Below are 57,671 nucleotides of genomic sequence, written 5' to 3'. Positions count from 1 at the left end.
ATGTTGGCTAGATAAGAGCGGCCTGGAACAGGCACTGACCACACTGTTTACGCGCTCGTCGCTGCATGTAAACTCTGTGTTGCTCTGTGATTATGGGAATGGGTTTAACCGCCACGGTGCCTGGTCGAGCTGGCTGGAGCAAAAGTATGCCCTATTACCCGGACTGGGTTCGACACTCACGTTACCGCCGTTTCCGCCAGTAAAAATGCCCATTCCCCAAATGGCTAAGTTCCCGACTGCGTCATCAGGTAAACTGCCTGTCGTTTTCTGGAGTCTGGGTTTCGTAGTACTGTTATTAGGAGGGCAACTTCTCAATGCAAGCTGGCGTGTGCACCTGCAGCAACAGCAGTTCCACCAGCAAATACGGGAGTTTTCTACCCTGGAAGATTTATCAATTATTACTTTGAAGCAGCGCATCAGTGAAATGGAAAAAGCACAGAAAATCTGGTCAGAATGTGCAACGGTGCTGCCCCTGCACTACTGGGGGTTGTCACCCTGCCGGCATTTTGTCGATGAAATCGGAAAACGAGTCACGCAGTTAAAAGAGCTACCAACTTTCAGTACTCAAGGACCTACCCCATTGTTTAATAGCGGCAGCGCCCGATTACTGCCGGGTGCAATCTTGCAGTTAAAAGAGATAGAAACGCTGGTCAAAGCCTACCCACAGCGTAACGTATTGATTATCGGCCATTCTGATAATACGGGTAATGAAGAGCTCAATCTTGCGCTTTCCGCTCAACGAGCGGACTCGGTACGCGAATGGCTGAGTCGGCAAGGTGTTGACATATTACGTTTAAATACCTATGCCGCCAGCGCAGCAGAGCCGGTCGCCAGTAACGAAAGTGCAACAGGACGACAGAGGAATCGTCGTATTGAAATAGTGATTTTACCTACTGCCTATATTGAAAAGGAGTTTACAACGCCATGAATCAACACACCTACAGTTACAGCCTGTATGAAGGAACATTTCTCAGCCCGCCGCCGATCTTTGACCGAAGCATTCAATTATTGATGTTTCGCGATCCAGACGACCATGAATATCAACTTATCATTAACCGGACGATGTTAGATGAAGATCAGGAAATTGAAGCATGGTGCGAGGCGGAAATGGATAAACTTCGTCATAAATTACCAGGTTTTAAAACCGAAGGTAAATTATTGAAACATGAAATTGGACCTGCGAAATTGCAGGTAGTACAGATCGCTAATCGCTATCTCAGTGAAGGGGAAATTAAGCGTCAGATCCAGTCAATTATTAAACTTCCTCAGCACTCGCGCTACAACCCATTAGGGCGCGACATTTTGATTTTCACCTTAAATTCAGTGGATGAATTTACCGAATACCAACGAAAACATTACGTACAGGTTATTAATAGTTTCTCTCCTGATATTGATTAAATCATAATTTAAGCATGAAATGATCATTTTTTGGAATTTTATTTTTATTACCAATAAATAAAAGGTCTTATCTTTAAGAAAGTATGCATGCGCTTGCTATTCTCTCTTCAGGTAAAAACGAAAGCATTACATTTGCTCAGTAAATACCGGGGGAATATAAAGCGCACATCATTAATTCCGAAGTTTATGTTGCAAGCAAAACACCCAGAACCTGAAGCATCTAAAATCTAATTAAGCGGCAAGGAATACAACGTAATGTTGAATATCGCCATAAAAACTAAAAATGAATTTTACAAATTAGGTTTAATAAAAATCATAGAAAAAACCATAAAACCAACCGAGTATATTCTTAATGAAATTGAAAGTAAAAATGAACCCAATACTTCAGACGAGCCCAATTTAATATTTACCGACTCTGGCGTTAACGTAAATATATTTGAAAAAGAAAAAAATAAAAACGAGAGCGTATCCTCCCCCCCACAAGCAACAATACATATTAAATTTAATGCTGACAGCCTTTTTCTTGAGGAGATAGCGGCTTTAATATCCAGAATCATTAATCTATCCAAAATGAACTATAAACAATTAGTTAAAAATGAATTATTTAGAAAAATGATGGGCCGTAATAAAAATCAACTTTCAGCTAAGGAGAGTTACGTTTTGATGTTGATAGGCCAAGGGCATAATATCAATTATATCGCGAAAATTCTTAATTGCTCAAAAAGCACCATTTATAGTCATCGTCGTAATGCGATAAAAAAAATGGGGATAATTAATCGACTTCAATTCTATAAATATACGTTATTACTGCGGGAGTTCTACTATAGGGAAAATTTTTTTATTAATCTTTAAAAAAAAATTACCAGACACCACAGCAGTGGTGTCTGGCTAATTTTCTGCCAAGCGCCCCTCAGCGGCATGCTCCTGTGACTGAATCTTTCCCCTGAGGACAGATATCCGTATTCTGCGGCAGGAGACCCCATCCCGTTCCTGAGCCACCCACACACCCTGACAACAGGACGACAACCAGTAAAATTACTAAACCCTTCATCTCACTCTCCTTGTTTTGGTCGAATTTTCACTCAATAGATATAAATAATATAGGGCTTAAGCCGGATTTTAGTGTTATCCCGTGCTTTATTATAAAAGGGAGAAAAGATTAAACAATCTTTCTACCGACGTTCGCTTTTATCTTTTCACATCCTTAACAAAACCTTAATGTAGCTTATTTTTGAAAGTTCTCTTCACTTTTTTAACCAGTAATATTTTACACTAACTGGCAACATGGACGATAAAAAGAGGCCTTATGAAAGTAATGCTGGTTTCCCTGGGTCTCGCGTTTATTTTAGGGAGCGTCTCCGGGTATGGATTTAAGACCTGGCAAACACAGCCCTTTTCTCAAGAAAACATCAGTTTTAACGCTGCCATCAAAAAAGCCTTACCTTCTGTGGTCTATCTCTATGCCGGGGAGTGCGAGAAAGGTCGTTATGGCTGCCCGCTAGGCGCCGGAGTGATTATGGATCCCGACGGGCACATCCTGAGTAACGGCGACCGGGTAAGCACGCGCTATGTGGCGCATGACTCCATGACCGATCTGGCGCTCTTGACGTTTGACACGGCAGGAAAAAAATGACGCCCATTACCCTGTCCTCATCCGCAGCTGTCGGGGATGTGGCTCTTGTTATCGGTAATCCCCATAACCTGGTGGGGTCAGCTACACAAGGCATTATCAGCGCCGTGGGTCGCAGCGGTCTGGGCCGTATTGGCCGACAAAGCTTTATTCAAACAGACGCCTCGATTAATAAAGGCAATTCCGGTGGCCCACTGCTCAACACGGCAGGCGAGATGGTCGGTTTGCCCACCCTGAATATGAGGAACGCTCCGGGGACGCAAGGTTTTTTTGGATTGGGATTCGCCCTACCCACGTCCTTGGTCATCACCATAATGAAGAAACTCCTGGCAAACGGCACGGTCATTCGCGGATGCATTGGCATCGACGCCGGTGAGAGCACTCGTTTTGACCCCAACGGCACCGTGACGACCCTGACCCATGTGCTCATGGGTCAGTTAGTCGGGGGCGGCGGACAATGCCAGTAACCAAAAATAGCTGCTCCCAACCCATTTGCCCTGAGTGACCTTGCGGCCTCAGTTTTTTTAACGAAAAGAATATATGCGCGATGGGTTTGCCAAACGAATTTATTAATGGCTCGCCGGGGTTGCCTTAGTTATTGACATGATTGCACGACATATTCTACCCCCGCTGCACTCCTGTTTCTCCCTAAACTACGCAATTAAAGAGCGTTATATGATCGCCCTCACAAACATGATAACATTATATTGTTATAACAAAGGCAATAACAACCATAAAGGGAACCGCTGGATGAACTACCATCTTGTTGGAAAGGCCATTGTTGAGCACTGCGGCGGCTTGAATAACCTGCGCCATGTCACCAACTGTATGACCCGGGTTCGCATGAGTATTGCCGACTCCGCGAAGGTGAATATTCAGGCGCTTAAAGGTATTGAAGGTGTGCTGGGCGTCGTGGAAGACGATACTCTACAGGTGATTGTCGGCCCTGGAAAATCGTCAAAAGTAGCGACGGTGATCAATGAACTGCTGGCTTCAAGCTCACCCGCAGCGGTGCTGAGCGACGTGGAGCAAAAAGCGGCACTGGCACGGGAAAAGTCTCGTAAACCCACGCGCATCAAAGCCGTACTGAAGCACATTGCCAATATTTTCGTTCCGATCCTGCCACCGTTGATCGCCGCCGGGATTTTGATGGGGCTGAACAATGTGTTGGTCAGCTCCGCTGCCACCTATGCACTTACGCACGCCATTGCGTCTAGCGGCGATCTTTCTCCTGCCCAGATAGTGCTGGAACAGCGACATTTGCTGGGCTTGAGCCAGTTTTTTGACGTCGTTTCCAAAGCCTTGTTCAGCTTTCTGGCCATCTATACCGGCGTAACTACGGCGAAGGAATTCAACGGCAACGCCATTATGGGCGGCCTCCTTGGTGCCATCACCATCGCGCCCCAGTTGCCATTTTTTGGGTTGATCCCCGGTCAGGGCGGGTTGATCGGCGTTATTTTTTGCGTCTGGCTGATGTGCGTGTTTGAAAAACAGGTACGTCGTTTCGTGCCTGACATTTTGGACGTGGTATTGACACCGACTTTGGTACTAACTGTGATGGCTGGCGCATTGCTGTTCGCCATCATGCCCGTCGCCGGTATTTTGTCCAACGGAATCTTGCACAGTTTGAACGGCCTGCTGGCTACGGGAGGCCTGGCCGCCGGTTTCGTGCTGGCATCGCTGTTCCCGTTCTTGATCTCTCTTGGCCTGCACCATGGCTTATTCCCCATTCATTTGGAGATGATCAATGCGACGGGGCATGCGCCCCTGTTTGCCATCCAAATAATGTCAAATGCAGGTATGGTCGGCGCCGCCACGGCAGTGCTGATGCTGACACGCGACCCGGTGATGAAAAAAATCGCCAAAGGCGCTATTCCTACCTCGATCCTGGCCGTGGGGGAACCCACCATCTTCGGCGTGAATATTCCGGCGGGGTTTGCCTTTATCACTGGTTCTATCGGCGCCGGCGTCGGCGGCATGATGGTCGTGCTGCTTGGCGTCTCCACCAACGGCGTCGGCGCTGCAGGACTGTCTGCCCTGCCATTGATCGCTGACGGCAAATATCTGCAGTATATCTTTGCCTGGCTCACCGGTTGCCTGGCAGCCTTCGTGCTAACCTATATCACCGGCAAGCTGCGCAAATACGATCAGGAAAGCGTCTGACGGGACGAGACACACAGTTAAGGAAAAAAATGAAAGCCATCATGTTGATGTTTGATTCACTGAACAAGCATATGCTGTCCGCCTATGGTAGTGACCAGGCCATCACGCCCAACTTCCAGCGGTTAAAAGAGAGAACGGTGCGTTTCGACAATTTCTACGTCGGCAGTATGCCCTGCATGCCGGCCAGACGCGAGCTTCATACCGGCCGCTACAATTTCCTGCACCGTTCATGGTCACCACTAGAGCCTTTCGACGACTCGATGCCGGAAATCCTGAAAAAGCACGGTATCCACACCCATCTGGTCACCGATCACAAGCATTACTGGCGTGACGGCGGTGCCACCTATCACTCGCGCTACAGCACCCACGAGTTTGTTCGCGGGCAAGAGGGCGACTCCTGGAAGGGGGTGGTTGACAAGCCGGTTTATCACTATGAGTCCGGCGAGCCGGAAGAGATCAAGCAACGTCGTATCGCGAGCCGTACTCAGCATCAGATCAACGTGCAGTTTATGAAGGACGAGCGGGATCACCCGCTGGCCAGAACTATCCATAAAGGTCTTGAGTTCATCGACGAAAACCACGCCGCCGATAACTGGTTCTTGCAATTGGAATGTTTTGATCCCCACGAGCCGTTCTTCGTGCCGGAAAAATACCTGCGGATGTACGGCATTGAGGATGCCACCGTTTTCGACGGCTGGCCCCCCTATTACTTTGTCACTGAAAGTGAAGAACGCAAGGACGTAATTCAGAAGTACTATCTGGCCTTGCTGACCATGGTGGACGACTATGTCGGCCGGGTCCTGGACCATATGGATAAGTACGATTTATGGCGTGATACTCTGCTGATCGTCAATACCGACCATGGCTTCCTACTGGGAGAACATGAATGGTGGGGCAAAAACATCATGCCGTTGTATAACGAAGTGGCAAATATCCCCTTCTTTATCTGGCACCCCGAACACCCCTATCGCGGAGAATCACGGCAGGCGTTGGCACAAACCATCGACATTCCCGCCACGCTGCTCGACTTTTTCAAGCTGGACAAGCCGGCAGATATGCAGGGCGTCTCACTGGTGCCGGCGATTTGCGATGATACGCCAATACGCGATCATGCACTGTTCGGCTACCATGGTTGCCACATCAACATCACCGATGGCCGCTATGTCTATATGCGTTCGCCGCAGGTACATGACACCGAGAACCTGTTTGAATACACCCTGATGCCTACCAGCATCAACCGACGGCTGTCTCCAGAAGAGCTCCGCCACATGACGCTGCACCCTGGCTTCCGCTTCACCAAGGGCTGCCAGGTCTTGCGTATTCCCGCTTCTTCGGTCATGACCCGGGGGGCCGACCGATTCGGGCATCGGCTGTACGATGTGCGCGAAAACCCGAAACAGGATCGACAGTGCCGGGACGCCGCCGTCGCCGAGCGACTGTTGTCCGCAATCCGGCGTCTGCTGGAAGAAAGCGACGTACCGGCCGAACTCTGGACACGCTATCAATTGTCGGAGCCCACCGCTCCGCTTCTGGGTACCGATCCGGACTGGGTGCCGGCATTCAGGGATTATGAGCCGCAAGTGCGCTACGGTATGTTAGCGCTGACGCAACATCTGGAAGGCAGCCGCCAAACGGCGATAATTGATAAACTAGATGCGTGCAGTGAACCATCATGGACCAAAGCCGATTTGTGGGCCTTCGTGCAACGGGAAGTACCGCCAGAACAACACGCCAGCGTGTTTTACAAATTGGCATTAGAAATGCGACTTGATTGAGAGAGCGCCCTCGCCCACCCAGACGGGGGCGCCTGCAGTACGGGAGTAAAATAATTATGGAACAAGAACTTGACTATTCACGCGGCGCCAAGCCGCTGTATGCCCAACTGTATGACATTCTGCTGGAAAAATTGAAAACCGGTCAATACCGGAAGAACGACGTGCTGCCGACGGAGGCCGAATTTGAAGAGATGTTTGGCGTCAGCCGCATAACCGCGCGCCGGGCGCTAGCCGAGCTGGTCGCCAAAGGGCTGGTTAAACGCCAGGCCGGTATTGGCACCATGGTCATCAGCACCTCGGAAAAACAGCACGTCAGGACCCGCATTAGTCTGACCGACGGCCAGCAAATGGAGGCGATCGCGCGCAACAACCTGTCTCTGGTACTTGTGCACCCCCCGACACACATCGCGCAACTGTTTGACGCCGATACAGCGCTACTGCTGACCCGCACCCTTTATCGCAAAAATGAAGGGCCTGCTCAGGTCAACTACATTTACTTGGCCTCGCACTTAAACGTGTTGACGCTGCCCGATCTGGAAAACGGTTTGTATTGCGCGTTGGAACAGCACAATGAAAACATCGATGCCTTTGAAGACGTGATCACCGCCGAGCTACCTACCCCCGAAGACTGCGAGCTCCTCAACATCTCACCTTCTTCACCGCTGCTGGTCAAAACCCGTAAAGGGTACAACGAACGGGGCGAACTGGTGGAATACACCATCGCCAAGCATATCGCGCGTTATTATCAATATATCGTCGAGAACAGAAAATGACCTGGTGGACGCAAGGTAAGGCGCCGGATTACCGGTTTACATTAGCCAATGAACGCACCTTTCTGGCCTGGATCCGTACGGCGCTGACATTCATGGCTGCAGCGGTCGGCCTGGATCAGTTAACGGACTCTACATCGCTGAAGGCGTTGATCGTGACGCTGGCGCTCACTGCTGCGATACTGGCTTGCTACGCTTACCATCGTTGGGCCGGCAACGAAAAGGCAATGCGGCATGAACAGGCGTTAGGTTACCCGCGCCTGCTCATTTGGCTCAGCGCAGGCCTCGCGACGGGAACATTAATCACGTTAGCTGTACTGGTGCGGCCATGAATACCCTTGGTCGTCCGCAAGATCCCGGCCTGCAACCGGAAAGAACGGCCCTGGCATGGCAGCGAACCTTATTTTCCCTGCTGCTTCTGGCGCTTATCACCACACGAACCGGCCTGTATCGCAGTGAGAACTGGCTTGCCGTACTTGGCGGAGCTTCTTTTATCCTGGCATTGCTGCTGGTGACCAGTTTATTTCTTCGCCAACGTTCACCGCAGGGCCTCATCGAAGACTCCCCGGGGCGCTCAGCGTGGTTAAAAAGGCTGTTTTGCCTCGCCGTCTCGTTCAATGCGCTGGGCATCGCGCTGCACAGCGTGTTCATGCTGTTACCCGAAGGAAAATATTGAATGACGGCCACCAACGGTTGCCTGGTGATGGCCAAGCCCACCGGATCGGTTTGCAACATCGACTGCACCTACTGCTTTTATCTGGAAAAAGAAAAGCTGTATCCTGAGCGCCAACAGAATTGGCGCATGTCGGATGCAACGCTGGAGTTGTATATTCAGCAACATATCCACGCTCAACCTGGCAACCAGGTTCTCTTCTCCTGGCAGGGCGGTGAACCAACCCTGATGGGGCTGCCTTTTTTCCGCCGCATCGTCGAACTGTGTCGAAAATATGCCGACGGAAAGCGCATTCAGCATTCATTGCAAACCAATGGGCTGTTGCTGAACGAAGAGTGGGCACGCTTTTTCGCCGAACACCATTTCCTGATTGGCATCTCGATCGACGGCCCGCAAGCACTGCACGACAAATATCGCATCTCAAGATCGGGTAAAGGTACCCATGCTCAGGTACTGGCTGCACTGACTTTGTTGCAAGAGCACGGCGTCGAATTCAATACGCTCACCGTCGTCGGCAAACATAACGTCGGCCAGGCGCGCGATGTCTACGAATTTCTCCTGGCCGCAGGCTCGCGTCATATTCAGTTTATCCCGCTGGTTGAACGCCTGAGTACGGCGGAAAGCACCACATTGAGGCTGGTCATGCCAGGCGAAAGCGCCGCCAAGCTGGCACCATGGACGGTGCCAGCTTGGCAATATGGCGAATTTCTCAATCAGATTTTCGATATCTGGGTGCGGCGGGATATCGGGCGCATTCATGTACAAATGTTTGACGTGGCGCTCTCCGCCTGGTGCGAACAGCCGCCGGTGCTGTGCGTATTTGCCGAAACCTGTGGGCATGCCTTCGCGCTGGAAGCCAACGGTGATTTATATAACTGCGATCACTTTGTCTATCCGGAGCATCGGCTGGGGAACATTCACCAGCAAGATATTCAGGCCTTAAATAACAGCGAGCAGGCGAACGCCTTCGGCCTCGCCAAAAAGACCTCACTGACGCCGGATTGCCGCCAATGCGAATTCAGGTTCGTCTGCCATGGTGGCTGCCCAAAACACCGCTTTGCCGTGTCCCCAACTGGTCATCCCGGACATAACTATCTCTGCCCTGGGTATAAGCACTTCTTCCGGCACATTTCACGAGAAATGAATGCAATGAAGGATTTACTCGCCAACGGCTACCCGGAGCAGGCTCTTATGTACGCTCTGGCACAGGAACGGCGTGCCGGCAGCGCCAAACCCAACGCTCCCTGTCCATGTGGCAGCGGCAAAAAACACAAGAAATGTTGCGGTTAAACCGGCTCGTCACAGGAAGTAAGGGGCCGGCACCGCCCATAGCGGCGATTGGTTCGCCTTAATGGCATTGGTTTTTAGTTCAGGTATTTTTTTACGTTGTTATTTATTAATGAAAATGGCATCGCTTAAACAATTCTGATGGACATGTCATCCAAGAACACTCAACAAGTCCCTGGCAATAACTTCTCTTATTTTTTCTACAATAACGGCTATGCTTATCCTACGGTTCAATAAGCCACAGGTTTACGCCGATGAAACCCTCTCCCTTTAACTATGTTGCTCCCGATACGCTTGAGGAAGCGTTAATCCATCTGTCCGGCAGTGACCAGGGGAAAATCCTGGCGGGAGGGCAAAGCTTGATGCCCAACGTTATTTCACGACGGGTACATTGCAAGTTAATTATTGATATCAACAATATTAAACAACTCGATTCAATTAAGATAACAGGAGAACATGCGATTATTGGCGCCACCGTTCGTCAGCGAGCTGCTGAGTGCCACCTATTACTGCAACAACGGCACCCATTGATGATCCACATGCTTCATCACATCGGTTCCGCTGCCATTCGCAACCGAGGGACACTGGTTGGCAGCTTATGCCAGGCCGAGAGCTGGGGGGAATTACCCCTTCTGTTTATCTTATTAGGGGGAAAAGTTGTCGTGCAATCTCTTGAAGGGAAAAGAACAATCCCTGCGCACCAACTGTTTCTGCCTCATCATCGTACCGCCCTGACCTCCAAAGAAATTATGACGGAAGCCCATTTCGCCCTTCCACGAGCCTCGGATCATTGGGGATATTGCGAATACGCCCACCGTAGCGGCGATCGCGCACTGTGCCTGGTTGGCGTGGTGTCCCAATGTGACGCTCAGGGTCGTCTGGTCGACATTAAAATTGCCGTGGGTGGGGTAACGGCATTTCCGCAGCGCTTTCAAACACTGGAGCGTTTACTCGTTGGTAAAAGCGCAGACAAGCACCTGGCTGAATATGCCGGCACGTTTGCGGCAACCCAACTTCCACACCTTGATGACGGAGACGTTTCCATGCGTTATCGCTGCACACTGCTACGTACTTTGGTCAGCCGCGCCTTGATGCAATCATTTTCTGCCCCCTCTCGAGCAGAGCCAGCATTATGAAGAATACCTTCGACGCTCATGAAGCATTGAAAGAGGTGACGTTAACCGTCAACGGCAAAGACGTGAGCCGTCGTATCCCGGTACGCATGTTGTTATCCGATTTTTTGCGGGGGGAACTTGCACTGACCGGCACCCACGTCGGTTGCGAGCAAGGGCATTGTGGTTGTTGTACCGTGCTGGTTGATGGGAAAGCGGCACGTTCATGTCTGATGCTGGCGGTGCAGGCCACCCATTGTGCCATAGTCACCATTGAGTCCCTGGCGAAGGCAAACGCCCCTTTACATCCGATCCAGCAGGCTTTTATTGATAACCATGCCTTTCAGTGCGGATTCTGTACGCCAGGGATTGTTATGGGTTTATTCGAACACGTTCTGCAAGGCAACGGTGAAGCCATGAGTGACGCCGAAATACGAAGGCTCCTGGCGGGCCATCTGTGCCGGTGTACCGGTTATCAACCGATGGTGGATGCCGTCCGTCAGATCCTCTCTCTCTTTCAGGAGCCACAAAAATAATGGGGATGAGCAAAGTGTCCAGGAAAAGGGAACATCAAGCGGATAAAGAACGCCTGATCACCGGCCAGGGGCTGTTTGTCGATGACCTGTGCTTTGAACAGGCATTACACGTTGCTTTTGTACGCAGTACCCAGGCGCGGGCAACGATCCGCGTGCGCAGCGTTCAACGTGCTCAAGCCTATCCTGGCGTGATTGCCGTTTATCAGGCGAAAGATTTAGGCCCCCTGAATGCGCCGCTACCCCTCCTTATCCCTCATCCGGCCATTATTGATGGCAGGACGCAGTATCCCCTGGCCGACGAGGCCGTATTCTATATCGGGCAAGCCATTGTCATGATCGTTGCGGAAAACCGATATATCGCTGAAGACGCGGCTGAATTGGTGGATATTGAATACCAGCCCTTGCCGTTTGTGGTTGATATAGAGCAGGCGATAAAGAAAGAAGCCCCCTGCCTTCACCCTGGGATGACGAATAATATTGGCGCTCATTTTACGCAGTCCAGCGGCAATATTACGGCAGCAAAACAGCAAGCAGAGCATGTCACGACGATTATCGTGCAAATGGATCGCGCCACAGCCGCGCCGATAGAACCCCGGGCTGTCGCCGCCCGTTTTGATGACAGCACCGGGGAACTCACCGTCTGGGATACCGCTCAAGCCCCCGTCGCAGTCAGAAATGGCCTTGCCGCCTTACTCGGGATCGACGAGCATCGGGTGCGCGTTATCGCCCCGAATGTAGGCGGGGGATTTGGGCAAAAATTGCTGTTCTTTTATCCTGATGAGCTGCTGGTCCCTTTCGCGGCGATGCAATTGAAACGCCCCGTCAAGTTTACCGAAGACCGACGGGAAAATTTTATTGCCTCTTCCCAGGAGCGAACACAACGCCACGAAATCACCTTGTATGCCAGTAAAAACGGGGACATTCTCGGGCTGCACGATAAAATCTTGCACGACAGCGGGGCATTCATGCCCTATGGCATTATTGTGGCTCATGTGAGCGCAACCTCCATTGCAGGCCCCTACCGTATCCCTCATTTACAGGTTGACTGTGATGTGGTTTATACCCCCACCGTGCCTGTGACACCCTACCGAGGCTGCGGTCGTCCTCATGCCTGTTTTGCTCTGGAGCGTGCGCTCGATCAACTGGCCACAGAACTGGCCATCGATCCTATTGCCCTGCGACTGCATAATCTTATCCGTGACGATGAGTTTCCCTATCGCCGGGAAGGCTTGATTTTCCAGGATGGCGCTGCCGTCGAGATGGACAGTGGCCAATATGTCTTGGCGCTTGAAACATTACGAGCCGCTATCGATGTTGAACAATTTCGCGCCGACCAGATTCGGGCCTTGTCTCAAGGCCGTTATATTGGACTTGGGGTAGCCTGCTATGTTGAGGGGACAGGCATTGGCCCTTATGAAGGCGCAGCAGCACGTGTTCAACCTATTACGGGCAAAATAGTGGTCTCCACGGGCGTCACGTGTCAGGGGCAGGACCATCAAACGATGTTTTCGCATATCGTGGCGGAGCAACTGGGTGTTTCACCCCATGATGTCATTCTCGTTGCAGGGGACACACAGGCTTTCGACCTCGGGGGGGGCACGTATGCCAGCAGAAGTGCAGTGGTTGCAGGCAGTGCGGTCTACCAGGCCGCGCGCCTGCTCAGGGAGCAAGTTTGCCAAACCGCCGCAAACATGCTGAAGGTCTCAGCAGAAGATATTGTGTTGAGGGATGGCCAGGCTTATTTGAGCGATGGAAGCGTCTCAATACCACTGGCCGCCGTTGCCACCTCAGCAAACCCTCTGAGATATGCCTATAATACTGCCGCAAAAATGGCCACACAATTTGTCAAAAGCCATCACGATGGCCCCGCACTCGGCAACCATCAGTCCCCCGGATTAGAAAGTCGCGCCTTCTTCAGTCCCCCCCGAGCCACCTGGGGATATGGTGCGCATGCGGTTATGCTTGAGATCGATCCCCACACCGGTCACGTCGATTTTTTACGTTATATTTGTATTCACGACTGTGGTCATGTGCTTAATAAAGAGACTGTCCGTGGTCAGATCCTGGGGGGCATTGCGCAAGGGATTGGGGGCGCACTGTATGAATCGCTCAATATTGATGAAAAAGGAGAGATTCGCAACGCGTCGTTTTCTCAGTTTCTGATGCCCTTTGCGGCCGACCTCCCCCCTGTTGAGTTATTGCACCTGGAAACGCCGACCTCACTCAATCCCCTGGGAACGAAAGGCGTGGGTGAGGCTGGGTGTATTCCTGTTAGTGCGGCCATTGCCAGCGCTATTGATAATGCCTTGCTCCCTCTGAACATCAAACCGGTCAGGAGTTCCCCAATGTTACCGCACTCTCTTCATCAACTGATCTTGGGCGAGTAATCAGGGAGTTGGCAGCAGAAAAAACAGCGTAAGGTCCCTCAGGCAGTGCATTGGACACCCGATTAGCGCATCGCCTATCAGGCTGCGTCTTTGTCGGCAGACGCCAGGTGTTACAGGTAGTGTAACGTTCCGGATCGGCAGAGGCGAGCATACCATTGGTATGTCGGGCGGCCTTTATCAGGCCCACCGATAATCAGCAATGTCCTGAGCTATACCAGCGCCGTTTATTTTTTAGCATGAGGGATTTTCTTTTTCGTAATTTAGTGTGTCGATATAAGGAAAAAACAGCAAATAAAAATAGAAATGCAGCGAGGACCAAATTCGAGATATCCATATTCATCCTAAAATTTTATTCCTGATTAACATTGAGGTTGTAAGGCCCCATCCATTTTATTTTTTAATAGCATTAGCCTTATGTTTTTGAGACGCCGATGAATGCTCGATCGCCCTAGCTTTCACCGTGCACCCAGTCTTTCTGGAGGGAGATACAGTGTGAAGCCTCTCCCCCTGAAAGACGTGATCCGCCACTTTGCTGTCACCATTAACAAAGACGATTATGGTGTAAACCCCCTATCGTCGGCGGCGTCATTCTCGTCATGCATACCCGAGGGTGTTAGTACGGCGACACGATGACAACAACCGAGGCCTGATGAGTCCCCGGGGTCCCGTTGATAGAACGGAGGTTGGAGGTAAGCCGTATTTTATTCGACCAGATAAATTGTGAAGATAATTCAGTGGTTACACCTGGCGCAAGCTGGAACTTTCCCCCTCCCAAAATCGACACGACAGGATTAGCACCACACGACACGTCCCCTTCGACGGTAATGGATGATTGGTCATTGGTCTGGACTATGCCGTGGTCAATAACAGACGGAAGCGCGATATCGCATGTCACATCGGGGGGCAGCGGTTTTTGACAGAACCTGTTGCCCGAGTTCGCAACATCATCCGCGCTGACAAACCCATAGATGCTCATCAGGGAATAGACTTTAGATGTGATTTTTTGGGTGAATAAGACACATTCCCCCCCCGGTCCAGCGCCCCAGTGCCCCCCCCAGCGCGTGTTCGTCAGGTAGCATCTGGAGGGGTTCGCTAATTCCCAGGAATCAGTCGATTTCAACTTGCATGACGACGATAGATTGGGATTGTGAATGCCGTCTATTATAAAGAGGCAGCCACCGAAAGGGCGCGCGGGAGGCAGGTTGGTTCCGGTAGCACAGTGTAGGCCCACAGCGGCAAGTTCCAACCCCCCGGCTGGGTCAGGGCGGGAGAGAGGAGTAGTGTCGACCAGGTTGAGGCCGGAAGCGGTGTACCAAACTTGGTCATTACAGGCACTTCCACTGCACGACGAGATGCGTGGATCAATCAGGACGGGGTGCAGGACAGCGACGCATGGAGTAGAAATAAGCCCGATGGCGAGCAGTGCGGCATGGATATTCATAATAATATACCGTTTTTTTATTGTTTGATAAAACTGGCAATCCCCCCGCATTATTTAGGTGGTGTTTTGCCCATTCATCCACAGAGTCTCATATTTCCGCACACGCCCATCGATCTCTGCCTTTGACAGTGTCTTCCTGCGTGTTTGCTCATAAAGCCGCGTCATACGTGCCCAATGGTTCTCTCTTGTCCTCGGGGCTATCCGGGGCCCCAGCGGGGCAGACCACAGCCCCAGCCAGTCAAAACCATTACTCATAGTCCAGCTGAAAAGTCGCCACCGCACTGAACCGTCCCCGACCAATCGTCTTGTCTGCTATCGCTTGCGGCTCACCCTGCACATAGGCCTTCAGCGCAATGACGTTGCTCCCTTCCCGCAGTTGGAGTGTGCCGCCCGCCTGATTGAACGGCAGTGGCTGGGCCGACGGTGTCTCAAGCCCAATGGCAACCCCGCGGGCCTCACTGCTGCCGTCAAGGGCCAACAGCCCCGGCAAGCCACGGCTTTCTGTGCCGGTAAAGGTCATCTTCACCGCCTTGGCCAGCGTCAGGTCGCATTCCTGCAAACGTATCTCGACGGCCTGCCCCAGGGTGCGTGTGTTCAGGTACAGGTACTTGTCAATGATGGTGCCAAAATTCAGAGTGATGCTTTCATCTCCCGGCGCTATCACGCAGGGCTCTGCGACCAGCGCGCCGTACAGGTGCACATTTTTGTCACCCGCAGCCAACGCCGGCACCGCCATCAGCGCCTGCGCCAGCAGCAGGACCGCCGCTGTAGGCCGATGCCCTGAACCCGAGCGTTTGCCCGATTTTCCTGTCATGTCGCGATCCTTATTCATAGTCGGCACGCAGCGTTGCCCAGGCCTCAAAGGCCCCTTCTGTCAGTGTGGCGCCGGCTTGCTTTATTGGCACCGCCTCCAGACGCGGGGGCGTGGCCAGGTTTATCTTCACCGTGCTGTTCGGGGGGAAGGGCTTGTCACCCTGGTACACCCGAATGCCGAGACCGGCCTTGTTCGTCGACAGCGCATTCTTGTCGAACCCGGCAGCACCACCACTCAGGCTGAGTGTCAGCGCCCAACGGCCGCCGACAGCCTGGTCGCAGGTGATTTGGTAATTCAACGGCTGGCGGTAGTTCTCGCCGTCCACCTTGGAGACCCCCACCCGGTTGCCGAAGTCGACCTCCACCTGATTACCGTCGTTAATGGTGCAGGGCGGGGGCTCTCTCAGGGTGCCGTGAAACGTCATATCGACCTTACCGTCCTTGGCCTGTACCGGGGCAAGGCCCCCCATCAAGCCCCAGCTCAGCAACAAGATTTTTATCGTTCTGGTCATACTCCGCTCCCGTTACTGGTAATCCACGGCCATCGTGGCCCCTGCGCTGAACTCGCCCCCCGTCAGCGTTGCGCCACGTTGTTTCACCGGGACAGCCCACAACGCCGGGGCATAGGGGGCGTTAAATCCCAACCATTGGTTGACGGCCAGCTTGCTGATGTTCCGGCGCAGTTCAATGCCGAGCCCGGCCTTGTTGGTCCGCAGCACCGTGGCATCGAACGCGGCACCGTTGCCTTTAATCTGCAGCTTCATCGCATTGGCCGTGGCCCCAGTGCACGACAGCGTGTAATTAATCGGCATCTTGTAGTTGACGCCATCCACCTGGGTGGTCATCACGTCCCCGAACTCCACCTCAATGGGGCGGTCATCATTTATTACGCAGGGGGGCGCGGCCACCACGGTCACCTTGACCGTGACCGTGGTCGTGGACCCGGCCCATGCCAGCATCGGCAATGCGGCCAGCATACCGGCCAGCACGCGCCCGACCTGTCGATACCCTGTCAGGGTGTCCTTCATCGTCCTGCCCACCTCAGTCATAACTCAGATGAAAATCCACCACGGCCCGATAGCTGCCGGCCATCAGGGGAGCGGGGGTGCGTTCCGGGGTCACGGTGTAACTCAGGGTGTTCTGTCCCGGCGTCAGCAGCAGCGGTTTACCCCGGCTGCCCAGGCGCACATCTTCCCCCTGCGCGCTTTCCAGCCGCAGTCCTAGCCCGGAGACGCCCTGTGCCTTCACCAGTCTCGGGTTATCGGCATCCCGGGTAGCGTTAAAACTCACCGTCACCGCCGGCTGATTGTCTGCCCAGGTCAGACCGCCGGTGCGCACATCGCGGCTGCCCGCCGGGCTGCGCAGGCAATCCGCCAGGCGCAGTTCGACCCGGACCGGTTCCCCACGGGCGCCAATCGTCTGCAAGCGCCCCGTCCCCACCTCACCCAATGCGACATCCTGATGGGCGCTGGTCATGTCCAGCCGACAGGCGCTTTCTGTCAGTGCACCGTGCACGTACAGGGTCCCGTTGGCCCCCTCGACGTCCCAGTTATCTGTCTTCGCCTGTGCACCGGGCAACAACCACAGCACCAGCGGCACCATCAGCGCCAATCCGCCTCGTGTGACGTAGTCCTTCAGCGCGGTTGCCCCGCAACGGCCCTGCCGGTGTCTGCCTGTCTCGTGTGTCATGCCCCTCTCCTGTCTCCCTTCGCGTCCTGCGCGTCGTCGGTGCCCGGCACCGCCCGACAGTGTTCTGCTACGCCTTCTTCACCGGCATCACCGTACAGGTGCTGCCGGTGCAGCTAAAACTCAGTTGCGGTCGGCCGCCGTAGTCGTTGACGTAGGTCAGCACCGGGCTGTTGCCCACCGCCGACACTGTCACCGTCAACGGGAGGCTGCCCTGTGGCGGCACCATCATCGGCTCAAAGCTTTTGATGCCCGGACCGTCTTTCTTGCTGCTCGCATCCACCAGAGTGACGTAATACGGCGTGGGATTGTTGACCACGTACTTGTCGCCCTGCTTTGTCAGGGTCAGTTGCTCTTGTGGCGGCGGCGCGTTCTTGTCCATCGCAATCGAGGCAGGGCGGTAGAACAGCTTGATACGCGACTGCAGCGCGATTTGCAGGGTGTTTGGCTTGGAGCTCGTCGGCGGGATTTCCCGCAGGTTGAAGTAATACAGCGTCTCACGGTCCTGCTTGAGCAGCTTCGCCGCCGGCAGCGCCTGGATTTTCACCTGGCTCGGCTTGCCGGGCTCGATACGCTGCACCGGGGGCAGCACCGTCAGCGGGCTCTGGATTTTGTTGCCCTGGTCGTCCTCAATCCAGCCCTGTGCCAGGTACGGCAACTGTTTGTTCTGGTTGCTGACGTTCAGGCTCACTGACTTCTGGTCGCCGTCAAAAATCACCCGGGTTCGGTCCAGAGCGATGGCCGCCTGAGCAGACTCGACCATCACGGCCCCCAGCAGCAGGCCCGCCACGACCCCCGACATCAGGGTATTCCTGTGCGCTAATACGGCCAGAGGGCCAGGGTGAGGGGTCTTCACATTCAGTTCACTTTTACGCATGTTCTTCATTCCCGGCCATCACGGCCTCATTGCATGTTGGTTAAACCCGCCCCGCGTTTTCATCCTTCCGCGTGGCGGTTACGTAGCCCGTTTTGCTTCGTGTGTGGTCACAGGCTATGGATCCGCCCGTCTTTCAGTCTCTGCCTGTGCACTGAGAGGATGACACGGCAACAACAGCGTATTCATCAGCATGTCGGCTGGCAGTGGGGTTGGCATTCGCACCTCGCATTGCGCGCTGCCATTCCAGCGTACCGTCATGACATCGCCGGCGTTGAGACCACTCAGGTAGACACTGCCGCCGTCGTTAACGATGCCTGTTTCCTGCTTCCGTGCATTCATCACCGTCGCACCAAACGGCGGTTCACTGCCGTCGGCCAGCTTAATCACCGCCATCGCCTTGGCGCCGGCAATCACGTCAAACTTCCGATAGCCAATAGCGCCTTCGGTCAGCGTGGCCTGCACCACCGACGTCGTCGCTTCGGCGTGATCACCGAGCTTGTTCACATCAATACTCGCCTTGTTACGGTAGTAGCTGTTGACGTCCCCAATCACTGCCTTGCCCCAGGCGTTGGTGTTGGTGGTGCTGCCGTAGCCGCGCACCGGCACGTTCGGCACGCCATTCGTGTCAATCAGCATGCGGGTCCCGCCCAACATGCCGGCGCGGTGCAGAGCCCCGCCGTTCGCGGTGAGCGTCATGCCCCCCTGCATCGACATGCCGACGGCGCTGTACTGGTTCTCCTGATAGCTGGCATTGGCGCTCATGCGTGCCTTGTCGCCTTCATGGGTGTAATACCCGTTGACATTCACGCCGCTGCGTGAGCGGCCGGCACGCAACTGATAGTTGTTGTGCTCATCAATCCGGTCGTAGTACCCCACCTGATGCGTGGTGTCATTGCGGTTCACCGTGGTGTTGTAACTCACCGTCCCGGTGCTCCCCCAGGGCATCGACAGCGAGAGATAAGCTCCGTCGTCCTTGGTCTCGTTATAGTTATTGCGGTACGCCGACAGCGACAGGCTCAGGTTTTTAAACCGGCCCACGTCGAAATAACGCGATACCGTCAGGTTGTAACGGTCGTTGGCCGGCCGGTCCCAGTACGTCTGGTGGCTGTAGTTGACGTAGCTGCTCAGCCCCCAGTCGCGGAAATGCTTGTTGAAGGTGATGGTGTACATCTCCTTGCCGTTGCCGGTCCGGGTGCCGTAGTATTTCGCATCCAGGTACTCGCTCATGCTCATGAAGTCCTCCTCAGAGAAGCGGTAGCCGGCGAAGGTCACCTGGCTGTCGTACTCGTCAAAGTCCTTCGAGTAACTCAGGCGATAAGAGCCGCCACTGAGCGTGCCGCCTTCCTGCGGCAACCGCGCCCGCGACTGTGTGGCGTCGAACGACAACGCCCCCAACAGCAGCAGGTCACGCCCGATACCCAGTGACAGGGCGTTGTAATCCCCCCCCGCCAGCGCACCGCCGTACAGTGACCAACCATTGCTGACCCCCCAGGAGAACTCGCCGGTGCCGAACAGCGGGCCGCGTGAATGGTGCTGCCAGTCCGACGGTTTGCCGCTCGCCAGTTTGAAACGGACCGACCCCGGCCGCGTCAGGTACGGGATACTGGCGGTGTTCACCACAAACGCCTGCACGCCGCCGTCCTGCTCCTCAACCCGCACATTCAGCTCACCGCTGACCGCGTCGTTGATGTCCTGAATGCGGAACGGCCCCGCGGCCACCGTGGTCTCGTACAACACCCGGCCCTGTTGGCTGATGGTGACTTTGGCGTTGGTTTTCGCCACCCCCACCACTTCCGGGGCATACCCGCGCAGGTTCGGCGGCAGCATGTTGTCGTCCGATATCAGGCTCGCCCCGGTAAAACGGAAGCTGTCGAACATCCCCGAATCCAGGTAGCTCTCCCCCAGCGTCAGCTTCGACCGCAGCGACGGCACCGCCCGGTAGGCGTAATACCGGCTCCAGTCCAGTTGCTGGCGGGTCGATTGCCCCGATCCGGTCTGGTGGTCAAGGTTGGCCTGCCAGTCTGCCCGCAAGCGCCACGCCCCCAGGTTGGTCCCGGTGGTGCCGTTACCACTGAAGTTGTACCCCCGAGAACCGTTTCGCTGCTGGTGCTGACTGCGCGCATTCACGTTGTAGTCAAACAGCAGACCGGGAATGCCTTCATCCCAGCGAGATGGGGGATCCCAGTTCTCGTCGCTGTACTCCAGGAAGGCTTGCGGAATGTTGAGATACAGACCGTTGGTGGCCAGGTCTCCCCGTATTTCCATTCCCGGCACGCTTTCTTCATCCAGACACTCGCCGTCATGCCACCAGGTCAGGTCCTTAAGCACCGAGGCCTTGAAGCCCAGCTCATTCGCCAGTGCCGTGCTGATACAGGCCCGGCTGCCGCCCGGTTCATCTTCCGGCGCAAAAAAAGGCACTTGCTGCTCTGGCAGATCATTTTTGTTGACATGGACCACCATGTCGTACGTCCCCGGCATGATATAACCACCACGGGAAAACTGGCTCAGATCAATATTTTTCCGGTCATTGACGTCCAGCACATCGATATTGAACTGAATGTCGTCTGCCGCGTAGACCACGGTCATCGACGTGCCCAGTGCCAGCGAAACGCACAGCCCCACCGCCTGGCGCCGAACCAGTTTTCCTGTTGGTGACAATCCCATATCCTTACCTTTTTATTATCAATACGCATTTACGACGCCGTGCGAGGGGTCTTCAGAAATAATCCACCTTGAAGCGAAGAGAGGAAAAATAATCGCCAGACGTTAAAACATCGTTATTGGCCACCAGTTTCAGGGAGTAATTCAATTGCATACTGCCGGGAATAATATCGATAAAGGGCAACGCCTTGCCGGGTGAGACGATATTGCCCAGGCTGTCGGCGATTTGTAGCCCCACACCTGAAGCCCCACCACGAACACCAAATAATCCCCCATCAGGATCGCCATCAAAGGTGACCTGAAAGTGTTTCCAGCCTTCTTTTCCGGGACGGTCGAGCACGCAATTGACCAGGTCTATTGAAAAGGGTTTGCTGCGCCCCTGACCATCACGAATAATATCCGCCAGGGGAATGATGCCCATATCGACACTTTGATCACGACTGTCTACCGCAATGGCGCAAGCTGTATCAATAATACTTCCCTGCATATTAACCTGCCCCCAACCGGCCAAATTTCCGGCCGCCGGTGCAGAAATAAATACGGCGGGGGACAGGCATAAAAATACGCTCAACACGGTCCTTTTCATGCGCATCATTCATTATTCCTTTGAGTGACTCATGAAAAAAGGCATGCGGGAACCCCGCATGCACAGGCACACCAATATGTAAAATAAAGGGAATAAAAAAAGGGTTTAGTTATACGCGAGCGTGAAGTCCGCCACCGCCTGGAAGGCACCTTCAGTGATTGTCGCTGACGGACCATCGCCCTGCATGTAAGCCGCGAAGTTCAGCGTGGCACCGCCGTCCTGCAATACCTGCTCTTTGGTCGCTTTACCTAACTCGATAACGTCACCATCCCCCTGGGTGATGGCAACGCTTGCCCCTTTGGCCGTCCCGGTAATACCCAACAAACCGTTTCCGGCAACCGATTCCATGCCCGTGAACGTCACCTGCACTTTGTTTTTGGCCGCAGGTGTGCCAAATGAGCAGTCTTCCAGCTTGATACTAAAATTCCTGGGTGTGGACTTGCCGCCGTCTTTCAGCGCCGCATTAGAAACCTGCCCCAGTTCAACCGTCTGCTCGATAGACTCCGGGGCAATAGAGCAAGGTGCATCAATAATAGAGCCGGTAAATGTGACTTTGCCGTGTCCTTGATCTGCAGCATGAGCGAAAGAAGACATACCAAAAGCAACCACGGTCGCCATCATAATTTTATTTAATTGCATTGTATTATCCTTAAGTTATTAATGGTGATGAACTTATATTCATTCACACTCAGTCCTGAACTATTTACAATAAACAGACAAACATTGACTCTAATAGCCAATGAGCGCAGGAGGCCCCATATAAAAAAGCTAATGCAACCTGTCCTGTCGGCCTACGGAATAAATTATTGCAAACAGAAATCATTTTTAAAACATAAAAAACATACTACGTTTAAATACACGAGATAACGCTATTCACCCCGGACAACAAATAATAATTGCGATCTTTAATCTTGAAAAAAATCATTTAAACAGATTATCATTCTGAATAATTAAAATAATGCGATATAATAGATCGACATTTAATTATTTGCGATACAATAAACCAAAATGAGGCCCCTCTATTAGGACGCACCGTGAGCGAGAAGGATTTGATTTATTCCCTTCGTCATCAGGACAACGCAACCTTTCCAGGCGTGAAATTAACGCGGTTGTCACGGAGAGCGCCCCGCTCCAGGAGGCCTGTTTGCAAGCGCCACTGCAATGGATAAGGAAGGACGGCATGAATCTATTTATCAAAGACCCCGTCGCGTTGTCCCCTCCAAACGCTCGGCTGGTCGAGGCTATCCTGCAACTCTGGGCCCCCCAGGCTGGGCGGACACCGGGTGCCCCTGAAACCTGGCCAAGCACCCGTGACATCGCTGAAAGCTGTAACTTTAGTATTTATAAAACCCGGTATTTATTACTGAAAATGGTTTCAAAAGGCTGGATACAAGTGACCCCACACCCGGTGAAAAACGCCCTGCGTTGGTCTATCTGCCCGGAAAAGGTGGGCCGGGACGGCGGGGGATGAAAGCCGTCTGCCGCCGGGAAGCAGAGACCGTGAGAACCTGCCGACCTGAGGGCCCGGCAGTGTGTTGATAACCGACGTGGCCCCCCAACGGGTTCACAATCTTAATGCAGGAGGCCCCATGACATCGCCAGTGAATGTGCTGATCGTGGAACCCAATATCTATTTTGCTCTTGGTTTTACGCAGGCGATCGTGGAGCATTTTAACCACCTACGGGTTAATTGGGTATTTAGCCGTACGCTCGCTGCCAAAGACTACGCCGATGTGATCTTCTTTTCTTCCGAACAAAAGGGGGCGCAACGGCGCTATTTAACCCAGCGTCAAACGTGCCCCCAACATCAGCGTATTTTTATGTTCAAGCAAACACCCGGCCTCTTTGATAAAACCCAATACCAGGATCTGGATGGGATTTTTTATCGCCGCCAGAGCCTGGACTCAGCCATGCAGATCATGACACGAACGTTAGACACCCTCCCCCTCCTTCACCCGCAAAAACGCAACCCGGTCTCTCTTGCTTCTTCTTCACCCCAGCTAACACCGCGCGAAAGAGAGATCTTAGGTTACCTGGCCGATGGCCTGCGCGCCTGCGAGATCAGCCGCGCTTTGCATATCAGCCAGAAAACCGTGAGTGCTCATAAACATAATGCCATGGTGAAATTGGGGATCAACCGTTCGCCAGATCTCAATTACTGGCTGCTCCGCAACGTGATAGGTCAGTTGGCCGCCCATTGGCCGCCAACCGAATGCCCCACCACAAGCCGTTGGACGCTTCCCGCCTCAGAGCCCCCCCTAATCTCTATCGCCTAAACGAGTAAAATTATTTCATATGAGATAACAAGGTTTTTACAGATCATTTAACATTCAATTTTCATTAATTTCAAAAAAGATCTAAAACCATCTTCATGGGAAAACTAACACAGAGTCCTCGTGCCTATCCGACGAAGACAAGAACCCATAATTTGTTATATCATGTAAGGATGGAATTAAGAGTAAGGGCATTTTTATACTGGGGCGAATATGAACTTTATCATCAATGGGTTAGTAAGATACAAACCGTTGGATGGAACATTATATCTTTTCGATAACAGTATCGATATGATAACGCTCCCTCGCTTCGCTAACGAAATTTTATTCTTTTTCATAAAAAACAATGGAATAGCATTAAGTCGAGAAGCCATCCTAAACGAAATATGGGAAAAAAAAGGGATAAGTTCATCAGGAAATAACTTAAATAACTATATTTCACTACTACGAAAATCGCTGGCATTATGCCATTGCCATACAGTGATAACCACCATCCCTAAGTATGGTTTTTTATTTGAGACTGAGATTGAGACTGAGACTGAGATTGAAATTGAGATTGAGACTGAGACTGAGACTGAGACTGAGACTGAGACTGAGACTGAGACTGATTTTATTCAAAATTTCAACAGAGCACCCGTCATTCAGCACGCCATAAAAGAGGAAAGTGAAAGCCCTGTACGCAGCAAAATTAAAAAAAACACGCTTTTTATCTTAAATTTCTTAATAATTGGGGTGATTATAACCCTGGTTGCTTTTCACACGGAAGTTTACCGATATTTTCTCATGGACACTATGAGAACAAAAATATTCAGCATAAATCAGTGTGAATTTTACTTTTTGGATAAGAAAATGAAGGAAAAAGAAAGAAATGACGCTGTGGAAAACATAAAGTCAATCATAAAAAATGAAAACATAGACTGCAATAATAAAATTAAGGGTTATTATTTCGTTGAGGACAGAATTGATTCTTTAGGAAAATCAATTATAAACTACGCAGTGAGTTTTTGCGAGACGCGGAGTCAGGCTCCATGCAGAAACCATAAAACTTATAAAAATAGGGAATAAAGGAGTCAGAAGTGCGTTTAAAAAAACCAATGGTGTTTCTGTTTATTTTCTTGTTATCTTTATTGTTTTTAATTATCATTTTGACTTGGGGAAAAAACGATAGAAACCAGAGTTTTGAATGTAGAGCAAAATTAAGTACATTAATGGCATCTGAAGTCTGTCAGGGTAATGACATGACCAGTTTACTTGATGTTTTCTTATCCTTTCAAGAGAATGGGAAAGGTTACTTTATCGTTTTAGGGCGCTACTCCTGTCCGAACGAACCACCAAAACTAGTCGATGGGATGGTTGATTTTATTTATAAAAAAGAAGGAAAATATTACTCTTTGAATTTGGAGAATAGAACAAAGTCACTCATCAACCTTTTTAAAGTATTGCAGTATGAAAAAATGAAAATAAAAATTACCGAGCTAGAAAAAAACAATTTTATCCTTTCATTACCTCTTGAAACACCGATACTGTGTAAACATGAATAGATCGAGTAACGCCTCTTGGGAAAAGATAGTTTTTGACCCTAAAGATACATTTCCTGCCCAAGGGGCAATACACGGCATGTGGCACAGAATTATGTACACCCTCCAATGTAAATATGTCTTTCATTTCCGTATCGCAGATCATCATCAAGGTGCCTAGTTCCACCTGAAGATTTGCGTTTCTCCTCCCATTACTGCCGCATTTCATCGCCTTCCCCTGAAAACCCGCCACCTCTACACAAAGTCCCCCATGGCCCAAAACGCGATGCAACGCCAACAGAACAAAATAACTATTATTTTATTTAAAAAGCTACTCTGATTACCCTTGGAATGAATAAATTCATTTTCCCCCACCTCTCGCCATCGTTCTTTTCTTGGAGTTTAATCCTATAAAAATCAAATAAACAAAATAAAAACCTATGCTTGCGGTAAAATCACTCATATAAAACCATAATGGTTTTTTTTGGTGTTAGGATTATTCCCATTAAGAACTCATTCGGAGTGCACCTAAAAACAAGATAATAATAAAAAATAATTGAGCGCAATAGAGAAAAAGGTAACGCAACCATCTCTATTATAATAAAAATTACGCAATAAACGTAGATTAATAAATGCCAATTTCAATCCTTACATCATGGGGAATTAAAGTCATGGAACAAAAAAAAGAAAAAATTATTTACTTTGAAAACGAAAACATAAAACTCAATGAGAGTGAGTTAATGTTAAAAAGTAAAAACATCCGAGTTTCACTCGGCAGAAATCAAAGCAAGTTATTGTGGTGTCTAGTCAGAGGTGTAACTTGCAAGAAAAAGATAATCAAAGAAATCTGGCCCGGTGTTGAATGGAGATTGAGGGGGAACAATTATAATCAACTCATATTCCAGACACGAGCCGCATTAATTCGTAGCGGATTTCCAGATAATACGCTTATCACGTTTCCCAAAAATGCTATTTGCCTGAACACAAACCTGTTGAGACCCATGTATGTCAGAGAAAAGGCCTTAATGGAATCCTTTCGTGATCAGGGACTTCTTAATTACGAGTGAGAAATAAAAAACCGCGGACCCGTTTTCACTCCATGAGCCTGATGAGAACTAATACGTCGGTGGGGCTAATGATGTGCGCAAAAAGTATGCGAGTAGACGCCCCCCGGCACAAAGTAACAATAATGAAAAAACAGGCAATTCCTAAGCGAGATAAAAGGTACCTATACCTGTGAATCACTACCGATAACATTGCCTACAGCAACCGTCTCGTCAGCCCTCCCTACCATACCCCGATAGATATGAATACCCCACTTTTCGTTATGGTCTTTATCGTAATGGTCAACAAAAATTTGCCACGAATTTAGAGTTTTTCCAGAACAATCGTTCTGATTCATTCGGTGCCAAACCACCATTATATTGATGAGGTCTGAGCTGGCTGTAATATCCCGTTATGTAATTCGTTATCGCTGTGCTGGTTTCACTAAAATTAGCATATCCATTATCCGGCACCCACTCCGTTTTCAGACCTCTAAAAAAACGTTCCATCGGGCTGTTGACGCTCCCAGGTCAAGAGCTGACGATTTGCATGCGCGAGGTCTGATAAAATCAGTGGATAAAGTTCACGGGCTATAAGCATCTTAGACATCCGAGGATCTCTTTGGTCGATAGCCCTTCGCAGGTTCGTCTGCCTACATAGATTTTTGTTCGTGGGTCACTCATCCAGACGCAGACCTGAATAAGAGACTCAATGCGTCTGGAGTTATCGAGGTGGATTCACTTCTATAAAATCACGCACACAATTCTTGATTATTTTCGGAAGTAAGCTATAACTAATTTAGCTAAAATCAATAAAAATTCCTAATATGCTTTCGAACATTTCAATTGAAATGCAAAACATTAATACCGCAATTATAACCTGGCTAATAATTTAAATTAAACCTATAACAATGCCATGTATTAAATGCATTTAAAATAATTTTAATGAAAAATTAAAATAGTATTTATTTTATTTTTATCTTTGCATTTTTATTTTAACGGGCTTTTTAATCACCCTAAAAGTTAAAATAAAAAATCATGCCTGTATGATTTTTAAGCATTCCTATGAATTTAAAAATTAGAGGATCTGCCCGATAAATTACAGTGATTACCTCCAACGGGAAAAATACTAAATAGTCAAAAATCAGGATAGCGCAAAAATGGTTACGGATCTATCAACAGCGTAACCATTACTGGTCACTTTATTAGTTGAGTGAAAAACTGGTTGATATTGTGCAAAGCTTCAAAAACTGGCGTTTCCAGCACCTTTCCCTGGTTGAACGGATCAATAGCATTCGTCTACAGCTATAGTTTTATTTAGATGAGTATGATGATGAATTTATTACACGAAATCACCGAAACCACTGGCATGACACGTCGGCAGGTTGCAATTGTAGGCGCTGGGCTCGCTGGCCCTTTGCTGGCCTGCCTGCTACGCCAGCGTGGATTTGAAGTGATCGTATTTGAAAAGCGCGCAGACCCGCGAACACACCCGGCACCCGAAGGGCGTTCACTTAATCTGGCCATAGCAGAGCGTGGCCTTCAGGCGCTACGCCTGGCGGGAATTGAACAGGATGTGTTGAGTTATGCTGTCCCTGTGTCCGGGCGGATGGTGCATGTGGAAGAAAGTAGTAGTTTCCATGCTTACAGTTCCAGAGAAGATGATGTCATCTGGTCCGTGCAGCGTAGTCAACTGAATGCGCATTTACTGGATGTTGCAGAGCAGAAAGGTGTGCGGTTCTTCTTTGATATAGATTTGGTGGGGATTGATCTGCAGGCATCCCGATTAACCACCCAACATGGAACGACATTCACTTTTGATCTGATTGTCGGTGCCGACGGTGCAAATTCCTCAGTCAGAGGCGCGCTAACCCGCGTCTGTGACGTTGACTGTGAATGTGAAATTTTAGCTCATGGCTATAAAGAGCTTGATATCTCCGTTGAGGCGGCACGCCAAGCGCTTCTAACCCCTAGAGCACTTCACATCTGGCCACGTGGCGGGTATATGTGCATGGCGTTGCCAAATCATGATGGCAGTTTTACGGCTACTGCTTTCCTGCCCCTTAAAATACAGGGCCAACAGCTTGCCAGCTTTGCCGCACTTAACCACAGAGACGTCGTTCGCCAGTTCTTTGATTCTGAATTTAATGCACTTTCGCGATTACTTTGTGATTTGGAAGCGAACTACATGGCTCGTCCAGTTGGCATGATGGCGACCCTGCACGTTTCGCGTTGGCATTATAACCAAACGGTGTTGATCGGTGATGCTGCTCACCAGATGGTACCGTTTCATGGCCAGGGTATGAACTGCGCTTTTGAAGATGCCGTGTTCTTGGCTGAGTGTCTGGGAACACCGTCTGGGGATATAGGGCGTGCTCTCTCTCGCTACGAAACTCAACGCAAACCTGATGTTGAAGCCATTCAGGCGATGGCTTTGGACAACTACGAGGAGATGCGTTCGCGGGTCAGCTCGCCGGATTACTTGCTTGAACGGGAACTTTCTTCCTGGTTAGAGAAACGCTTCCCACAGCGTTTTATTCCACGTTATCACATGGTGACCTTCACCTGCCTACCTTACTCGATAGCTCACAAACGGGGGAACATACAGAAAGATATACTGAAGTCGGCAATTTCAGGCTGTCAGACGTTCCAGCACATTAATCTCGAGGCCGCGGAAAAAAATGTTCTGGCTAAACTTTCTGAACTCTCCCTCTGACAAAACCATTTCGGCTCTTGGTTAGGTTGTGTCACTCAGAACCTTGGTCGACTATTTTTAAGCTTTTGGCAACGGGGGAATAGATACAGGGCGGCATTCAACGAGTGCACCCTCCCCCCAAGCGCGAAAACTCACGTCTGAGCCCGATAGCCCTATCACCCATTTGCCAATGAGATGTTAATATCGACGTTTTTCAAGTGAATAGGCCGAGCATGCCATCTTATTATCTTCGCTGTCTTACCTTGGTTTTCACGCTGTTCGTCGGCGTTGGCTCCCCCATGCTGGCGCAGGCCAGGCCCGATCTGGAGCGTAAAATTGGCGTGACCGTCGCCGATAGCCCATCACCTGATTATCAGTTCAGTGATTTACGCTTCAATTCAGCCGATGGACTGCGCCATTACCGTATCCGCATAGCGCAACCGCGCATTGCCCCGCCAGCGGCCGGCTATCCGGTGGTCTACCTGCTGGATGGGAATGCGGTGCTGATGGAATTGAATGCCAACTTACTGGCCCGGCTTGCCGCGCAAAAACAACCGCCGGTATTGGTACTGCTCAGTTATGACAACGAATTGCGTATCGATGCCCATGGCCGTAGCTACGATTATACGCCGGCGCCGCTGCAAACCGGTGGAATGTGGGCCAATGGTGGTGCAGATGCCTTTTTGAAACTGATCGAAAGCCAGATTAAACCGGCAGTGGCGGCCAAGGTGACCATTGATGCTCAACGGCAAACGCTGTGGGGGCACTCTTACGGCGGCCTGTTCGTGCTGCATACGCTGTTAACCCAGCCAGCCGCATTCCAAAACTACGTCGCCGTAGAACCTTCACTGTGGTGGGGAAAGGGCTTTATCCTGCAGGAAGCACAGCGGGTGATTGAACGGCATCCCGCCATGTCCGCCCATCTGTGGCTGTGGACCGGCAGCGGTGAGAAAATGCGTAGTGCGCCGCCCAATATCAAACAGCAACCGCTCCCCGCCGACTCCGCTCAGCGTCTGGCCGAACGGCTGGCGACGCTAAACGGGCTTGCGGTCAATTTCCGGGAATGGCCAGGCCTGGATCACGGCGCCATGTTCAGTGCAACCATCGCGCCGGCATTGGATGCGGTAGCAACAGGCAACTGACTAACACCATGCTGCTAATCTGGCGATGATCTCAAATAGGCGTTTACGCCAGTTACCTTGTTATCTGCTTTTGTCGAAAACAAACGAAATATGGTCATCGTCCAGATACTTGATCTCAACCTCACAGCCTTGCTGGACCTTAGAAGAGTAAAAGGCGGGAATGGTTTCCTTGCCTTCTACCTGCTTGGTCATCCCCTTTTCATGCCATGAAAGGCGGTATTTTATGTTGGTGGATCCGTTCTCATTTGAACTGATGTAATGGACCTCCTCCACCCGAGCCTGAATATCCCGCCCCTGTGTCTGAATTTTATGGTCACGGTTAAACAGATAAACAATATAGGCAATGACGCCTACTGTAAGAATCACTGAAATAATGATCGCAAACTTCATCGATTCGTCCCTTAGCCGAACATGGTCAGACCGTTAAATGATGACATTATCTTCCCGACATGAGCCATCGCATCGATAAAAGCGACACGCCCCTCGGTGGTGGTAAGATCAAAGGCTGTCTTATCAAATTTCATATTGGTCAACCCGAGCTTGCCGCTCGCAGTCACGCTCATAGAATAGCCTTCCGTAACGATTTTCGCCGCTGTGAAATCAAAGGAAAACATGGAAGCGGACTCTTTATGATCTTTATATTCAAAAGCATGCGGCGTCTTGATGCTCACTTTTTCCGCACTGTCGATGGTGATCATTCTCGGTGAGGTGATGGATACCCCGCCTTGCACCGTCTGCTTCCAACTGCCCAGAATATCCGTCTTGGCATCCTTGGTGATGGTTTGTACCCGTCCGCCCAGGATCTCGTCCGTGACGTCCTGGGTGACGATATTATGGCGTTTCCCCGTGACTTTGTCATAGCGATCCCCTTTGAGGAAAGAGTCCATCCCGTCGTCATAGGTGCGGGTTACCTTGCCGGTAACATGTTGATTCTCTGTACCATCCGTATCGATGCTCCGCTTTCCCTTAATGGTTAGCGTTTCCCCACCGCTGGTAATATCCGACGTCCGGCCATTGGTGATAGTGACCTTTTCACCGTCTTTAAAGGTTTTGGTTTCGGGTTTGTCGACCGTCGTGGTACGTGTACCGTGGAATTGGAAGATAGCGTTGCCGAACACCTCATCCTTCTGATCTTTTTGGATGGTGGTGGTGCGATTGCCATCCACGGTCACCGTTTTATCGTTCTCCACCGAAATATTCATATCTTTTTCGGCATGCAGTTGCACCATCTCCGAGCCCGCCTTATCTTCGAAGAACAGGTGGCTGGAATTATCACTGTGACCGTCTTTGGATCGCGTCATAAAGCCCATCATGGTAGCGCCGGCGGGCAGCGTCCACGGCGGCATACAAGCTTCGTTATACACCCGGCCAGTGACCATCGGGCGGTCGGGATCGCCATTGATAAAGTCAATCACCACTTCATCCCCCACACGCGGGATCTGCACGCCGCCGAAGCCCTGGCCAGCCCAGGCGCTGGACACCCGCACCCAACAGGAACTGCTTTCATCCCCTTTCGCCAGACGATCCCAGTGGAACTTCACCTTCACCCGGCCGTATTTATCTGTCCAAATCGACTCCCCCTGCGGCCCTACTACCCGTGCCGTTTGCGGGCCATGGGTCCGCGGCCACGGGGTACGCTGCGCTGAGCGGAACGGCGTGCTCGCCGGGATCACCACAAAATCGGTGCGGTGCACCGCCTCTTCTCCCCCGCTGGCGTAGCTATTCTCTTCAAAATCGTAACGTGCGCTCAGTACCAGATACTCTCCGCCGTCACTGGCAAACGGCGGGTTAAGCAGGGCAAAGGTGCACCCCGGTACGATGCCCAACGCAGTAGCCGTGGCGTCAATGCGCTGATGCTCCGCCTGCCACTCCTCCTGACGCACCCGGGCGTAAGTTTCACCGTGGCTGTGCTCCACGAAGTGTCCCGGCCAGTCGTAGTAGTCAATCTGGCCCGGTGAGGGTGAGGTTGGGTTTTGTCGCGCCTGGAACAGCCATGCGTTGGGCTTACGGAAATCGTAGTCGTCGATGCTGTAGATCCCCGGCGTCACCCGCTCGGATATCGCCCACTGGCCGATCCCTTCTTCGCTGGTGCTGCCGCCGGAAGGCGTGGCGTGGTAAGGAATAGCTTCATAACCGCTAAACGGCTGGTGCTGCTGAGACGCGTCGTACAGCACCATAGTGTGTTTACCAGACTCGTGGCGGAAAAAGAAATAAATGCCTTCCAGCTCCATCAGGCGCGAGATAAAGTCGTAGCTACTCTCCTGGTACTGCACGCAATATTCCCAATTGCGGTAATTGCCGGTGAGCTGGTTTTCCATCTGCACACCATATTCGTCGAGTACCGTTTTGATGATGTCCGGCACCCGCTGGTTCTGGAATATACGCTGGTTGCGGTCCCGCTTCAGCGGCCACAGGTCCGACTCCATGGTCAGCGTGTAAACCACGTAACGCTCACCATTAATATCCGCACTGTGAACATTGACCCTGGTGATTTTTCCATTGATATAGCGTGGCGCAGCAAGCAGCCCCTGAGTAGGGATAGTCAGGGTAATCGGCTGGCCCAGCATGGCCCTGCGGTCCAGGCGGGCGTTGGTGCTGAGCATCGTCACGCTCAATTCAAATGAACGTGAAACCACTTCCTCTCCGCCAAGTTTCCAGAACTTCAGCGTTCCTTCACCCGCAGGCGTTGTTGCCGTGATACGGTCAAACATAACTTCTTACCCCTATAACTAAGACTGCGTTATGCCGCTCTGCCACTCATGGTGCCAGCATCAGTACCTTGAATTGGCTGGGTACCGCACGTATCCCCACAGCATTGGTTGAGTTCTGCAGGCTGACGCTGGTCAGGCGCGTCGCCGGTGTGCCCTTGAGCAGCACGGTGAAGGAACCGGTGAGATGCCGCGACGGCCCCATCACGGTGCCTGACGCCACGCCGGTGGCAACGCCGGGATTATCCCCGTTGGTCAGCGGCGTCACCGTGGCCATGTTATGGGCAGGCATGCCCATAAACAGAATATTCAGCGCGTTGGGGACCGCCGTTGGCCCAAGCGCGATATCCGGATAAGGTATCGGCGTTGGGGTCGGCATCGGCGTCATGCAGACATCGGGAAAAGCCAAATCGGTGCCCATCAGTTGACAGTTGGCAAACATCGCGGCCTCCTCAGCCCATATGGATCTGTTCGGCATCCACTTTGGTGATTGCCTTCGAAGTAATAACGGTATTTTGCGCATGCAGACGCGCATAATCTTCGGCCTGCATATCCAGTTGGCCAGCACGTACCTGCTCCGTCTGGCGCGTAGTGCGTAACAGGTTATGGCTCACCTGGGTGATGGTTTGCCAGATTGACTCCGTGTGCTTGCCCACCACGCGCGAAAGGCTTACCCAGGCGGAAAGCTTATCGCCGCTGTACTGCATTTCGCTGATATGGCAGTCGCCTTGGCTGGCGCTGACGCGAAACGCTTCGCTGCTGAGGCTGATTTCGCCGCTGCTGCGGATATGCAGATCGCCCGGTACGCTCAGTTCGGCCATTTCCGGGTTGGCGCGCTCCAGCACCGCCAGCAGCCACACTTGATTATCCACGCTGGTGATAAGCACCAGATCCCCGGTCTGAGGGGCAATAACGCAGCTGGCGGCACGCCGGCAGTGCCAGCCGCGCCCTTCACTCTCCACGCTCAGGCTTCCATTGGAAAAGCAGTGGGTCACCACCCCCGCACTCTGCAGTGGCGGTGCTGCCGCTTGTAGCAGTTTGTGGTTGATATTGTTCATCTTCATCTCCTTAAAGGCGGCTCTGATGCTGAAGGCTCCAGGCCTCGGCAGCCAGTAACTCTTCGTCATATTCAAGGATGCCCCGGCGATCGGAAAAATGGGCTCCCTCCTGCTGCGCCCGGTGGAATCGGGTACGGGAAAATGTGGCACTGCGAAAATCGGCCCGGCGCAAATCAGCATGGGTGAAATCGCTGTAGGTCAGATCGCACAGGGCAAAGCTGCTGTCTTCAGCCTTCACCTGCTGCAAAATGCTCTGGAACAAGCGGCTGTGGCTAAAGTCGGCCTGTTGTAACCTGGCACCAATGAATAACGCCTGATCAAACAGACTGCCCTGGCAGTTGGCACCGGTAAGATCCGCACTCATAAACAGCGCCTGGCTGGCGTTCACCTTACGGAGTTGAGCCTTTCTCAGCGAAGCGCCTTTGAAATTGCACTGCGTCAGCTGTGCCCCATTAAAATCCACTTCGTCGAGCTGATTATCGGTAAACTGACATCCGCTAAAGCGCTGCTGGGCATAGCTTTTTCCACGCTGATCGCAGTTGAAAAAGACGGCCCGGTCGAATTGACTGTGGCCCAAACGGGTAGTGCGCAAGTCGAGGTTGAAAAAGGTTGTCAGCAGGCACTGGCACTGCTCCAGTTGTGCCTCCTCCAGCGAACTCTCGAAGAAGGTGGTACGTTCGAGCGTGGACTGGTTGAAGGTGCTGCCGGAAAGTGGGCTGCGCATAAATTGACAAGCGTCGAACCTGCTGCGGGAGAAATCGCCGTTGCCAATCTCACAATGATTAAAGATGCACTGCGCCATTAACGTGTCGCAGGCGCTGATAGCCGTCATTTCACAGTCGTTAAACACGCTCTGCTGCATGCGCGCACCACTCAGCTTCACCCCATTCAACAGACACTCATTAAATACCGCTTCATGTAAATTGGCCGCCTGCAGGTTCGCCCCCTGCAGTGAGACATCCTGAAAAATTCCGCCGGACAGGTCGCTCCCTTGCAGTTCGAGGCCATCGAGGTTGCAGGCGTTAATCAGCTCGCCATTTTTTATTTTCTGCTGTAGCTCTGCCGCGCTCAGCGTCGTCATGACAGTTCCTCATCACGCTTCGGCAGCGTTTTCACCCGGCTGGTAAAGGCTTTGTCCAGCCGTGTCTCCCTATTAATAAAGGATTGTGACAGATCGGCGCGGAACAGATTGGCACCGGTTAAGTCCGCGCCACCCAACTGGGTTTTCTGCATCAGTGCGCCCATCAGGTTGGCTCCGGTGAAATTGGCCTGGCGGAAATCAGTGCGGATTAACAGGCTCCCAACCAGGTTGGCACGGGTGAAATTCGCCCTCTGACAGTCCGCTTCACTGAGATCGCTATTCTCCACCTTTGCCAATTTAAAGTTCGTCTGCACAAGTAAAGCCTGGCGCAGGTTACTTTCTTTCAGCGTCGCTTCGCTAAAGTCCGCGCCGCTTAAGTCACTCTCCATTACGGCTGCGCAGGTCAGCAAGCTGGCCGCTTTAAACTGGGCGTACGGCAGTTTGCTCTCCACCCAGTTACAGCTCTCAAGCCACGCACCGTTGAAGACCGCAGCCTGCAACTCGCACTGTTGGAAGACGGTCTTATGCAGCCTGGCCTCACTGAAGTCGAGCTGCGGCAGCGTTAAATTCATAACGATACACTCCTCCAGCTCAGCACGGTGGAAACGGCAATGGCTAATACCGATCTTGCGCAGCAACAGTGTTTTTAACCTGGCGCGGCTGAAGTCACAGTCTTCAAACAGGGCGTCTTCCAATTGGGTTTCCGTCAGGTTGGCACCGCTAAAATCGGTCTGCTGGCACTGGGCCAACACCAGGCTGGCCTTGGTCAGATTGCATTCACGCAGCGAACTGTTACGCAAATCGGTTCGCGCCAGCATCGCCTCGCTAAAATCAGCGCCGTCCAACTGGCAACCGCTGAGATCGGCGTTTTCCAACAACGCCTTACGGAAATTAGCGCCGCGAAAATCCATGCCGGAGAGGTCCGCACCGGTGAAATCCAACTCGCTAAAGTCCCCTCCGCACGCCATGGTGTTCGACGCGCGCTGGCGAATGATTCTGGCGATATCCCCCGTCATGCGCTTCGCCGGCGGTTGATGCAAAACCGCCATCAGATACATCTGGTGCAGCGATTCGCGGCTCTGCGCCAGTTTCTTCGCCGTCATGCTGTCCGCATGTTGATGCAGCATTTCCTGCATACGGTGCATTGATTCCGGGCCACGCGGCCGATTATCTTGTTTAGCCCCCTGGCGGGCTTCCACTTCAACCTGGCGGGCCTCGGCCTGCGCTTTCATCTCCTCAGCCTGGCGCTCCAGTCGTTCGACAAACTCCGGCAGTTCATCCAGCCTCGGCATCTCTGGCTGCGAAGTCTCCGCCAGTAGCTCGTTAACATCCCGCCCTTCAGCCTCAAGCCTGGCGCGGTGCTGTTCGCGTATTTTGCTTACCCGGTTTTGCATATTGTTTTGCATCGGGCTGTCAGTTTGTTGCATTTCGCTGTCAATCCAGGGACCGATCAGATCTTCCGGCAACAAATCTTTTTCACGGAAGGCAAACAGCGCGCCCTTCCCTTTATCCAGCCGCTGGGCCAGCACCTTGCGATAGTGATTGGCCGAGCGAGTGGTGCCGTTTTTCTCCAGCGCCGGCATCAGTTGCAGCACATCCGCCGCATCATCCTCGTTAATGCGGCAACTTCCCTGCCAGATCAGCATCATCTGTTCCCGATGCGGGAAGAACCAGACCGTGGTGGCACGCAGCGCAATCTCTTCAAATAGCGTCTCATCCCCGCGCTGACGATTGATAAAACAGCGCGCCCGCCACGGTGGCAGTTTGCCCGACTGTAGCGGTTTTTCCGGATGCATATTCCAAATGCGCCACTCGGCTTCAGGCGGCAGTTCATCTTGTTCCGGCCACCATTGATCCGGGCTGGCGGCATTGAATACACGCCAGTCGGCGTCGCGGGCCAAGCCTGGAAAATCATTCTTCAGCCAGTTGGCATCATAGGCTTTGCCCATGCGCTTAAAACGACGCGGCCAGGTCATGTCCAGCGGCCCAAAACTTACCGGCTCGGGCTGCTGCCGCTGTGAGGTCATACGCTGATGTAGCGGTTCGATATTCGGCAAGCGACGATAAGCCACGCCGTTGTGCTGCTCTTCCACGGCGCCAATACCATGAGGGTTCTCTTCGTATCCTGCACCGCCAAAAGCACGGCTCCAGTCGAGGCGCATCGACTCAAAATTGCGTGGCGGGGTCGGCTGCGAACCAGACCAGAAACGATCGCCAAAAGCCAACAGGGTCTTGCTGAGGCTCCCCACATCAATACGCACTGCGCAACTGCTTTTTTCCTTCTGATGATGGGTATAAACATTACCCGTCGCCAGAAATTCAGCCCGGACTTTCGGTATGGCCACATCGATAACGCCGCCGCTGGTTTGCAGTTCTTCCGCCGCCAGTTGCCATAATTCCACTTCCGGACGCAACTGGGGCATTGCGCCCATATCCAGCAGTGCCAGCACAGAAACGCCGAGATAATTTTTACCCTGCTGGCGGAAAGGTCGATTTAATACGCTCAGACGCAGCGGCTTAATAATCTTCATATAATGCGCCTTTAGGCAGCCAGTTAATGAACGCGATTAAAAAAGGGGATAATACATCTGCCTAGTTTTCTATCTCATTAACCGAATGAGTGCAAGATGGGTGTTAGAAGTGTTGACTCCCCAATGTCGGTGAATAAAAGGCAGCTGCTACGCCAGGCCAAGCGCCAACGGGGCTAACGCTTTCTGGTCGGTTAGCCCTTGTCTCACATTGCAGAGACTGAAAACCCACAATTAAGATTATTCCTAATTAACGGTGTTAATATGATATTTTTTTGCATTAACCCAAAGTAGCTTCTATTACTAATAAGCGTCATTCCCTTATATTATCAATATAAGGTGGTGCTCCATGGATATTGATATAGATTTTAAACTGGAAGACTGGAGGAAAAGAAAAGGATTGAATCACACCTCGTTAAGGCCCTGATTGATCAAGCCACACAGGTTGTTTTGAAATACGGCGAGCTGAATTGAGCCGTCGGTGTTATCCCCGCATTAAAACAACCCAGTAGCCTCAACCTCCTCTGCTCCCACCCTCTGACAAACCGCCGCTAAGACCCTCCACTCTGTCGACCGACGATCGACAATGCAAAGTAGCAAATTTCAACGCAGATTCATCAGAAGGCTGAAGATAGCGGCTCCCCTTTGGCAAGTTGACTTGCTCTACCAGTGGAGCCTGAAAGGCTAATGTATTTCTTGGATGAGGCCCTGGTGAGGCACAATAGGAATAGATTGACTGAGCAAGGCAAACCGCTATTTATTACCGCGTATTACGCTATTTTCTAGCCTTGTCACAGTTAATATAAACCCTTGGCTCCCTGACGGGAACGGGTGAAAAACACCCTTGTAATACATTACGAAAAGTGATAGTTAAACCCGTTGACAAGCCTTAATTTGGTTGCCATAAAACATTATTATCAAAGGGAATTATATCACATCTATGAAAATCAATATTACCGACCAGCCAAATCCGCAGGATGAAAAGTTCGTTATCGACAGCCTTTGGGCTCATAATGAAAAAACCGAACACGTTGATATCCACCCCTTGTTCCTGACCGTGACCGATGATGAAGGTAAAATCGTTGCCGGACTGGTGGCCAGAACCTGGTGGGGCGGGCTTGAAGTGCAATATCTTTGGGTCAGCGGCCAGCATCGTAAAAGCGGCTATGGCCGTCAACTGATGCTCCAGGCAGAAGAAGAAGCCAAGAAGCGCGGTTGCCACATGGCCTATGTCGATACCTTCGATTTCCAGGCCCGCGGCTTTTACGAAAAATTGGGCTATCAGTTGTACGGCAACCTAGATGGCTATGCCAAGAAGCATACGCGCCACTACCTGGCAAAAGAGATTTAATCCGGTTGTCATCGGAGAGGTCAGAATGGATTCGCCCGATAAAAATAATGAATTTTATTTGAAAGGTCTGATTGCCATGATGGAGCACTTAAGTGAGCCATGGGGCATTAAGGATCTGGCATCCCGTCATATTTACATGAACCATGCCGCCTACCTCTATACCAATACGCCGCTTGATTTTGATGTAGCCGGTAAGCTGGACGGCGAGTTTCCCGCCGACTGGGCCGAATGCGCGGCTGATTTTGTCGAACATGACAAAATGACAGAGGTCTCGCGGGAACGGGTTGCAGTAATAGAAACGCATTATTGGTACGGAAAAGACAGTCTGGCCCCGTTTATCAGCGAAAAACTGCCGATCTACAACGATAAAAAAGAAGTGGTTGGGGTGATGTGGAACGCCAAACCGCTCAACACCTTATCTCCGCTGAAATTTATCAATCAACAAAAACCCAGCGTTCTGACCACAGAAACCAATAGCACGATTTTCACCCGAGCCGAACTTGACGTAATATTTTTAATGTTGCAACGGCTGTCGGTAAAAGAGATCGCCAAAATATACAACATCAGCAATAAAACCATAGAAAATAGAATATATAACATCTATCAAAAATCTGACGTCCATACACAGCAGCAGTTTGAAGAATTTTGCAAATATGCGCATCTGGACAATTACATTCCCGATCGTCTGATAGCTAAAGGCATCCAGTTTATTTAACAGCAAGGAATATCTCACCGTGATCAAAATTGAAGACTATCCGTTAACCCGGGTACCTCAGGATAAAAGAGTCTCGTTTTTAAGCGTGGCCATTGTGCATATGGGCATGCTGACCGCGCTGGATCAGTTTATGCTCGGCGCCGTATTGGGCCACTCAATGACGCTGTTCGATGCCTTTACCGCCATTTTCGTCGGCAGCCTGATCTTTGGCGTAGTGACCTATGGCCTCGGGCTGGCAGGGATGCGCGAAGGGATCTCCGGCAGCCTGCTGGCCCGCTGGTGCGGTTTTGGCCGGCTGGGTTCGGTGCTGATCGGCGTGGTGGTGGCCGTCAGCCTGCTGGGCTGGTTTGGCATACAGAACGCCATTTTCGCCAAGTCACTGGATTTCGCGCTGGGCAATAAGCTGGGCTTTGGTCTGGCGGCCGGCATGTCCGGTACCCTGCTGACCATACTGGTGGCCTTTGGCTTCAAGGCATTGCGTATCGCCGCCCGAATTGCGGTACCGATGTTTATTATGCTGGTAGCCTATATCTCTTACATCACCCTCACCGGCCATAATCTGCCGGAAATTATTCAATTAATGCCGCCAGGTGAGCCACTGTCGATCAGTGCCGGCATCACCATCGTGGTCGGTGGTGCCATCGTGGCCAGCCTGATGACCCCCGATCTGACGCGTTACTCTAAAAACGGCAAGCACGTGTTTGGCGTGACCCTGCTCACCATTGTCGCCGGGGAGTTCGTGGTTAACGGTCTGGCGCTGCTGATCGCCAAAACGCTCGGCACGGCGGACGTCGTGACCATCATGTCGCAGGTCGCCGGGGGCGCAGGCCTGCTGGTGGTGGTGTTCTCCACCTTAAGGGTCAATGACCTCAACCTGTACTCATCTTCCCTGGGCATCGTCAACGCGGTTGAGGGCATGACCGGTAAAAGGCTGAAATATACCGCCACCACGCTGGTGATTGGCGTGTTGGGCACCACGCTTTCGGTGCTGGGGATCCTGGACAGGTTCGTCGACTTCCTGACGGTACTGGGCGTGGTGTTCCCACCGATTATCGGCGTGATGCTGGTGGATTATTACTTGCTGCGCACTCACCGTAAAATTCTCGATGACAGTCGCCGGGAAGGCAAACTGCCCGGCCAGACGCCGACCATTGGCTGGACAGCGATCGTCGCCAGCATTGCCGGCAGCATCGTCGGGTTAGTGACCGAATGGGGCGTGCCGACCATCAACTCATTACTGGCCGCCAGCCTGCTGTATTGGGTATTCAAGTTGGCGCTGAATCGTTCGCAGAAACCGGCCCCGGCGCAAGGCTGAGCCGATCGCTAGCGGCAAAATGTCATCGCCATTCTCCAGCAACTGGGGAGTGGCAAAACAATAAACTGGGGATCTGACGCAATGAAAACTGTGGTTTTAAAACTGAAGACGTAATTGGAATTCCCTGGTGTCGATAGCTAAAACATCCTTTAATACCCAGAGAATGGAAACGCCTCCCTCCCTAGGCTTTTATTATAGAAGTTGTTGGACAATCTCTAGTTAATTATTTTGACCGTCAAGAAACACTTCAGTATGAATGAACAGTAGCTCACAAAAAGCAGCGTGGTCAACACAAAAGTAGACACAAAATTCACTTTTGTGTTCACTTTAATGAGCTCTCCGTCTAAGCAATTGATTTTTATTTAATTAATTTCACTCCACTTTAGGCTCTATCGGGTGAAAGCATTATTGGATGTGATACCAGGCAATTGAACATACGTTTTCAACGATTAATCAGCCGGTTACCGCCCCACTTCCGGTGGCAGTTCTGGACAATGTCAGCGCGTGCGATATAGTAAAGCCGGCCAGAATATTGTAAGGAATGCTTATGAAGACCACTAACGCCCAGCGCAAAAGCAACATCATTAAGAATATTGAATATCTGATGCGTACCCGCGGCGAAACCAAGGCGTCCTTCTCTAACCGTACTGGCCTGACACGCACCACTATCTACAAGATCCTCGATGGAAAGGTCAACAACGTGCAGCAAGCCACGGTTAACCGGATTTCAGATTTCTTTGGCGTTTCCTGCGAAGAGATCGAAGACTATGATCTGGAAAAGCTGGAGCTGCTCAATGAAACCCTGTCCACCGAAGGCAATAAAAACCCTTCCGCAATTCCTGTTATTCCGCAGTCGCGTTATTTAGCGGTTGCCGGCAAGAAGATTGGCCAACTGGTCACAGAGTTCCCTTTGACTTATTTCTTCGGCGATGAGTCAAATATGGTAGCAATGCGCATAGAGACCGAAATAAAAGGTTCATTTATCCCAGGCGAGGTCATTATTATAAAACGCCCGCCGGTATTAGTTTGCGATTCGCCTTTATTGTATCACTCGGGAAAATACGGCTTCTTTGTGGTTAATGACAAAGAAGAAAATAGCATGGAGAAAAATCATCAGGATACCGTGCAATTCCTGGGTTATATCATTGGAGAAAGGCTATAAATGGAACCGAATCAAAAGTTCAAGCTATTGGGCTTTACCCGGCATGGCACTCTGGCTGCCAATGTCATGGTATTAGCCACCGGCAAAACCATTACCATGGGGCTCAATGAGTTGGCCGACAGCGACATATCGGAAGATTTGAGCCGACATGAGCTACAGGCGCTGTATCGCAAAATCTACGGTAACAACCAGCAGCAAACCGCCTATGAGCTCAGCGATCGCCATGAAAGATCCTGGTACGCCTATCTGATCATTACCGTGGCACTCAGCGTGATTTATATCTTCTCAACCCTGTGCGGCGTCAAGCCGATTGAAATTGCAGCGTTGAACATCATTACTCCCCCGGCGATATTTATTTATCCCCTGACCTTTATCCTAGTGGATATTCTGAACGAATTTTATGGACTGCGGCTGGCCAGGCGCACGATTATCATCTCGTTTATGGCCAACCTGATTTTTGTGCTGGGCGTTTGGGCAACCACGTTGGTACCGAGCATTCCACAGTGGGAGTTCAGCAAGACTTATGACGGTATCGTCCACAGCATCATGGCGGTGCTGGTGGCCTCATCTGCCGCCTATTTAATCTCCGAGAACGTCAACTCTTACCTGCTGTGCAAAATCAAAGAGCTGACCAACTCCCGCTACCTGTTTGTGCGCGTGATCACCAGCACCGTGGTCGCCTCGGCCATCGACAGCGTGGTGTTTTGCACGCTGGCGTTCTACAACGTTCTGAGCTGGGATATCATCAAGACCATGATCCTGTCACAATTCTTGATCAAGGTGGTCTACGCCCTGGTGGGTGTCGGGCCGATTTACGCCGCTCGCAGCCTGTTTAACCGCTATATCAATACCGATCATGCAAGGAGCAATGAATATGCATATCAAAAAACAAGATAAAATCACCCATCTTGGCACCAACTCCGATTACCCGGAACAGTATGCTCCCGAATTGCTCGAAGCCCTGCCGCGCGCACGCGGTCGCGATTTGATCGGCGTGGATGAACAGCAGCTGCCGTTCCACGGTTTTGACCTGTGGACCGCCTTCGAACTTTCCTGGCTCAACGCCAAAGGCAAGCCGGTAGTGGGCATTGGTGAATTTACCCTGCCCCATTCTTCCACCAATCTTATCGAGTCCAAATCATTCAAGCTGTATCTCAACAGTTTTAACCAGACGCGCTTCAACAGCGTGGAACAGGTCAGTGCCGCGATGCAAAAAGATCTGTCGCAGGCCGCCAATGGTCAGGTTGGGGTGAAGCTGTATCCGGGGTTAGACGGTTATTCGGCACAGATAGACGCCCTGCCGGGCATCAATATCGACGATCTGGATATCACCGTGGATGACTTTGATTTCAAACCTGAATATCTGATTGGTGCCACCAGCGAACAGGCGAAAATGGTGATGGAGACGCTGTCCTCAAACTTGCTGAAATCCAACTGTCTGGTGACCAATCAGCCGGACTGGGGCAGCGTGGTGATCCACTATCATGGCCGTAAAATCGATCGCGAGTGCCTGCTGCGCTATCTTATCTCCTTCCGCCAGCATAACGAGTTCCACGAGCAATGTGTCGAGCGTATTTTCAACGACATCAAACAAAGCTGCCAACCGGAGAAACTCAGCGTGTTCGCCCGCTATACGCGCCGCGGCGGTCTGGACATCAACCCGTTCCGCAGCGATTTCGAAACGGCGCCGACCCTGGGCCGTTTGATCAGGCAATAAGCGTTCGTCTTGTCTTGCCCCCGCCCGGGGGCATTACTTTCCCCGTCATCTTTTTGTTATTTTTCGCCATTACCGTCGTTAACAACTATCTTCAAAACAACCCTCAGGGAGATTAACGACGCATGCCTGATTTTTCGCGCAGAGAAATACTGCGGGCTGCCGCCATCGGATCGGCTTTTTCACTGTTACCCGCCTCGATCCGCAAAGCGCTGGCAATCCCCGCCAATAACCGCACCGGCACGATTAACGATGTCGAACATGTGGTGATCCTGATGCAGGAAAACCGCTCCTTCGACCATTACTTCGGCACCCTGCCCGGCGTGCGCGGCTTTAGCGATCGCATCACCATTCCCTTGCCCGGCGACCGTCACGTGTGGCAGCAGCAGGGGGAAGATCGTCTGGTGTTGCCCTACCATCTGGACAGCAAACGCGGCAATGCCCAACGGGTTAGCGGCACGCCGCATTCATGGGTAGATGAGCAATCAGCCTGGGACAGCGGCCGTATGAGCGCCTGGCCGACCTATAAAACGCCCACCTCGATGGGTTATTACCGCCAGCACGAGTTGCCGTTCCAGTTTGCGCTGGCCGAAACCTTCACCCTGTGTGACGCCTATCATTGCTCGATCCACGCCGGGACCAATACCAACCGCCTGTTTCACTGGACGGGGACCAACGGCCCGACAGCGGCCGAGGTCGCGGTGGTGGTCAATGAGTGGGACAGCCCCGGCCCGGTAGACGTCGGCTACCAGTGGCATACCTATCCGGAGCGGCTGGAAGCCAGTGGCGTAACCTGGAAGGTCTATCAATTCTTGCCGGATAACTTCACCGATAACCCGCTGGCGGGTTTCCGCCAGTATCGCGCCGCCAGCGTTAAGGTTGGCAACCCGGCGCAACCGCCGAAGGATTTCACCGCCTTTGTGCCTTACCGCGATGAACTGAACGCCGACGCGCCGCTGTATAAGGGCAATGGCAATACGCTGCCAGCAGCCAACGGTAACGACCTGGACGCGATGCTGGCCGGTTTTCGTAACGACGTTCAGCAGGGCAAACTGCCGCAGGTGAGCTGGATTATCGCCCCGGCGGCCTACTCGGAACACCCCGGGCCTTCCAGCCCGGTGCAGGGCGGCTGGTTTACCCAGGAAATCCTCAATGCGCTGACGGATAACCCAGAGGTGTGGAGCAAGAGCGTGCTGCTGGTCAATTACGACGAAAACGACGGTTTCTTCGACCATATGCCTTCGCCCTCGGCGCCGTCACTGCGCGAAGACGGCAGTTTCGCCGGCAAATCGACGGTGCCGTTCGACAGCGAAATCTTCCAACATGTGGCCCCACCCGGTTCTCAGGAGCAACCCCCACCGGACGGCCGCATTTACGGCCCTGGTCCGCGGGTACCGATGTTGGTGTTATCGCCCTGGAGCCGTGGCGGCTGGGTCAATTCACAGGTATTCGACCACACCTCAGTACTGCAATTTTTGGAGAAACGCTTCCAGGTGCATGAACCGAACATCAGCGCCTGGCGCCGTGCGGTCTGCGGTGACCTCACTTCGGCCTTCAACTTCGTCGACCCTAATGAGGAAACCTTGCCCCGCCTGCCCACCACCAGCCGCCACGCCGCCGATAACCTGCGCCAGCGACAGGAACAGTTACCGCAGGTGCCCTTGCCGCCGGTAGACAGGCAACAGTTACCGCATCAGTCGCGACTGGCGCGCCCATCGCGTGCGCTGCCTTACCAGTTGCACGTTGAGGCCAGCAGCAACCCCGAGCAAAAAATGCTGACGCTCAACCTGTACAACACTGGCGAACAGGGTGCGGTCTTTCATGTGTACGACCTGCTGAGTCTGGAGCAGATCCCACGGCGCTATACCGTCGAGGCCGGTAAAGCAGTCAGTGATAACTGGCTAACGGCGGATCGCTACCACCTGTGGTTGCTAGCCCCCAACGGTTTCCATCGTGAGCTGGGTGGCAGCGTTCTGCAGCCGCAGCCGGAAGTACAACTCACCCCGAAGGGCGACCATTTATCGCTAACGCTAACCAACGCGGGCAGCCAGGCAACAACGGTGACCATCGCCCGCTGTCCCTATACGCAACAAGGCCCCTGGCAAATTGAACTCCTGGCAGGTGGCCGTCATCAGCAGGCCTTTGCTACCCAGGCCAGCGGTGGCTGGTACGATCTTTCATTGCAGGATACACACGGCTGGCAACGCCGACTGGCAGGTCGGCTGGAGAACGGTGACCACAGCGTCAGCGATCCGTTAATGGGCAAAGCCTGAGATAGCCGCGCAGGCTGTTCAAAGGGGGAATACCCTGTGAGGGGCATCCTTTTACCGGCAGTACAAGCGGAAAAAACGCGCCAGGTGTGCGCCCATCGGCGTCAGCGTGGTGTCTTTACGCTGGATCAGATAAAACGTCGCCTTTGGCAGGCTTTCCTCCAACGCCAGCGGCACCAGATGTTTACCCAATATCGGGTCGGAAATCACGTCCACCGGCAGAATGCTGACAAATTCGCTTGACGCCACCAGGCTGGTGCCGGAAGCGGCCCCGCTGCGCGATCCGAAAAGCGGCTCGGTGATCCCATCGCCGTTTATTAAAGGTATTGTGCCGATCATCATCCTGTTCTTTTTCACCGTCGGCATTACCTATGGTGTGGTCATCAAACAGATCAAGCGGCCGGACGATATTCCCAACCACCTGATAGAGCCGATGAAAAGCATGGCCGGCTTTATCGTGATGGTGTTCCCGCTGTCGCAGTTCGTGGCGTTCTTTAACTGGAGCAATATGGGCAAGTTTATGGCCATCGGCCTGACCGATATGCTGGAGGCCGCAGGTATGAGCGGTGCCCCGGCATTTCTTGGGTTGATGTTCCTCTCTGCCTTCCTGTGCATGTTTATCGCCAGCGGCTCGGCCATCTGGTCGATTCTGGCACCGATGTCGCCCTTCCAGCCACTGTTCCTCGGTTTCCTGCAGCGTTACCGCAAAGATGCCCAGCTCGGCACCTATTACGTGCTTATCCTGCCCTATCCGTTGGTGTTCTTTGCCGTGTGGATTTTGCTGCTGCTGGCCTGGTACGCGCTCGGCCTGCCGATTGGCCCGGGGGTCTATCCGAAGATGGGGTAACCCGGCTGACCCCGCCTTGAACAACATCAGGGCGGGCATTCCCTCCTGCGTTTTAGCTCGCTGCGCTACTCTTTACACCCACCCTTTCGCCACACGAAATATTATTTTATTGCATTGCTAAACCGGTTCTTCTATTTTAGCTCACCATCAGACACCGATGAACACGGGGATCGAACATGGTTAATCGCGTATGGGTGCTGGGTGATGCAGTCGTCGACCTGGTACCTGAAAATTCAAACAGTTACCTTAAATGCCCCGGTGGCGCTCCGGCCAATGTGGCGGTCGGTATCGCCCGCCTGGGCGGCAACAGTGCCTTTATCGGCCGGGTGGGTCAGGATAGTTTCGGCGCTTTCCTGCAGCAGGTATTGAGCGAAGAACGGGTGGACGTCGGCCATATGTCACTGGACCCAGACCACCACACTTCTACTGTGGTGGTGGATCTTGATCTGATGGGTGAACGCTCCTTCACCTTTATGGTCAGCCCGAGCGCCGATCTGTTCCTGCAACCCGAGGATCTGCCTGATTTCAAAGCAGATGAATGGCTGCACGTCTGCTCTATCACGCTGTCGCAGGAACCCAGCCGCAGCACCACCTTCACCGCGATGGAGAACATCAGGGCGGCTGGCGGCTGGGTCAGCTTTGACCCAAACATTCGCGAAGACGTTTGGCGCCAGCCGGAAGCGCTGCGCCCCTGCTTGCAAAAGGCGTTATTGCTGGCTGACGTGGTGAAGATCTCGCTGGAAGAGCTGAGTTTTATCAGCAATATCGGTGAGTTGGAGAGCGGTATCGACTGGATGATGCAGCGTTACCCACTGCGTTTGTTGCTGGTGACGCTGGGCAGCGACGGCGTCTGCGTGCATGACGGCAAACAGATCCGCCACTTCCGCGCCCCTTCAATCACCCCGGTCGATACCACCGGTGCAGGTGACGCCTTTGTCGCCGGTCTGCTGGCCGCACTGGCACACCTGGGCGCTTTACCGCAGGAAGAGCATTGGCCGGCAGTGATCGCCCAGGCCCAGGCCTGCGGGGCGCTGGCTACCACCGCCAAAGGCGCGATGACCGCCCTGCCGCATGCCGACGAGTTGCAGGACTTCCTGCGTCGCTAACCCGATGGCGGTGAGTCTGCCCCAATGCCACCGGGCATTGGGTGCCTCCCCTACTTTCATCTCCGGTATGTAATTTGCGGACTCGATCACAATAGCTGAATCGAGTTAGCAAACTTGATTGCCAGTCGTCTTTCAACTCTCTATCTTTCCTCTTGGAAAACCGGTTTAGCAATTTAGCAAAAAATAATAACAACTTTCCCGGATGATAGAACATCATGAAAAAACTAGGCTATCTGGCAGTCACTACAGGGCTTCTCATCTCTACCTCTGCGGCAGCAACTGGCACCAATACCAGTATCGAAGCCCGTCTGAATGCGCTGGAACAACGGCTGCAACAGGCCGAACAGCGAGCGGTTCAGGCGGAAACGCGTGCTACGGCGGCGGAACGCAAGGTACAACAGTTGGAATTACGCACCGCCAACACCGAGCAGCAAACCCAACAAGTTGTTCAGCGCACCGCGACGCTGGAAACCCACGCCGCACCGGCCTCCAAGCTGCAACTCACTGGCTTAACCGACCTGAAACTATACGGCGACGTCGAGTTCAACCTGGACGGCGCCAGCCGCAGCGGCCAGCTCACCTCGCTGAAAAGCAGCGACAACAAGGACTGGAAGCCGGGCAATAAAGAACGTTGGGATATCAACGGCCGCATTTTGGTCGGTGTAGACGGCTACCGACGCAACCCGGACGGCAACTTCTCCGGTTTCAGCGTGCAGCCGCTGGCCGACATGACCGGTAAAATGAACCTCGACGATGCCGCCTTCTTCTTCGGTAATGAAAAGAACTGGCAGACCAAGATTGGCCGTTTTGAAGCCTACGACATGTTCCCGCTCAATCAGGACACCTTCATCCAGTATTCCGGCAATACCGCCAACGATCTGTATGCCGACGGTTTTGGCTATATCTACATGATGAAAGAAGGCCGTGGGCGTAGCAGCAGCGGCGGCAACCTGATGCTGAGCAAGTACGCCGGTAACTTCTACTTCGAACTCAATACGCTGGTGGAAGACGGTACCTCACTGTTCCAGGATCAGGCCTACCACGGCAACAGCCTGGATAATAAGAGAAATGTCGCCTATCTGCGGCCGGTGATCGCCTGGAAAAAAGACCAGCTCAGCGTGGCGGTGGCGATGGAAAGCAACGTGGTCAACAATGCCTATGGCTATCACGACAGCCAGGGGCAATTCGTCGACCAGTCCAAACGTAACGGCTACGGCATGACCCTCAGTTGGAACAACACCGCCGCCAATCCGGACAACGGCGTGGTCGCCAACCTGAGCACCGCCTACCTGGACGCCTCCGGCGAGCAGGACCTGACCGCCGGCATCAACGTACTGTGGCGTCGCTTTGAAGTGGGTTATATCTATGCCCACAACAACATCAAAGAGTTCAATACCGCCGGTATGAGTACCGACATCAGCAACCCACTCAGCGAGCCGGGCAAATATGACATTCATACCATTCATACCTCGTACCAAATACCAAACATCATGAATATGAAGAACTTTAACCTGTATCTCGGGGCCTACGTCTCGATGCTGGAGGCCAATGCAGATAACAAAATTGCCAACGCCAACAACGATCAGCGCTACGGCGTGCGTGCCCGGTTCAAGTACTTCTTCTGACGCTGATGAGCTGATTTCCGCCGCAAAACACTGCGGCGGCATTTTTATTTATTAAGGGAGTGAACATGGACATTACCGCAACCGCTAACGCGCTATTGCCGCTGCTCGGCGGCAAAGACAACATTGCCAGCGCCGCCCACTGTGCCACGCGCCTGCGCCTGGTACTGCTCGATGACAGCAAGGTGAACAAAGTAGCCATCGGCAAACTGGAGGGGGTGAAAGGCTGCTTTAGCAATGCCGGGCAAATCCAGGTGATTTTCGGTACCGGGCTGGTCAACAAGGTACACGCGGAGTTTATCAAGGCGGCTGGCGTCAGCGAATCCAGCAAGTCTGAGGCCGCCGACATTGCGGCGAAAAAACTCAACCCACTGCAGCGTATTGCTCGCCTGCTGTCGAATATCTTTGTGCCGATCATCCCGGCTATCGTCGCCTCCGGCCTGTTGATGGGCCTGCTCGGCATGGTAAAAACCTACGGCTGGGTCGATGCTGGCAGCGCCGTATTTGTGATGCTGGATATGTTCAGTTCGGCGGCATTTATTATTTTACCGATCCTGATCGGCTTCACCGCCGCACGTGAATTTGGTGGTAACCCCTATCTGGGCGCTACGCTCGGCGGCATTCTGACCCATCCGGCGCTGACCAATGCCTGGGGCGTCGCCAGCGGTTTTCACACCATGGATTTCTTTGGGTTGCAGATTGCCATGATCGGCTATCAGGGCACGGTGTTCCCGGTGCTGCTGACGGTGTGGTTTATGAGCACGCTGGAAAAACAGCTGCGCAGAGCGATCCCCAACTCGCTGGATCTGATCCTGACACCGTTCCTGACGGTGGTGATCTCCGGCTTCGTCGCCATGCTGTTTATCGGCCCGGCCGGTCGCGCGCTGGGTGATGGCATCTCCCTGGTGCTCAGCACGCTGATCGCCCACGCCGGTTGGTTTGCCGGCCTGCTGTTCGGTGGCCTGTATTCCGCCATCGTCATCACTGGCATTCACCATAGCTTCCATGCCGTCGAAGCCGGGCTGCTCGGCAACCCGAACATCGGCGTTAACTTCCTGCTGCCGATCTGGTCGATGGCCAATATCGCTCAGGGCGGCGCCTGTCTGGCGGTCTATTTCAAAACCCGCGACGCCAAGATCAAAGCCATTGCGGTGCCTTCGGCCTTTTCCGCCATGCTCGGCATTACCGAGGCGGCGCTGTTCGGCATTAACCTGCGCTTTGTGAAACCCTTCCTGGCGGCGCTGGCAGGCGGTGCGCTCGGCGGGGCCTGGGTAGTGGCCAATCACGTCGGCATGAACGCGGTCGGTCTGACGGCGATCCCGGGGCTGGCCATTGTGCAGGCCAGTTCGCTGGTCAGCTATATTATTGGTCTGGTGATCGCCTTCGGCAGCGCCTTTATTATCTCGTTGCTGCTGAAATACAAAACGGACAGCGAATAATGGAAGAACTGAATTTAATGAAGCAGGCCGCACAGGCGTTGATGAGCGGCATACCACAGGCGCTGCGCGATCCGCACCGGCCGGCGTGGCACCTGGCGCCCAGCGTTGGGCTGCTCAACGATCCCAATGGTTTTATTCAGCATAACGGCGTCTTCCACCTGTTCTATCAATGGAACCCGCTGGGTTGCGATCACCACAACAAGTGTTGGGGGCACTGGCAGTCGACGGATCTGGTCAACTGGCAGCATCAGCCGGTGGCACTGGTGCCGGGAGCCTGCTACGACAGCCACGGCTGTTATTCCGGATCGGCAGTGGTGGCCGAGGGCAAAATCACGCTGGCGTATACCGGCAACGTCAAATACCCCGATGGCTCCCGCACCGCTTATCAGTGCCTGGCTCAAGAAAATGCTCAAGGTGGTTATGACAAACTCGGCCCGGTATTACCGCTGCCGACGGGCTATAGCGGCCACGTGCGCGATCCCAAAGTCTGGCGTCATCAGGAAGACTGGTACATGGTGCTCGGCGCTCGTGACCTGCAAGACTGCGGCAAAGTGCTGCTGCTGCGCTCCGCCGATCTGCGCAACTGGCAGTGGCTGGGGGAAATTGCCGGTTCACAGCTGAACGGCATCGGTGACTTCGGCTATATGTGGGAATGCCCGGACCTGTTCACGCTGGACGACACCGAGGTACTGATCTGCTGCCCACAGGGGCTGGCGGCACAGGCCGAGCGTTATCTCAACGTTTATCAGGCGGGCTATCTGACCGGCAAGCTGGATTATCGGCAGGCCAGGTTCGAACATGGGGCCTTTAACGAACTGGATCTCGGGTTTGAATTCTATGCGCCGCAAACCACCCAGGCCGAAGACGGCCGCCGGTTGCTGGTCGGCTGGATGGGCGTGCCGGAACAGGACGAGGATTATCACCCGACGCTGCAGTACGGCTGGATCCACATCATGACCTGCCCACGTGAACTGTCGCTGCATCACGGCAAGCTTTACCAACAACCGGCGCGCGAACTGCAACAATTGCGTGGTAAAAGCCGGCAATGGCAGGGGATCGCCGACGAAGCGCCATGTTGGCCAGTCGGCAGCGCGGAACTGCTGCTGACGCCAGAAGGGGCATTCAGCGCCGACTTTGACGGGGCGATGACGCTGCTGTGGGACGGCACCCTGCTGCGACTGACGCGTAATAATCTGCGTAACGGGCAGCCGGAACATCGCTACTGGCACGGCAACCTGAGCCAACTTCAGATCCTGTTTGACCGCTCCAGCGTGGAGATTTTTATCAACCACGGCGAGGCGGTGATGAGCGCACGCTACTTCCCCGGCCCACAACCGCAACTGCAGCTGGGCGGTGAAACCCCACTGGCGCTCGAGTACTGGTCGCTGACGCCATGCATGCTAGAATGACGCATCCTTCCATGAATTCAGATGCCGTCAGTGAAAAAAAATAAACGCATTACCATCAGTGATATTGCCGCACTGGCCGGCGTGTCAAAATCGACCGCCAGCCTGGTGCTTAACGGTCGCAGCAAGGAATATCGGGTGTCTGACGACACCCGCGATCGTATCCTGGCACTGGCCGGCGAGCACCACTACCAGCCCAGCTTCCACGCCCGTTCACTGCGATCCTCCCGCAGCCATACCCTGGGGCTGGTGGTGCCGGAAATGACCAACTACGGTTTTGCGGTGATTTCACGCGAGCTGGAAACTCTGTGCCGCGAGGCCGGTTTGCAGTTGCTGATCGCCTGTACCGATGAGAACCCGGCGCAGGAAATGATGGCGGTGAACAGTCTGGTACAACGCCAGGTCGACGGCCTGATTGTCGCCTCCAGCCAGCTTAACGATGCGGAATACCAAAAAATTAACGCCGGTCTGCCGGTGGTGCAGATGGACCGGCTGATCATCGGCTCCGACCTGCCGCTGGTGATCACCGACTCGCTAACCTCGACCGCCACGCTGGTGGAAAACGTCGCGCGTCAGCATCCGGACGAATTCTATTTCCTTGGTGGCCAACCCCGCATTTCACCCACACGCGATCGTCTGGCCGGTTTCCAACTCGGTCTGGAACGTGCCGGGGTGGTGTGTAAACCGGAGTGGATCATCAACGGTAATTATCACCCCAGTTCCGGTTACGAAATGTTCGCCCAACTCTGCGCGCAACTTGGTCGTCCGCCCAAGGCGCTGTTTACCGCCGCCTGCGGCCTGCTGGAAGGGGTTCTTCGTTATCTGAATCAGCACCAGTTGATGGAAAGCGATCTCCATCTGTGCAGCTTTGACGATCACTACCTGTTCGATGGCCTGACGTTGAAAATCGATACCGTGGCGCAGGACTGTCGCGCCCTGGCCCAACACAGTTTCGACATGGTTAGTGCGCTGATTGACGAGCGGCCATTAGAGCAAAACGCGCTCTACCTGCCGGGCAGCATCCACTGGCGCCACGCCGGTTCGAAGGCATTGCACGGCCAGCCTTAGGTTTTTCCTCTTCCAGGTTAAGGAGCTCATAGTGAGCCGTGAGATTAATAAAGATACCCAACTCTGTATGTCGCTGGCCGGTCGCCCAGGTAACTTTGGCACCCGTTTCCACAACTATCTGTATCAGGAGCTGGATCTCAACTTTATCTACAAGGCCTTCACCACCCAGGATATTCAGGCGGCGGTGGGTGGCGTGCGGGCGCTGGGCATTCGCGGCTGCGCGGTATCGATGCCGTTCAAAGAGAGCTGCATTCCTTTCCTCGACCAGTTGGATGCTTCCGCCACCGCGATTGAATCGGTCAATACTATCGTCAATGACCAGGGCTTCCTATGGGCTTACAACACCGATTATATCGCCATCGCCAAGCTGCTGGCGCAGTATCAGATCCCAACGGAAACGTCCTTCGCCCTGCGCGGCAGCGGCGGTATGGCGAAAGCGGTCACCGCTGCGCTGCGTGATGCCGGTTTCAAAAATGGTCATATCATCGCCCGTAACCCGCAGGCCGGTCAGTCGCTGGCAAAGGCCTACGGCTATCAGTGGCAGGCAGAGGTCGGTGATTTAAGCGTAGATATGGTCATCAACGTGACGCCCATCGGCATGGCTGGGGGAACAGAAGCCGAGCAGTTGGCCTTTGCACCCGCGACTATTGCTGCGGCGAAAATTGTGTTTGACGTGGTGGCACTGCCGGCGGAAACCCCGCTGATCCGCAAAGCGCGTGAGCAAGGCAAACGGGTGATTACCGGTGCAGAAGTGATTGCGCTGCAAGCGCTGGAACAGTTTGTGCTCTATACCGGCGTGCGCCCGACCGATGAGCAGATCGCCCGCGCGGCGGCCCATGCTCGCGGCTGAATCTTTTCAAACTTCAAAAATAAAAAAGGGCGCCCGAGCGCCCCAGACTGATGACAAACCTCATTCCTGCCCAGAGCGAGTAGAGGTCGATAAAGAAAAATCAGGAAAATCAATTTATTGATTTTCGGCCGATCACCACAAAGCAGGAAAAACCACGCTTTTTCCTGCTTTGTCAGCAACCTAAGGGCGCCCGAGCGCCCCTCTTAACCTTGCTGATGTCAGCCCGCTACTTGGCGGCGCCTTCCATCCCCACCAGCCCCACCTTCAGGTAGCCGGCTTTACGCAGCGTATCCATCACGCTCATCAGCGTCTCGTAGTCCACGGTCTTGTCCGCCTGGAAGAAGATGGTGGTCTCTTTGTTCGCCTGAGTTCGCTGATCTAGCACCGACATCAGTTGATCGGCACTGACCGCCTGTTCGCCAACGTAGAGCTGCTTATCCGCTTTCACCGACAGGAACACCGGTTTTTCCGGGCGCGGCTGCGGTTTGGCTGAGGAAGCCGGGAGATCGACACGGATATCTACCGTTGCCAGCGGCGCGGCCACCATAAAGATGATCAACAGCACCAGCATGACGTCGATAAACGGCGTCACGTTGATTTCATGCAATTCGCCGCTGTCGTCCAGATCTTCATTTAAGCGCATCGCCATAACTCACCCCACCCGCAATTGCTGTGAATGCTGTGAACGTTTGGCTTGTGCCGTGGCGGCCAGATCCAAGTCGCGACCCAGCAGCAGCAGCACCTGAGCAGCCACGTCGCCAACCTGAGCGCGATGACCGCTGATTACACGGGCAAAGATATTATAAATCACCACCGCCGGGATCGCGGCAACCAGCCCCAATGCGGTTGCCAGCAGCGCTTCAGCGATGCCGGGAGCAACCACGGCCAGGTTGGTGGTCTGCGAATGAGCGATGCCGATGAAGCTATTCATGATGCCCCAGACGGTGCCGAACAGACCGACAAACGGCGAGATGGCACCGATAGTCGCCAGGAAACCATTGCCACGCCCCATGTTACGGCTGTAGCCCGCAACGCGACGCTCCAGTCGGAAACCGGTACGTTCCTTGATACCGTTGTTGTCGTTAGACTCTGCCGACAGTTCCAGCTCGTTCTGCGCATCGCTGAGTAATACAGAACTGATGCTCTCGTCCGAGAAGTTCTGTGCCAGCTCGGAGGCTTCATCCAGCGAGCGGACGTTGGCCAACGCCAGCTGTTCGCGGCGCAGGCGGCGCTTGGCGCGGATCAGTTCGCTGCCCTTGGAAAACAGGATGGTCCAGGTGACGATAGACGCCAACACCAAACCGATCATCACGATTTTCACCACGATGTCCGCATGCTGGTACATGCCCCATACGGACAAGTCCATACCGCGAGTTTCCGGCGGCTGGATGGTCGGTTGCGGATTCAGCGGGGTGATACTTTCAGGCACGGCTGCGGCAGGCGCAGAGGCCGGAGCAACGCTCTGGGTAACGGCCGGATTAGTCGCCGGTGCAGCCTGAGCGCTACCGGCCAGACCCACTACCAATACCATTGAAGCTAACAGACCACGGCCAAATGCCTGGCCCCATTGCGCCCGGCCCTGACCGAACGATCCTTGATTTAAATGCTTGCCAGCCGTTTTCACGCTGTGCCTCCACCCGTTACCGAACAAAATTGAAGAATAATTCAGCGTGCGATCATATCAAACCAATCAGGGATTGATAGTAGTTCTCATTATTATTTACCAAATAATCGGCAAAACGACGCCGCCCGAACGGGTAAATTGCCATTGCTTTTACATTTAGCAGTTAAAACGTCTGGATGGCTATCATGCATCATGCTAACTTAAGGGCTATCGCAAATACCCCGTGAAGACCAAGCCAAAGGTGGGCCAGCTCCTATGACGTCAAAAAACATCGAAACCACCCTGATCGGCGCAGGACGCAGCAAGCGCTACACCCAGGGCTCCGTCAATCCCGTCACCCAACGCGCTTCTTCACTGGTCTTTGATTCGGTGGCGGCCAAAAAGCACGCCACCGCCAAACGGGCACACGGCGAACTGTTTTATGGCCGGCGCGGCACCCTGACCCACTTCGCGTTACAGGATGCGATGGTTGAGCTGGAAGGCGGCGCAGGTTGTGTACTTTACCCTTGCGGCGCGGCGGCGGTTTCCAACGCCATTTTGTCCTTTGTCAGCGCCGGCGACCACCTGTTGATGACCGGCTCGGTGTATGAACCCACGCAGGATTTTTGTAGCCATATTCTGAGCCGCATGAACGTGGCAACCACTTATTTTGACCCGCTGATCGGTGCCGATATCGCCGGGCTTATTCAGCCCAATACCCGCGTGGTGTTTCTTGAATCCCCCGGCTCGATCACCATGGAAGTTCAGGATATCCCGGCCATGGTGCAGGCAATTCGCGCGGTGGCACCTGAAGTGGTGATCATGATCGACAATACCTGGGCGGCCGGTGTGCTGTTCAAGGCGCTGGACTTCGACATTGATATTTCGATTCAGGCCGGGACCAAATACATTATCGGCCACTCCGATTACATGCTCGGCACCGCCGTGGCAAACCAGCGCTGTTGGGATCAACTACGCGAATACTCTTATCTGATGGGCCAGATGGTAGACGCCGATACAGCCTATATGGCCAGCCGTGGCCTGCGCACGCTGGGCGTCCGCCTGAAGCAGCATCAGCAAGGCAGCATCGAAGTCGCCAACTGGCTGGCCAAACGGCCGGAGGTAGCGGTGGTCAATCACCCGGAGCTGCCCAGCTGCAAGGGCCACGAGTTTTACCGCCGTGATTTCAGCGGCTGCAACGGCCTGTTTTCTTTCGTGCTGAAACAGCGTCTGAGCGACGCGCAGTTGGCCGAGTATCTCGACAACTTCAACCACTTCAGCATGGCCTATTCCTGGGGCGGCTATGAGTCTCTGATCCTGGCTAACCAACCGGAGGAGCTGGAAGCCATCCGCCCGGCCGGCG

General features: G+C 53.1%; 51 protein-coding genes and 3 pseudogenes (2 of these 54 cut by a window edge). 36 read left to right on the top strand and 18 right to left on the bottom strand.

Features of this window, described 5'->3' with window-relative positions; all coding sequences use genetic code 11:
• The 14 genes from ACUTQ5_RS19355 to ACUTQ5_RS19290 form a co-directional block, all read left to right on the top strand.
• On the top strand, positions 1–928 hold the 3' portion of the coding sequence (locus tag ACUTQ5_RS19355; protein ID WP_445652560.1) for an OmpA family protein. 707 nt of this gene lie to the left of the window's left edge; the window shows 928 of its 1,635 coding nt (coding positions 708–1,635); its start codon lies beyond the left edge, outside the window; the stop codon is at positions 926–928.
• The gene (locus tag ACUTQ5_RS19350) at positions 925–1,398 is read left to right on the top strand and encodes a DcrB-related protein (protein ID WP_445652559.1); all 474 of its coding nucleotides are present in this window, start codon (positions 925–927) and stop codon (positions 1,396–1,398) included. The genes ACUTQ5_RS19355 and ACUTQ5_RS19350 overlap by 4 nt, the downstream gene beginning before the upstream one ends.
• 255 nt (positions 1,399–1,653) lie before the next feature.
• Positions 1,654–2,250, top strand: coding sequence for a helix-turn-helix transcriptional regulator (locus ACUTQ5_RS19345; RefSeq protein ID WP_445652558.1), 597 nt, complete (start codon positions 1,654–1,656; stop codon positions 2,248–2,250).
• Positions 2,251–2,704: 454 nt separating this feature from the next.
• Positions 2,705–3,031, top strand: a complete 327-nt coding sequence (locus ACUTQ5_RS19340) for a hypothetical protein (RefSeq protein ID WP_445652557.1) — start codon at positions 2,705–2,707, stop codon at positions 3,029–3,031.
• Positions 3,028–3,495 carry a trypsin-like peptidase domain-containing protein gene (locus tag ACUTQ5_RS19335; protein WP_445652556.1) on the top strand — a complete coding sequence of 156 codons (468 nt, stop codon included), beginning with the start codon at positions 3,028–3,030 and terminating at the stop codon, positions 3,493–3,495. The genes ACUTQ5_RS19340 and ACUTQ5_RS19335 overlap by 4 nt, the downstream gene beginning before the upstream one ends.
• 283 nt (positions 3,496–3,778) lie before the next feature.
• On the top strand, positions 3,779–5,191 hold the full coding sequence (locus ACUTQ5_RS19330; protein WP_445652555.1) for a PTS transporter subunit EIIC: 1,413 nt from the start codon (positions 3,779–3,781) through the stop codon (positions 5,189–5,191).
• 29 nt (positions 5,192–5,220) lie between these two features.
• A complete protein-coding gene (locus tag ACUTQ5_RS19325; protein WP_445652554.1) occupies positions 5,221–6,966 on the top strand; it encodes a sulfatase in 1,746 nt (581 codons plus the stop codon).
• A 56-nt stretch (positions 6,967–7,022) separates the two neighbouring features.
• Positions 7,023–7,739: a GntR family transcriptional regulator gene (locus tag ACUTQ5_RS19320; protein ID WP_445652553.1), complete on the top strand. Its 717-nt coding sequence runs from the start codon at positions 7,023–7,025 to the stop codon at positions 7,737–7,739.
• The gene (locus ACUTQ5_RS19315) at positions 7,736–8,068 is read left to right on the top strand and encodes a YidH family protein (RefSeq protein WP_445652552.1); all 333 of its coding nucleotides are present in this window, start codon (positions 7,736–7,738) and stop codon (positions 8,066–8,068) included. The genes ACUTQ5_RS19320 and ACUTQ5_RS19315 overlap by 4 nt, the downstream gene beginning before the upstream one ends.
• Complete coding sequence (locus ACUTQ5_RS19310) at positions 8,065–8,412, top strand: DUF202 domain-containing protein (RefSeq protein WP_445652551.1); 348 nt, start codon at positions 8,065–8,067, stop codon at positions 8,410–8,412. The genes ACUTQ5_RS19315 and ACUTQ5_RS19310 overlap by 4 nt, the downstream gene beginning before the upstream one ends.
• Positions 8,413–9,699 (top strand): anaerobic sulfatase maturase, encoded by a 1,287-nt coding sequence (locus ACUTQ5_RS19305; protein WP_445652550.1) that lies wholly within the window; start codon positions 8,413–8,415, stop codon positions 9,697–9,699.
• Between the two features lie 251 nt (positions 9,700–9,950).
• Positions 9,951–10,832, top strand: a complete 882-nt coding sequence (locus ACUTQ5_RS19300; protein WP_445652549.1) for an FAD binding domain-containing protein — start codon at positions 9,951–9,953, stop codon at positions 10,830–10,832.
• Positions 10,829–11,344 carry a (2Fe-2S)-binding protein gene (locus ACUTQ5_RS19295; RefSeq protein ID WP_445652548.1) on the top strand — a complete coding sequence of 172 codons (516 nt, stop codon included), beginning with the start codon at positions 10,829–10,831 and terminating at the stop codon, positions 11,342–11,344. Before ACUTQ5_RS19300 ends, ACUTQ5_RS19295 begins: the two co-directional genes overlap by 4 nt.
• Complete coding sequence (locus ACUTQ5_RS19290) at positions 11,344–13,731, top strand: molybdopterin cofactor-binding domain-containing protein (RefSeq protein ID WP_445652547.1); 2,388 nt, start codon at positions 11,344–11,346, stop codon at positions 13,729–13,731. The genes ACUTQ5_RS19295 and ACUTQ5_RS19290 overlap by 1 nt, the downstream gene beginning before the upstream one ends.
• A gap of 1,688 nt (positions 13,732–15,419) precedes the next feature.
• Here the strand turns inward: ACUTQ5_RS19290 and ACUTQ5_RS19285 are convergent.
• The 8 genes from ACUTQ5_RS19285 to ACUTQ5_RS19250 form a co-directional block, all read right to left on the bottom strand.
• Positions 15,420–15,986 (bottom strand): fimbrial protein, encoded by a 567-nt coding sequence (locus ACUTQ5_RS19285; protein ID WP_445652546.1) that lies wholly within the window; start codon positions 15,984–15,986, stop codon positions 15,420–15,422.
• A 10-nt stretch (positions 15,987–15,996) separates the two neighbouring features.
• Positions 15,997–16,497, bottom strand: a complete 501-nt coding sequence (locus ACUTQ5_RS19280) for a fimbrial protein (protein WP_445652545.1) — start codon at positions 16,495–16,497, stop codon at positions 15,997–15,999.
• Positions 16,498–16,509: 12 nt separating this feature from the next.
• Entirely contained in the window at positions 16,510–17,013 is a 504-nt protein-coding gene (locus ACUTQ5_RS19275) for a fimbrial protein (RefSeq protein WP_445652544.1), read from the bottom strand.
• A 13-nt stretch (positions 17,014–17,026) separates the two neighbouring features.
• Entirely contained in the window at positions 17,027–17,674 is a 648-nt protein-coding gene (locus tag ACUTQ5_RS19270; RefSeq protein WP_445652543.1) for a fimbrial protein, read from the bottom strand.
• 67 nt (positions 17,675–17,741) lie between these two features.
• Positions 17,742–18,473, bottom strand: coding sequence for a fimbria/pilus periplasmic chaperone (locus ACUTQ5_RS19265; protein ID WP_445652542.1), 732 nt, complete (start codon positions 18,471–18,473; stop codon positions 17,742–17,744).
• A 189-nt stretch (positions 18,474–18,662) separates the two neighbouring features.
• Complete coding sequence (locus tag ACUTQ5_RS19260) at positions 18,663–21,212, bottom strand: outer membrane usher protein (RefSeq protein WP_445652541.1); 2,550 nt, start codon at positions 21,210–21,212, stop codon at positions 18,663–18,665.
• 52 nt (positions 21,213–21,264) lie between these two features.
• Positions 21,265–21,795, bottom strand: a complete 531-nt coding sequence (locus tag ACUTQ5_RS19255) for a fimbrial protein (protein WP_445652580.1) — start codon at positions 21,793–21,795, stop codon at positions 21,265–21,267.
• A 105-nt stretch (positions 21,796–21,900) separates the two neighbouring features.
• The gene (locus tag ACUTQ5_RS19250) at positions 21,901–22,434 is read right to left on the bottom strand and encodes a fimbrial protein (RefSeq protein WP_445652540.1); all 534 of its coding nucleotides are present in this window, start codon (positions 22,432–22,434) and stop codon (positions 21,901–21,903) included.
• A 505-nt stretch (positions 22,435–22,939) separates the two neighbouring features.
• On the opposite strand from ACUTQ5_RS19250, the gene ACUTQ5_RS19245 reads away from it, so the two are divergent.
• The 5 genes from ACUTQ5_RS19245 (at position 22,940) to ACUTQ5_RS19225 (ending at position 26,652) form a co-directional block, all read left to right on the top strand.
• Entirely contained in the window at positions 22,940–23,266 is a 327-nt protein-coding gene (locus ACUTQ5_RS19245; RefSeq protein WP_445652539.1) for a hypothetical protein, read from the top strand.
• Positions 23,267–23,384: 118 nt separating this feature from the next.
• The gene (locus ACUTQ5_RS19240; protein WP_445652538.1) at positions 23,385–24,071 is read left to right on the top strand and encodes a helix-turn-helix domain-containing protein; all 687 of its coding nucleotides are present in this window, start codon (positions 23,385–23,387) and stop codon (positions 24,069–24,071) included.
• A gap of 210 nt (positions 24,072–24,281) precedes the next feature.
• Positions 24,282–25,133, top strand: a complete 852-nt coding sequence (locus ACUTQ5_RS19235; RefSeq protein ID WP_445652537.1) for a winged helix-turn-helix domain-containing protein — start codon at positions 24,282–24,284, stop codon at positions 25,131–25,133.
• An 11-nt stretch (positions 25,134–25,144) separates the two neighbouring features.
• A complete protein-coding gene (locus ACUTQ5_RS19230; protein WP_445652536.1) occupies positions 25,145–25,609 on the top strand; it encodes a hypothetical protein in 465 nt (154 codons plus the stop codon).
• Between the two features lie 647 nt (positions 25,610–26,256).
• Positions 26,257–26,652: a hypothetical protein gene (locus ACUTQ5_RS19225; RefSeq protein ID WP_445652535.1), complete on the top strand. Its 396-nt coding sequence runs from the start codon at positions 26,257–26,259 to the stop codon at positions 26,650–26,652.
• Positions 26,653–26,931: 279 nt separating this feature from the next.
• On the opposite strand, the pseudogene ACUTQ5_RS19220 reads toward ACUTQ5_RS19225, so the two are convergent.
• Positions 26,932–27,147 (bottom strand): annotated as a pseudogene (locus ACUTQ5_RS19220) (IS3 family transposase); the annotation flags it as partial.
• 808 nt (positions 27,148–27,955) lie between these two features.
• Between ACUTQ5_RS19220 and ACUTQ5_RS19215 the strand changes: the two are divergent.
• Positions 27,956–29,344, top strand: a complete 1,389-nt coding sequence (locus ACUTQ5_RS19215) for an FAD-dependent oxidoreductase (RefSeq protein WP_445652534.1) — start codon at positions 27,956–27,958, stop codon at positions 29,342–29,344.
• Between the two features lie 212 nt (positions 29,345–29,556).
• Positions 29,557–30,465, top strand: coding sequence for an alpha/beta hydrolase (locus ACUTQ5_RS19210; protein WP_445652533.1), 909 nt, complete (start codon positions 29,557–29,559; stop codon positions 30,463–30,465).
• Between the two features lie 60 nt (positions 30,466–30,525).
• Here the strand turns inward: ACUTQ5_RS19210 and ACUTQ5_RS19205 are convergent, their stop codons facing one another.
• The 6 genes from ACUTQ5_RS19205 to ACUTQ5_RS19180 are packed head-to-tail and all read right to left on the bottom strand — an operon-like array spanning position 30,526 to position 37,843.
• On the bottom strand, positions 30,526–30,855 hold the full coding sequence (locus ACUTQ5_RS19205; protein ID WP_445652532.1) for a hypothetical protein: 330 nt from the start codon (positions 30,853–30,855) through the stop codon (positions 30,526–30,528).
• A gap of 11 nt (positions 30,856–30,866) precedes the next feature.
• Positions 30,867–33,176 (bottom strand): type VI secretion system Vgr family protein, encoded by a 2,310-nt coding sequence (locus ACUTQ5_RS19200; protein WP_445652531.1) that lies wholly within the window; start codon positions 33,174–33,176, stop codon positions 30,867–30,869.
• 46 nt (positions 33,177–33,222) lie between these two features.
• Positions 33,223–33,615: a DUF4150 domain-containing protein gene (locus tag ACUTQ5_RS19195; RefSeq protein ID WP_012146887.1), complete on the bottom strand. Its 393-nt coding sequence runs from the start codon at positions 33,613–33,615 to the stop codon at positions 33,223–33,225.
• Between the two features lie 10 nt (positions 33,616–33,625).
• Complete coding sequence (locus ACUTQ5_RS19190) at positions 33,626–34,231, bottom strand: DUF3540 domain-containing protein (protein ID WP_445652530.1); 606 nt, start codon at positions 34,229–34,231, stop codon at positions 33,626–33,628.
• A gap of 10 nt (positions 34,232–34,241) precedes the next feature.
• A complete protein-coding gene (locus tag ACUTQ5_RS19185; protein ID WP_445652529.1) occupies positions 34,242–35,312 on the bottom strand; it encodes a pentapeptide repeat-containing protein in 1,071 nt (356 codons plus the stop codon).
• Positions 35,309–37,843 (bottom strand): DUF2169 domain-containing protein, encoded by a 2,535-nt coding sequence (locus ACUTQ5_RS19180; RefSeq protein WP_445652528.1) that lies wholly within the window; start codon positions 37,841–37,843, stop codon positions 35,309–35,311. The genes ACUTQ5_RS19185 and ACUTQ5_RS19180 overlap by 4 nt, the downstream gene beginning before the upstream one ends.
• A gap of 937 nt (positions 37,844–38,780) precedes the next feature.
• Between ACUTQ5_RS19180 and ACUTQ5_RS19175 the strand changes: the two genes are divergently transcribed.
• The 7 genes from ACUTQ5_RS19175 (at position 38,781) to ACUTQ5_RS19145 (ending at position 46,370) form a co-directional block, all read left to right on the top strand.
• Positions 38,781–39,191, top strand: a complete 411-nt coding sequence (locus ACUTQ5_RS19175) for a GNAT family N-acetyltransferase (protein ID WP_445652527.1) — start codon at positions 38,781–38,783, stop codon at positions 39,189–39,191.
• A gap of 25 nt (positions 39,192–39,216) precedes the next feature.
• The gene (locus tag ACUTQ5_RS19170) at positions 39,217–39,906 is read left to right on the top strand and encodes a helix-turn-helix transcriptional regulator (protein ID WP_445652579.1); all 690 of its coding nucleotides are present in this window, start codon (positions 39,217–39,219) and stop codon (positions 39,904–39,906) included.
• A gap of 19 nt (positions 39,907–39,925) precedes the next feature.
• The gene (locus ACUTQ5_RS19165) at positions 39,926–41,221 is read left to right on the top strand and encodes a cytosine permease (protein ID WP_445652526.1); all 1,296 of its coding nucleotides are present in this window, start codon (positions 39,926–39,928) and stop codon (positions 41,219–41,221) included.
• Between the two features lie 547 nt (positions 41,222–41,768).
• Positions 41,769–42,383, top strand: a complete 615-nt coding sequence (locus tag ACUTQ5_RS19160; protein ID WP_261092620.1) for a helix-turn-helix domain-containing protein — start codon at positions 41,769–41,771, stop codon at positions 42,381–42,383.
• Positions 42,384–43,280, top strand: a complete 897-nt coding sequence (locus ACUTQ5_RS19155; protein ID WP_445652525.1) for a queuosine precursor transporter — start codon at positions 42,384–42,386, stop codon at positions 43,278–43,280.
• Positions 43,258–44,100, top strand: a complete 843-nt coding sequence (queF, locus tag ACUTQ5_RS19150) for an NADPH-dependent 7-cyano-7-deazaguanine reductase QueF (RefSeq protein ID WP_445652524.1) — start codon at positions 43,258–43,260, stop codon at positions 44,098–44,100. The genes ACUTQ5_RS19155 and queF overlap by 23 nt, the downstream gene beginning before the upstream one ends.
• A gap of 122 nt (positions 44,101–44,222) precedes the next feature.
• Positions 44,223–46,370, top strand: coding sequence for a phosphocholine-specific phospholipase C (locus ACUTQ5_RS19145; RefSeq protein WP_445652523.1), 2,148 nt, complete (start codon positions 44,223–44,225; stop codon positions 46,368–46,370).
• Positions 46,371–46,421: 51 nt separating this feature from the next.
• Here ACUTQ5_RS19145 and ACUTQ5_RS19140 read toward each other — a convergent pair.
• Positions 46,422–46,625 (bottom strand): annotated as a pseudogene (locus tag ACUTQ5_RS19140) (LysR family transcriptional regulator); the annotation flags it as partial.
• Between ACUTQ5_RS19140 and ACUTQ5_RS19135 the strand changes: the two are divergent.
• From ACUTQ5_RS19135 to ACUTQ5_RS19105, 7 genes and pseudogenes are all read left to right on the top strand, one after another.
• A pseudogene (locus tag ACUTQ5_RS19135) lies at positions 46,552–47,214 on the top strand (AbgT family transporter); the annotation flags it as partial. The pseudogenes ACUTQ5_RS19140 and ACUTQ5_RS19135 overlap by 74 nt on opposite strands.
• A 176-nt stretch (positions 47,215–47,390) precedes the next feature.
• Positions 47,391–48,320, top strand: coding sequence for an aminoimidazole riboside kinase (locus ACUTQ5_RS19130; protein WP_445652522.1), 930 nt, complete (start codon positions 47,391–47,393; stop codon positions 48,318–48,320).
• 215 nt (positions 48,321–48,535) lie between these two features.
• Complete coding sequence (locus ACUTQ5_RS19125; RefSeq protein ID WP_445652521.1) at positions 48,536–49,945, top strand: carbohydrate porin; 1,410 nt, start codon at positions 48,536–48,538, stop codon at positions 49,943–49,945.
• Between the two features lie 65 nt (positions 49,946–50,010).
• Positions 50,011–51,381 carry a sucrose-specific PTS transporter subunit IIBC gene (locus ACUTQ5_RS19120; RefSeq protein ID WP_445652520.1) on the top strand — a complete coding sequence of 457 codons (1,371 nt, stop codon included), beginning with the start codon at positions 50,011–50,013 and terminating at the stop codon, positions 51,379–51,381.
• Positions 51,381–52,790 carry a glycoside hydrolase family 32 protein gene (locus ACUTQ5_RS19115; protein ID WP_445652519.1) on the top strand — a complete coding sequence of 470 codons (1,410 nt, stop codon included), beginning with the start codon at positions 51,381–51,383 and terminating at the stop codon, positions 52,788–52,790. Before ACUTQ5_RS19120 ends, ACUTQ5_RS19115 begins: the two co-directional genes overlap by 1 nt.
• 21 nt (positions 52,791–52,811) lie before the next feature.
• Positions 52,812–53,855 (top strand): substrate-binding domain-containing protein, encoded by a 1,044-nt coding sequence (locus ACUTQ5_RS19110; RefSeq protein ID WP_445652518.1) that lies wholly within the window; start codon positions 52,812–52,814, stop codon positions 53,853–53,855.
• A 31-nt stretch (positions 53,856–53,886) separates the two neighbouring features.
• The gene (locus ACUTQ5_RS19105; RefSeq protein WP_445652517.1) at positions 53,887–54,705 is read left to right on the top strand and encodes a shikimate 5-dehydrogenase; all 819 of its coding nucleotides are present in this window, start codon (positions 53,887–53,889) and stop codon (positions 54,703–54,705) included.
• Positions 54,706–54,931: 226 nt separating this feature from the next.
• Here the strand turns inward: ACUTQ5_RS19105 and exbD are convergent, their stop codons facing one another.
• Positions 54,932–55,354, bottom strand: a complete 423-nt coding sequence (gene exbD / locus ACUTQ5_RS19100; protein WP_445652516.1) for a TonB system transport protein ExbD — start codon at positions 55,352–55,354, stop codon at positions 54,932–54,934.
• Positions 55,355–55,357: 3 nt separating this feature from the next.
• On the bottom strand, positions 55,358–56,329 hold the full coding sequence (gene exbB, locus ACUTQ5_RS19095) for a tol-pal system-associated acyl-CoA thioesterase (RefSeq protein WP_445652515.1): 972 nt from the start codon (positions 56,327–56,329) through the stop codon (positions 55,358–55,360).
• A 255-nt stretch (positions 56,330–56,584) separates the two neighbouring features.
• Here exbB and metC point away from each other — a divergent pair, with 255 nt between their 5' ends.
• On the top strand, positions 56,585–57,671 hold the 5' portion of the coding sequence (gene metC / locus ACUTQ5_RS19090; protein WP_445652514.1) for a cystathionine beta-lyase. The gene runs 110 nt beyond the window's last position; only the first 1,087 of its 1,197 coding nucleotides appear in the window; its start codon is at positions 56,585–56,587; the stop codon falls past the right edge of the window.

It is taken from the genome of Serratia sp. NA_112.1 (genome assembly GCF_052691715.1).
This window is presented reverse-complemented; position numbering and strand designations above follow the sequence as displayed.

What these genes read in the sequence shown, in the direction of transcription:
- ACUTQ5_RS19350 (WP_445652559.1), top strand. Translation starts at nt 925, where the DNA reads ATGAATCAACACACCTACAGTTACAGCCTGTATGAAGGAACATTTCTC.
- ACUTQ5_RS19345 (WP_445652558.1), top strand. Translation starts at nt 1,654, where the DNA reads ATGTTGAATATCGCCATAAAAACTAAAAATGAATTTTACAAATTAGGT.
- ACUTQ5_RS19340 (WP_445652557.1), top strand. Translation starts at nt 2,705, where the DNA reads ATGAAAGTAATGCTGGTTTCCCTGGGTCTCGCGTTTATTTTAGGGAGC.
- ACUTQ5_RS19335 (WP_445652556.1), top strand. Translation starts at nt 3,028, where the DNA reads ATGACGCCCATTACCCTGTCCTCATCCGCAGCTGTCGGGGATGTGGCT.
- ACUTQ5_RS19330 (WP_445652555.1), top strand. Translation starts at nt 3,779, where the DNA reads ATGAACTACCATCTTGTTGGAAAGGCCATTGTTGAGCACTGCGGCGGC.
- ACUTQ5_RS19325 (WP_445652554.1), top strand. Translation starts at nt 5,221, where the DNA reads ATGAAAGCCATCATGTTGATGTTTGATTCACTGAACAAGCATATGCTG.
- ACUTQ5_RS19320 (WP_445652553.1), top strand. Translation starts at nt 7,023, where the DNA reads ATGGAACAAGAACTTGACTATTCACGCGGCGCCAAGCCGCTGTATGCC.
- ACUTQ5_RS19315 (WP_445652552.1), top strand. Translation starts at nt 7,736, where the DNA reads ATGACCTGGTGGACGCAAGGTAAGGCGCCGGATTACCGGTTTACATTA.
- ACUTQ5_RS19310 (WP_445652551.1), top strand. Translation starts at nt 8,065, where the DNA reads ATGAATACCCTTGGTCGTCCGCAAGATCCCGGCCTGCAACCGGAAAGA.
- ACUTQ5_RS19305 (WP_445652550.1), top strand. Translation starts at nt 8,413, where the DNA reads ATGACGGCCACCAACGGTTGCCTGGTGATGGCCAAGCCCACCGGATCG.
- ACUTQ5_RS19300 (WP_445652549.1), top strand. Translation starts at nt 9,951, where the DNA reads ATGAAACCCTCTCCCTTTAACTATGTTGCTCCCGATACGCTTGAGGAA.
- ACUTQ5_RS19295 (WP_445652548.1), top strand. Translation starts at nt 10,829, where the DNA reads ATGAAGAATACCTTCGACGCTCATGAAGCATTGAAAGAGGTGACGTTA.
- ACUTQ5_RS19290 (WP_445652547.1), top strand. Translation starts at nt 11,344, where the DNA reads ATGGGGATGAGCAAAGTGTCCAGGAAAAGGGAACATCAAGCGGATAAA.
- ACUTQ5_RS19285 (WP_445652546.1), bottom strand. Translation starts at nt 15,986, where the DNA reads ATGACAGGAAAATCGGGCAAACGCTCGGGTTCAGGGCATCGGCCTACA.
- ACUTQ5_RS19280 (WP_445652545.1), bottom strand. Translation starts at nt 16,497, where the DNA reads ATGACCAGAACGATAAAAATCTTGTTGCTGAGCTGGGGCTTGATGGGG.
- ACUTQ5_RS19275 (WP_445652544.1), bottom strand. Translation starts at nt 17,013, where the DNA reads ATGAAGGACACCCTGACAGGGTATCGACAGGTCGGGCGCGTGCTGGCC.
- ACUTQ5_RS19270 (WP_445652543.1), bottom strand. Translation starts at nt 17,674, where the DNA reads ATGACACACGAGACAGGCAGACACCGGCAGGGCCGTTGCGGGGCAACC.
- ACUTQ5_RS19265 (WP_445652542.1), bottom strand. Translation starts at nt 18,473, where the DNA reads ATGTCGGGGGTCGTGGCGGGCCTGCTGCTGGGGGCCGTGATGGTCGAG.
- ACUTQ5_RS19260 (WP_445652541.1), bottom strand. Translation starts at nt 21,212, where the DNA reads ATGGGATTGTCACCAACAGGAAAACTGGTTCGGCGCCAGGCGGTGGGG.
- ACUTQ5_RS19255 (WP_445652580.1), bottom strand. Translation starts at nt 21,795, where the DNA reads ATGAAAAGGACCGTGTTGAGCGTATTTTTATGCCTGTCCCCCGCCGTA.
- ACUTQ5_RS19250 (WP_445652540.1), bottom strand. Translation starts at nt 22,434, where the DNA reads ATGCAATTAAATAAAATTATGATGGCGACCGTGGTTGCTTTTGGTATG.
- ACUTQ5_RS19240 (WP_445652538.1), top strand. Translation starts at nt 23,385, where the DNA reads ATGACATCGCCAGTGAATGTGCTGATCGTGGAACCCAATATCTATTTT.
- ACUTQ5_RS19235 (WP_445652537.1), top strand. Translation starts at nt 24,282, where the DNA reads ATGAACTTTATCATCAATGGGTTAGTAAGATACAAACCGTTGGATGGA.
- ACUTQ5_RS19225 (WP_445652535.1), top strand. Translation starts at nt 26,257, where the DNA reads ATGGAACAAAAAAAAGAAAAAATTATTTACTTTGAAAACGAAAACATA.
- ACUTQ5_RS19215 (WP_445652534.1), top strand. Translation starts at nt 27,956, where the DNA reads ATGATGATGAATTTATTACACGAAATCACCGAAACCACTGGCATGACA.
- ACUTQ5_RS19210 (WP_445652533.1), top strand. Translation starts at nt 29,557, where the DNA reads ATGCCATCTTATTATCTTCGCTGTCTTACCTTGGTTTTCACGCTGTTC.
- ACUTQ5_RS19205 (WP_445652532.1), bottom strand. Translation starts at nt 30,855, where the DNA reads ATGAAGTTTGCGATCATTATTTCAGTGATTCTTACAGTAGGCGTCATT.
- ACUTQ5_RS19200 (WP_445652531.1), bottom strand. Translation starts at nt 33,176, where the DNA reads ATGTTTGACCGTATCACGGCAACAACGCCTGCGGGTGAAGGAACGCTG.
- ACUTQ5_RS19195 (WP_012146887.1), bottom strand. Translation starts at nt 33,615, where the DNA reads ATGTTTGCCAACTGTCAACTGATGGGCACCGATTTGGCTTTTCCCGAT.
- ACUTQ5_RS19190 (WP_445652530.1), bottom strand. Translation starts at nt 34,231, where the DNA reads ATGAACAATATCAACCACAAACTGCTACAAGCGGCAGCACCGCCACTG.
- ACUTQ5_RS19185 (WP_445652529.1), bottom strand. Translation starts at nt 35,312, where the DNA reads ATGACGACGCTGAGCGCGGCAGAGCTACAGCAGAAAATAAAAAATGGC.
- ACUTQ5_RS19180 (WP_445652528.1), bottom strand. Translation starts at nt 37,843, where the DNA reads ATGAAGATTATTAAGCCGCTGCGTCTGAGCGTATTAAATCGACCTTTC.
- ACUTQ5_RS19175 (WP_445652527.1), top strand. Translation starts at nt 38,781, where the DNA reads ATGAAAATCAATATTACCGACCAGCCAAATCCGCAGGATGAAAAGTTC.
- ACUTQ5_RS19170 (WP_445652579.1), top strand. Translation starts at nt 39,217, where the DNA reads ATGGATTCGCCCGATAAAAATAATGAATTTTATTTGAAAGGTCTGATT.
- ACUTQ5_RS19160 (WP_261092620.1), top strand. Translation starts at nt 41,769, where the DNA reads ATGAAGACCACTAACGCCCAGCGCAAAAGCAACATCATTAAGAATATT.
- ACUTQ5_RS19155 (WP_445652525.1), top strand. Translation starts at nt 42,384, where the DNA reads ATGGAACCGAATCAAAAGTTCAAGCTATTGGGCTTTACCCGGCATGGC.
- queF (WP_445652524.1), top strand. Translation starts at nt 43,258, where the DNA reads ATGCATATCAAAAAACAAGATAAAATCACCCATCTTGGCACCAACTCC.
- ACUTQ5_RS19145 (WP_445652523.1), top strand. Translation starts at nt 44,223, where the DNA reads ATGCCTGATTTTTCGCGCAGAGAAATACTGCGGGCTGCCGCCATCGGA.
- ACUTQ5_RS19130 (WP_445652522.1), top strand. Translation starts at nt 47,391, where the DNA reads ATGGTTAATCGCGTATGGGTGCTGGGTGATGCAGTCGTCGACCTGGTA.
- ACUTQ5_RS19125 (WP_445652521.1), top strand. Translation starts at nt 48,536, where the DNA reads ATGAAAAAACTAGGCTATCTGGCAGTCACTACAGGGCTTCTCATCTCT.
- ACUTQ5_RS19120 (WP_445652520.1), top strand. Translation starts at nt 50,011, where the DNA reads ATGGACATTACCGCAACCGCTAACGCGCTATTGCCGCTGCTCGGCGGC.
- ACUTQ5_RS19115 (WP_445652519.1), top strand. Translation starts at nt 51,381, where the DNA reads ATGGAAGAACTGAATTTAATGAAGCAGGCCGCACAGGCGTTGATGAGC.
- ACUTQ5_RS19110 (WP_445652518.1), top strand. Translation starts at nt 52,812, where the DNA reads ATGCCGTCAGTGAAAAAAAATAAACGCATTACCATCAGTGATATTGCC.
- exbD (WP_445652516.1), bottom strand. Translation starts at nt 55,354, where the DNA reads ATGGCGATGCGCTTAAATGAAGATCTGGACGACAGCGGCGAATTGCAT.